Annotated in this window: 52 protein-coding genes and 2 tRNA genes (1 of these 54 running past the window's edge); 30 read left to right on the top strand and 24 right to left on the bottom strand. The window is 69.1% G+C overall.

Going from position 1 to position 57,671, the window contains the following annotated elements; genetic code table 11:
* Positions 1-96: 96 nt before the first annotated feature.
* Positions 97-1,548 (bottom strand): MFS transporter, encoded by a 1,452-nt coding sequence (locus tag ACWEMY_RS01150; protein WP_452388359.1) that lies wholly within the window; start codon positions 1,546-1,548, stop codon positions 97-99.
* 24 nt (positions 1,549-1,572) lie between these two features.
* Entirely contained in the window at positions 1,573-2,193 is a 621-nt protein-coding gene (lppU, locus tag ACWEMY_RS01155; RefSeq protein WP_452388360.1) for an LppU family putative lipoprotein, read from the bottom strand.
* Between the two features lie 117 nt (positions 2,194-2,310).
* On the opposite strand from lppU, the gene ACWEMY_RS01160 reads away from it, so the two are divergent.
* From ACWEMY_RS01160 to ACWEMY_RS01190, 7 genes are all read left to right on the top strand, one after another.
* Positions 2,311-3,534: a serine hydrolase domain-containing protein gene (locus ACWEMY_RS01160; RefSeq protein ID WP_452388361.1), complete on the top strand. Its 1,224-nt coding sequence runs from the start codon at positions 2,311-2,313 to the stop codon at positions 3,532-3,534.
* A 79-nt stretch (positions 3,535-3,613) separates the two neighbouring features.
* Positions 3,614-4,945 carry a cytochrome P450 gene (locus tag ACWEMY_RS01165; RefSeq protein WP_452388362.1) on the top strand — a complete coding sequence of 444 codons (1,332 nt, stop codon included), beginning with the start codon at positions 3,614-3,616 and terminating at the stop codon, positions 4,943-4,945.
* A 309-nt stretch (positions 4,946-5,254) separates the two neighbouring features.
* The gene (locus tag ACWEMY_RS01170) at positions 5,255-6,145 is read left to right on the top strand and encodes a L,D-transpeptidase (protein WP_452388363.1); all 891 of its coding nucleotides are present in this window, start codon (positions 5,255-5,257) and stop codon (positions 6,143-6,145) included.
* A 92-nt stretch (positions 6,146-6,237) separates the two neighbouring features.
* Positions 6,238-7,230 (top strand): carbohydrate ABC transporter permease, encoded by a 993-nt coding sequence (locus tag ACWEMY_RS01175; RefSeq protein WP_452388364.1) that lies wholly within the window; start codon positions 6,238-6,240, stop codon positions 7,228-7,230.
* Entirely contained in the window at positions 7,227-8,093 is an 867-nt protein-coding gene (locus ACWEMY_RS01180) for a carbohydrate ABC transporter permease (protein WP_452388365.1), read from the top strand. The genes ACWEMY_RS01175 and ACWEMY_RS01180 overlap by 4 nt, the downstream gene beginning before the upstream one ends.
* 20 nt (positions 8,094-8,113) lie before the next feature.
* The gene (locus ACWEMY_RS01185) at positions 8,114-9,442 is read left to right on the top strand and encodes an ABC transporter substrate-binding protein (protein WP_452388366.1); all 1,329 of its coding nucleotides are present in this window, start codon (positions 8,114-8,116) and stop codon (positions 9,440-9,442) included.
* A gap of 15 nt (positions 9,443-9,457) precedes the next feature.
* A complete protein-coding gene (locus ACWEMY_RS01190; protein ID WP_452388367.1) occupies positions 9,458-10,534 on the top strand; it encodes an ABC transporter ATP-binding protein in 1,077 nt (358 codons plus the stop codon).
* Between the two features lie 7 nt (positions 10,535-10,541).
* Here ACWEMY_RS01190 and ACWEMY_RS01195 read toward each other — a convergent pair whose 3' ends face one another.
* The 4 genes from ACWEMY_RS01195 to ACWEMY_RS01210 form a co-directional block, all read right to left on the bottom strand.
* Positions 10,542-11,294 carry an MBL fold metallo-hydrolase gene (locus tag ACWEMY_RS01195; RefSeq protein WP_452388368.1) on the bottom strand — a complete coding sequence of 251 codons (753 nt, stop codon included), beginning with the start codon at positions 11,292-11,294 and terminating at the stop codon, positions 10,542-10,544.
* A gap of 71 nt (positions 11,295-11,365) precedes the next feature.
* Complete coding sequence (locus ACWEMY_RS01200) at positions 11,366-13,381, bottom strand: M13 family metallopeptidase (RefSeq protein ID WP_452388369.1); 2,016 nt, start codon at positions 13,379-13,381, stop codon at positions 11,366-11,368.
* Positions 13,382-13,522: 141 nt separating this feature from the next.
* Positions 13,523-13,888, bottom strand: a complete 366-nt coding sequence (locus ACWEMY_RS01205) for a DUF397 domain-containing protein (protein WP_452388370.1) — start codon at positions 13,886-13,888, stop codon at positions 13,523-13,525.
* A gap of 10 nt (positions 13,889-13,898) precedes the next feature.
* A complete protein-coding gene (locus tag ACWEMY_RS01210) occupies positions 13,899-14,750 on the bottom strand; it encodes a helix-turn-helix domain-containing protein (RefSeq protein ID WP_452388371.1) in 852 nt (283 codons plus the stop codon).
* A 117-nt stretch (positions 14,751-14,867) separates the two neighbouring features.
* On the opposite strand from ACWEMY_RS01210, the gene ACWEMY_RS01215 reads away from it, so the two are divergent.
* Positions 14,868-15,395: a hypothetical protein gene (locus ACWEMY_RS01215; protein ID WP_452388372.1), complete on the top strand. Its 528-nt coding sequence runs from the start codon at positions 14,868-14,870 to the stop codon at positions 15,393-15,395.
* On the opposite strand, the gene ACWEMY_RS01220 is transcribed toward ACWEMY_RS01215, so the two are convergent.
* Together ACWEMY_RS01220 and ACWEMY_RS01225 are read right to left on the bottom strand one after the other, a co-directional pair.
* Positions 15,373-15,837, bottom strand: a complete 465-nt coding sequence (locus ACWEMY_RS01220; RefSeq protein WP_452388373.1) for a DUF4190 domain-containing protein — start codon at positions 15,835-15,837, stop codon at positions 15,373-15,375. The two genes, ACWEMY_RS01215 and ACWEMY_RS01220, sit on opposite strands and share 23 nt — an antisense overlap.
* Before the next feature lie 53 nt (positions 15,838-15,890).
* The gene (locus tag ACWEMY_RS01225) at positions 15,891-16,676 is read right to left on the bottom strand and encodes a pirin family protein (RefSeq protein ID WP_375935576.1); all 786 of its coding nucleotides are present in this window, start codon (positions 16,674-16,676) and stop codon (positions 15,891-15,893) included.
* Positions 16,677-16,773: 97 nt separating this feature from the next.
* On the opposite strand from ACWEMY_RS01225, the gene ACWEMY_RS01230 reads away from it, so the two are divergent.
* Positions 16,774-18,075, top strand: a complete 1,302-nt coding sequence (locus ACWEMY_RS01230) for an MFS transporter (protein WP_452388500.1) — start codon at positions 16,774-16,776, stop codon at positions 18,073-18,075.
* Here ACWEMY_RS01230 and ACWEMY_RS01235 read toward each other — a convergent pair.
* Positions 18,044-18,343, bottom strand: coding sequence for a hypothetical protein (locus ACWEMY_RS01235; protein ID WP_452388374.1), 300 nt, complete (start codon positions 18,341-18,343; stop codon positions 18,044-18,046). The genes ACWEMY_RS01230 and ACWEMY_RS01235 overlap by 32 nt on opposite strands.
* A gap of 92 nt (positions 18,344-18,435) precedes the next feature.
* On the opposite strand from ACWEMY_RS01235, the gene ACWEMY_RS01240 reads away from it, so the two are divergent.
* Entirely contained in the window at positions 18,436-19,947 is a 1,512-nt protein-coding gene (locus ACWEMY_RS01240) for a DUF4185 domain-containing protein (RefSeq protein ID WP_452388375.1), read from the top strand.
* A 4-nt stretch (positions 19,948-19,951) separates the two neighbouring features.
* Here the strand turns inward: ACWEMY_RS01240 and ACWEMY_RS01245 are convergent, their stop codons facing one another.
* The 3 genes from ACWEMY_RS01245 to ACWEMY_RS01255 are packed head-to-tail and all read right to left on the bottom strand — an operon-like array spanning position 19,952 to position 22,318.
* The gene (locus ACWEMY_RS01245) at positions 19,952-20,809 is read right to left on the bottom strand and encodes a 5-oxoprolinase subunit C family protein (protein ID WP_452388376.1); all 858 of its coding nucleotides are present in this window, start codon (positions 20,807-20,809) and stop codon (positions 19,952-19,954) included.
* Positions 20,810-20,864: 55 nt separating this feature from the next.
* Positions 20,865-21,548, bottom strand: a complete 684-nt coding sequence (locus ACWEMY_RS01250) for a 5-oxoprolinase subunit B family protein (RefSeq protein WP_452388377.1) — start codon at positions 21,546-21,548, stop codon at positions 20,865-20,867.
* A gap of 14 nt (positions 21,549-21,562) precedes the next feature.
* A complete protein-coding gene (locus tag ACWEMY_RS01255) occupies positions 21,563-22,318 on the bottom strand; it encodes a LamB/YcsF family protein (protein WP_452388378.1) in 756 nt (251 codons plus the stop codon).
* 49 nt (positions 22,319-22,367) lie between these two features.
* On the opposite strand from ACWEMY_RS01255, the gene ACWEMY_RS01260 reads away from it, so the two are divergent.
* Positions 22,368-23,183 carry a hypothetical protein gene (locus ACWEMY_RS01260; RefSeq protein ID WP_375932038.1) on the top strand — a complete coding sequence of 272 codons (816 nt, stop codon included), beginning with the start codon at positions 22,368-22,370 and terminating at the stop codon, positions 23,181-23,183.
* Here the strand turns inward: ACWEMY_RS01260 and ACWEMY_RS01265 are convergent, their stop codons facing one another.
* Positions 23,184-24,656, bottom strand: coding sequence for a CCA tRNA nucleotidyltransferase (locus ACWEMY_RS01265; RefSeq protein ID WP_452388379.1), 1,473 nt, complete (start codon positions 24,654-24,656; stop codon positions 23,184-23,186). It abuts the gene before it with no gap.
* Positions 24,657-24,780: 124 nt separating this feature from the next.
* On the opposite strand from ACWEMY_RS01265, the gene ACWEMY_RS01270 reads away from it, so the two are divergent.
* Together ACWEMY_RS01270 and ACWEMY_RS01275 are read left to right on the top strand one after the other, a co-directional pair.
* Positions 24,781-25,236 (top strand): NUDIX hydrolase, encoded by a 456-nt coding sequence (locus ACWEMY_RS01270; RefSeq protein ID WP_336084593.1) that lies wholly within the window; start codon positions 24,781-24,783, stop codon positions 25,234-25,236.
* The gene (locus ACWEMY_RS01275; RefSeq protein WP_452388380.1) at positions 25,233-27,725 is read left to right on the top strand and encodes a DUF6049 family protein; all 2,493 of its coding nucleotides are present in this window, start codon (positions 25,233-25,235) and stop codon (positions 27,723-27,725) included. Before ACWEMY_RS01270 ends, ACWEMY_RS01275 begins: the two co-directional genes overlap by 4 nt.
* A 74-nt stretch (positions 27,726-27,799) precedes the next feature.
* On the opposite strand, the gene ACWEMY_RS01280 is transcribed toward ACWEMY_RS01275, so the two are convergent.
* Together ACWEMY_RS01280 and ACWEMY_RS01285 are read right to left on the bottom strand one after the other, a co-directional pair.
* Entirely contained in the window at positions 27,800-28,078 is a 279-nt protein-coding gene (locus tag ACWEMY_RS01280; RefSeq protein ID WP_452388381.1) for a hypothetical protein, read from the bottom strand.
* A 720-nt stretch (positions 28,079-28,798) separates the two neighbouring features.
* Positions 28,799-29,245, bottom strand: a complete 447-nt coding sequence (locus ACWEMY_RS01285; RefSeq protein WP_452388382.1) for a hypothetical protein — start codon at positions 29,243-29,245, stop codon at positions 28,799-28,801.
* A 36-nt stretch (positions 29,246-29,281) separates the two neighbouring features.
* Here ACWEMY_RS01285 and ACWEMY_RS01290 point away from each other — a divergent pair, with 36 nt between their 5' ends.
* The 6 genes from ACWEMY_RS01290 to ACWEMY_RS01315 all read left to right on the top strand — a co-directional run bounded on the left by ACWEMY_RS01290 (position 29,282) and on the right by ACWEMY_RS01315 (position 37,720).
* Positions 29,282-33,064: a murein biosynthesis integral membrane protein MurJ gene (locus tag ACWEMY_RS01290; protein WP_452388383.1), complete on the top strand. Its 3,783-nt coding sequence runs from the start codon at positions 29,282-29,284 to the stop codon at positions 33,062-33,064.
* Between the two features lie 294 nt (positions 33,065-33,358).
* Entirely contained in the window at positions 33,359-33,943 is a 585-nt protein-coding gene (sigM, locus tag ACWEMY_RS01295) for an RNA polymerase sigma factor SigM (RefSeq protein WP_375935582.1), read from the top strand.
* A gap of 84 nt (positions 33,944-34,027) precedes the next feature.
* Positions 34,028-34,957, top strand: coding sequence for a hypothetical protein (locus tag ACWEMY_RS01300; protein ID WP_452388384.1), 930 nt, complete (start codon positions 34,028-34,030; stop codon positions 34,955-34,957).
* Between the two features lie 96 nt (positions 34,958-35,053).
* A complete protein-coding gene (trxB, locus tag ACWEMY_RS01305; protein WP_375932056.1) occupies positions 35,054-36,028 on the top strand; it encodes a thioredoxin-disulfide reductase in 975 nt (324 codons plus the stop codon).
* 27 nt (positions 36,029-36,055) lie between these two features.
* Positions 36,056-36,388: a thioredoxin gene (gene trxA / locus ACWEMY_RS01310; protein ID WP_071931034.1), complete on the top strand. Its 333-nt coding sequence runs from the start codon at positions 36,056-36,058 to the stop codon at positions 36,386-36,388.
* Positions 36,389-36,526: 138 nt separating this feature from the next.
* On the top strand, positions 36,527-37,720 hold the full coding sequence (locus ACWEMY_RS01315) for an N-acetylmuramoyl-L-alanine amidase (protein ID WP_375932061.1): 1,194 nt from the start codon (positions 36,527-36,529) through the stop codon (positions 37,718-37,720).
* A 57-nt stretch (positions 37,721-37,777) separates the two neighbouring features.
* Here ACWEMY_RS01315 and ACWEMY_RS01320 read toward each other — a convergent pair whose 3' ends face one another.
* The 9 genes from ACWEMY_RS01320 to rpmH form a co-directional block, all read right to left on the bottom strand.
* Positions 37,778-38,500: a GNAT family N-acetyltransferase gene (locus ACWEMY_RS01320; RefSeq protein ID WP_452388385.1), complete on the bottom strand. Its 723-nt coding sequence runs from the start codon at positions 38,498-38,500 to the stop codon at positions 37,778-37,780.
* A 78-nt stretch (positions 38,501-38,578) separates the two neighbouring features.
* On the bottom strand, positions 38,579-39,616 hold the full coding sequence (locus tag ACWEMY_RS01325; RefSeq protein ID WP_375932067.1) for a ParB/RepB/Spo0J family partition protein: 1,038 nt from the start codon (positions 39,614-39,616) through the stop codon (positions 38,579-38,581).
* Between the two features lie 32 nt (positions 39,617-39,648).
* Positions 39,649-40,644, bottom strand: a complete 996-nt coding sequence (locus ACWEMY_RS01330; RefSeq protein ID WP_375932070.1) for a ParA family protein — start codon at positions 40,642-40,644, stop codon at positions 39,649-39,651.
* 460 nt (positions 40,645-41,104) lie between these two features.
* Positions 41,105-41,860, bottom strand: a complete 756-nt coding sequence (rsmG, locus tag ACWEMY_RS01335) for a 16S rRNA (guanine(527)-N(7))-methyltransferase RsmG (protein ID WP_452388386.1) — start codon at positions 41,858-41,860, stop codon at positions 41,105-41,107.
* Between the two features lie 90 nt (positions 41,861-41,950).
* Positions 41,951-42,484, bottom strand: coding sequence for a Jag family protein (locus ACWEMY_RS01340; protein ID WP_375932076.1), 534 nt, complete (start codon positions 42,482-42,484; stop codon positions 41,951-41,953).
* Positions 42,485-42,508: 24 nt separating this feature from the next.
* Positions 42,509-43,582, bottom strand: a complete 1,074-nt coding sequence (gene yidC / locus ACWEMY_RS01345) for a membrane protein insertase YidC (protein ID WP_452388387.1) — start codon at positions 43,580-43,582, stop codon at positions 42,509-42,511.
* A 4-nt stretch (positions 43,583-43,586) separates the two neighbouring features.
* On the bottom strand, positions 43,587-43,886 hold the full coding sequence (yidD, locus tag ACWEMY_RS01350; protein ID WP_375932082.1) for a membrane protein insertion efficiency factor YidD: 300 nt from the start codon (positions 43,884-43,886) through the stop codon (positions 43,587-43,589).
* Positions 43,886-44,302, bottom strand: coding sequence for a ribonuclease P protein component (gene rnpA / locus ACWEMY_RS01355; protein WP_452388388.1), 417 nt, complete (start codon positions 44,300-44,302; stop codon positions 43,886-43,888). Before rnpA ends, yidD begins: the two co-directional genes overlap by 1 nt.
* A gap of 22 nt (positions 44,303-44,324) precedes the next feature.
* Entirely contained in the window at positions 44,325-44,468 is a 144-nt protein-coding gene (gene rpmH / locus ACWEMY_RS01360; protein ID WP_005516618.1) for a 50S ribosomal protein L34, read from the bottom strand.
* Positions 44,469-44,968: 500 nt separating this feature from the next.
* Here rpmH and dnaA point away from each other — a divergent pair, with 500 nt between their 5' ends.
* From dnaA to ACWEMY_RS01415, 11 genes are all read left to right on the top strand, one after another.
* Entirely contained in the window at positions 44,969-47,146 is a 2,178-nt protein-coding gene (gene dnaA, locus ACWEMY_RS01365; RefSeq protein ID WP_452388389.1) for a chromosomal replication initiator protein DnaA, read from the top strand.
* A gap of 785 nt (positions 47,147-47,931) precedes the next feature.
* Complete coding sequence (dnaN, locus tag ACWEMY_RS01370) at positions 47,932-49,101, top strand: DNA polymerase III subunit beta (RefSeq protein ID WP_375932091.1); 1,170 nt, start codon at positions 47,932-47,934, stop codon at positions 49,099-49,101.
* Positions 49,102-49,125: 24 nt separating this feature from the next.
* Positions 49,126-50,322 carry a DNA replication/repair protein RecF gene (gene recF, locus ACWEMY_RS01375; protein ID WP_452388390.1) on the top strand — a complete coding sequence of 399 codons (1,197 nt, stop codon included), beginning with the start codon at positions 49,126-49,128 and terminating at the stop codon, positions 50,320-50,322.
* A gap of 139 nt (positions 50,323-50,461) precedes the next feature.
* Entirely contained in the window at positions 50,462-50,998 is a 537-nt protein-coding gene (locus ACWEMY_RS01380; protein ID WP_375932097.1) for a DUF721 family protein, read from the top strand.
* 238 nt (positions 50,999-51,236) lie between these two features.
* The gene (gene gyrB / locus ACWEMY_RS01385) at positions 51,237-53,270 is read left to right on the top strand and encodes a DNA topoisomerase (ATP-hydrolyzing) subunit B (protein WP_452388391.1); all 2,034 of its coding nucleotides are present in this window, start codon (positions 51,237-51,239) and stop codon (positions 53,268-53,270) included.
* A gap of 87 nt (positions 53,271-53,357) precedes the next feature.
* Positions 53,358-55,868, top strand: a complete 2,511-nt coding sequence (gene gyrA / locus ACWEMY_RS01390; protein WP_375932103.1) for a DNA gyrase subunit A — start codon at positions 53,358-53,360, stop codon at positions 55,866-55,868.
* Positions 55,869-55,907: 39 nt separating this feature from the next.
* Positions 55,908-56,888, top strand: coding sequence for a DUF3566 domain-containing protein (locus tag ACWEMY_RS01395; protein ID WP_452388392.1), 981 nt, complete (start codon positions 55,908-55,910; stop codon positions 56,886-56,888).
* Positions 56,889-57,024: 136 nt separating this feature from the next.
* Positions 57,025-57,098: transfer RNA gene (locus ACWEMY_RS01400), tRNA-Ile, on the top strand.
* 29 nt (positions 57,099-57,127) lie between these two features.
* On the top strand, positions 57,128-57,235 hold the full coding sequence (locus tag ACWEMY_RS01405; RefSeq protein WP_278260913.1) for a DLW-39 family protein: 108 nt from the start codon (positions 57,128-57,130) through the stop codon (positions 57,233-57,235).
* Between the two features lie 31 nt (positions 57,236-57,266).
* Positions 57,267-57,339, top strand: a tRNA-Ala gene (locus tag ACWEMY_RS01410).
* A 5-nt stretch (positions 57,340-57,344) separates the two neighbouring features.
* Positions 57,345-57,671: the 5' portion of an acyl-CoA dehydrogenase family protein gene (locus ACWEMY_RS01415; RefSeq protein WP_452388393.1), read on the top strand. It continues 573 nt past the right edge of the window; only the first 327 of its 900 coding nucleotides appear in the window; it begins with the start codon at positions 57,345-57,347; its stop codon lies beyond the right edge, outside the window.

A 57,671-nucleotide genomic window follows, 5' to 3' on the forward strand; every position in this document is an offset into this window, starting at 1 on the left:
CACCGCATCTGCCGCGGGTGATCGTCGGCGGGCTGACTCCGGCTTCGCCGTGACGTCTCGCCCCTCGGACGCGAGACGGGCCACGAACCGTGGTGGTCATTTCGAGACGGTCGGCGCGAGCGCGGGTCCGTCGGCACCGGCGCAGTGGGGTAGGCAGTCGACGCGGTCGGGGGCGGGTTCCTGACGCGGGACCCGCAGGCCGATCCCCGCGATCACCGCCCCCACCAGCAGCAACAGCGCGCACCAGCGCATCGCGGTGTCGAAACCGGTGGCGAAGGCGACCGGGTCGTCGAAGGCACCGGACAATCCGGCCAGGCCCGGTAGCGCGGCCACGGCCAGGAGCTGGGCCGTGCGGGCGACAGCGTTGTTCACCCCCGAGGCGATGCCCGCCTCACCCACCCGCACGGCGGCCAGCACCGCGCCGGTCAGTGGCGCCACCAGCACCGAAAGACCCAGCCCGAACACGAAAACGCCCGGCAGCACATCGGTCAGATAGTCCGCTCCTGGTCCTACTCGTTGCAGGGCGAACACTCCGGCGGCGGCGAGGAGCGGACCCAGCGTCATCGGCAGGCGCGGTCCGTGGCGTTGCGCCCAGCGGCCCGCCGGGGCCGAGAGCACCAGCATCAGCAGTGTCACCGGCAGGCTCGCGGCGCCCGAGGCCATCGGCGAGTACCCCGCGACGAGCTGCAATTGCAGCACCAGCAGGAAGAAGACCCCGCCGAGCGCCGCGTAGACGACCAGCGTCACCAGATTGGCCGCCGTGAAGACCCGCGAACGGAACAGCGCGGGCGGGACCAGCGGATTCGGGCTGCGCAACTCGACCACCACGAACACCAGCAGCGCCGCCACCCCGGCCAGGGTGAGCGGCAGGTGCGCGTTGATCAGGCCCATGGTGAGCGCGCCGAGCCCGACCGCCACGATCACAGCGCCCGGCACATCCAGCCGCGCGGTCGCCTCCGGATCGCGGCTCTCCGGCACCCAGCGGGTCGCGACCAGGGCCACGACCACCGCCAGCGGCACATTCAGCAGGAAGATCGCCCGCCAGCCGACCAGATCGATCAGCCCGCCACCGAGCAGCGGACCGAACGCGCCCGCCACCCCGCTGAACCCGGACCACAGGCCGATCGCGCTGCCCTGGTCCTGTTCATCGATCGAGGCGGAGATGAGCGCGAGGCTGCCCGGCGTGAGCAGCGCGCCCGCCACACCTTGCAGCAATCGCGCCGCGACCAGCATCTCGATGTTCACCGCGGCCGCGCACAGCAGCGAGGTGACCGCGAATCCGGCGATACCCCAGACGAACACCCGCCTGCGCCCGAGCCGGTCGCCCAGCGAGCCGCCGAGCAGGATGAACGAGGCCAGGGTGAGGGTGTAGCCGTTGACGGTCCATTGCAGCCCGGCCACATCGGTGTGCAGGGATTCGCCGATGCGCGGCAGCGCCACCGAGACGACGGTGGCGTCGAGCGAGGCCATCGACGACCCCAGCACGGTGGCGAGCAGAATCCACCGGCCGGTGGCCGAGTTCAGCCGAACCGTGCGGGTCGCGGGCACCTCTCCACGCTAACCCCTGACGAGCTAGAGGCTCTGCACGCAGACCACGATGCGGCGCTCGGCGTACTTGAAGCCCGAGTCGGCGGCATCGGGGCAGTCGTCGACGCTGTCCGAACCGTTGCGGATGGTGATGACCTTGACCGGCTCGGTGCCGGACTCGGTGCACTCGATCCGCGAGGGCTCGTCGCCGCCCACGTCCATGCAGCCGCCGACCACCCAGTCGATGTCGAGGCACAGCGCGCCGGTCTCGATGCCGTTGAGCGTCTCGGCGTAGAAGTTGTCGCGGTCGCTCACGCAGCCGCTGCTGGTCTTGGCCTTGCCGATGACCTTGTAGTTCGACGCGCGGCTGCCGCAGGAGGCCTTGTCGATGGTCGCGTCGTCGACGGTGCCACCCAGGGCCACGCAGTCACCGATCTCGGCGTCGAAATCGGTGGTGCCGCCGCGGCTCGAGGTCGGGGCCGGTTTGCTGGTGGTCGGCTTGCCCGCCTTGGTGGTGGTCGTCGGGGCGCCGCTGGTCGCGGGGACGACGTCGATCGCGGGCTGCGCGTGACCGTCGATGGTGCCACCGCACCCGGTCGAAACGAACGCGGTCACCGTGATGGCGAGCGCGCCGACGAGCCGGCCGATGGGCAGATCTGCAAACACCCATTGTGAATACACCACCGGAGCCACCGGCGTCGACTCCATCTGGAAGCCGGTTCGCTGGGCTACCCTTGGATTTTCCGGCCCCCGGGCCGGCCCCGCATCGGAAGTGAGGCGGAGATGGTGACAGTTCGTCCCGGCGAGCAGATCCTCGCCGCACCTCGGCAGATGCTCGTCGACCCGCGTTTCGTCCGGCTGGCCGACCACTTCTTCGGCATGTTTCCCCAGCCCAGCCGGGGTGGCGCGGCGCTGGCGGTCTATCTGGACGGCAAGCCCGTCGTCGATGTGTGGGCGGGCTGGGCGGGCAAGGACCAGCGCTGGGACGGGGACAACGTCGCCCTGGCCTTCTCCACCGGCAAGGGCGTGGCCGCGACCGTGCTGCACCGGCTCGCCGAGCGCGGGCTCCTCGACTACGAGGCGCCGGTCGCGCGGTACTGGCCGGAGTTCGCCGCGCACGGCAAGGCCGAGATCACCGTGCGCGATGTGCTCTCGCACCGCGCGGGCCTGCACCGGGTGCGCGGGCTGGTTCCCGGGCGCGAGGGCATCCTCGACTACGACGCGGTGGTGACCGCGCTGGCCGAGAGCCCCGCCGACCCCCGCCGCGTCCGCACCTCGGGCTATCACGCGATCACCTTCGGCTGGCTGGTCGCCGAGATCGTGCGGCGGGTCTCCGGGGAACCGTTCACCGAGGTCCTGCGGCGTGAGGTGGCTGTGCCGCTGGGCACCGACGAGTTCTGGTTCCAGGTGCCCGCGGACCAGCGGTACCGGATCGCGAGGATCTTCCCGCACCTGGCGCCGCCGGGAATCCGCTGGAACACCGCGTCCTCGGTGCTGTCGTGGGTGCGCCCGATCCGCGGGCTGGCCGAGGCCGGGATGCCGGAGAGTTTCGATGAACTGGTGCGCGACCCGCGCGTGCACGACGCGGTGATGCCCGGCTGGAACGGCGTGTTCTCCGCACGGGCGCTGGCCAGGATGTACGGCGCGCTGGCCAACGAGGGAGTGGTCTACGACGGCGCCACCCCGGTGCGGTTCCTGCGGGCCGAGACCATCGCCACGATCAACCGCACCCAGCACACCGACAGCCGCGACTACGTCCTCGGCCTGCCCCTGCGCTTCACCCTCGGCTACCACCGCCCGGTCCTGATGACCAAGCAGCAGCCCCGGCACGCCTTCGGCCACTACGGCATCGGCGGCTCGGGCGCCTACGCCGACCCCGACCTGCGCATGTCCATCGCCTTCGTCACCAACCGGCTGGGCAACGCCGTCACCGCACTGGGTGACGCCCGCCTGGCGAAACTGGCGGCCATCGCCCAGGGAACCGTCCACAAGCTGGCGGCGCGGTGACCGCACTCGGCCGCCCCGCAGTCCGGCGACGGCGGGCGGCCGAGTGAACCGAGCGACTCCGCACCTCGTATCTGCTGATATGACCGCGCAGCCCGATATGACCGCGCAGCGCGTCGCCCCGCCCCGGTGGGCGCTGCTGCACGCACTGGCGGCCGGTCGCGATTTCGAGTCCTACCTGCGCCGACGCGCCGCCACCGGTGACCCGTTCGCGGTCGGTTTCCCTGGATTCCCGCCGGTGCTGTTCACCGGGACCCCCGAGGGCGCGCGCGAACTGTTCCGGGCGCCGATTCCCCTGGTCACGCCGCCACGGCCGAATCCGATCGAGCCGATGGTCGGGGCCGCCTCGCTCATCCTCAGTTCCGGCGAGCGGCACCGCACCGACCGGGCGATGCTGGCGCCCGCGCTGCACGGTCCCCGCGTGCGCGCGCTGGGCGAGACCATTCGCGACACCACCGTCGACGCCCTCGAAACAGCGTGCGGACCTGGGACTTCCGGGCCCATCGACGCACTCACGCTGTCTCGCGCCATCACTCGCCGCGTCATCCTGACCGCCGTCTTCGGCAGCGCGGACCACCGCGACCACGAGTACGCGAGCGCGGTCACCGCCTTCCTCGACGCGTTCACCACACCACTGCTGGTGGCCCCCGTATTACGCCGTGGCCTGGCCGGTTTCGGCCCGTGGGACCGGTTCACGACGGCCAGGGCACGGCTCGACGGGCTCCTGCTGACCGATATCGCCCGGCGGCGCGCGTCGGGTCCCGGCACCGGCGACCTGCTCGACCTGCTCCTGTCGATCCGCTACGACGACGGCACCGCCCTCACCGACAGCGACCTCTGCGAACAACTGCGCACCCTCATCGTGGCCGGTCACGAGACCACTGCCACCACGCTGACCTGGGCGCTCTACCACCTGCACCGCGAACCGGGCCTGCTCACCAGAATCACCGCCGAACTGGCGGGCGCCGACCCGCTCGACGGCAGCGACCTGCTCGACGCCGTCTGCCAGGAAACCCTGCGCCTGCACCCACCGGTGCCCATCGTCCTGCGCACCCTCACCGCGCCGTTGCGCTGGCGCGGGCTCGACCTGGCGGCGGGCCAGACCATCGGCCTGGCCGTCGGCGTGCTGCACAGCAGGCCCGCGACCTGGCCCGCCCCTCGGCTGTTCCACCCCGACCGCTTCCTCGACCGCCCGATCCCGCCGTTCGCGTTCGCGCCCTTCGGCGGTGGGCACCGGCGCTGTATCGGGGCGACCCTGGCCGACTACGAGCTGCGGGTCGTCCTGGCAACCCTGCTGACCACGGTCCGCTTACGCCCCACCCCGGCCCTGACCTTCGGTCGCCGCCCCCGCTCGGTGCCCCGGAATCTGGCGAGCGCCCCGGATCGGGCGATCCAGTTCACACCGGCGCAGTGATCTCGCTCACGCCGGGTTTGAGACTCACACGGATGTGTTTCACCCCTGCTGACGCGCACCGCGCGCGACTCACCGCCGTGAGCGTGGCGTTTACCGAAAGCCGGTGGATAACAACATGTTATGTGACCCATGGCACATAGTTGCCGAGCTGTTATCGCTCACCGCGGCGGCTGGCACGCGGTGACCTCGGGCGGGTAGGAATGGACGGTCAGGGTCGGGGCGTCGTTACCCCGTGGAGACCCACCGCTGCGGTCTCCGCGTCAATCACGAAGATCTCGTGCCGCGCCGGGCGTGGTGACGAGAGATGGAATGGACGAGAAACCTATGCACTTCCAGGCAAATACGCGGCAATCGCGCTGGCTGCGCCGGGGTCTGCTGCTGTCGGCGGCGATCGCGGTGTCCGGCGCGCTGGTCACCGTGTCCGCGCAGGCGCAGCCTGTGCTCCCGGGCATCGGCAGCGGCTCCACCCAGCCCACCGTCGACGCGCCCGCCGCCGTGGCGCCGTTCGCGCCGCCGAACATCAATATCGCCGACGGCGAGACCGTGGGTGTCGCACAGCCCATCATCATCACCTTCCAGGAGCCGGTCGAGGACCGCGCCGCCGCCGAGAAGGCCATCAAGGTCACCTCGAGCACCAACGCGCCCGGTGGCTTCTACTGGACCAGCAGCAAGCAGGTGCGCTGGAAGCCGGCCGAGTTCTGGCCCGCCGACACCGACGTCAACGTCGTCGCGGGTGGGACGACCAGCTCCTTCCACATCGGTGACGCGGTGGTCTCCTACGTCGACGACAACACCAAGATGATCACCGTGACCGTCAACGGTGAGGTCGTCAAGGAGATGCCCACCTCGCTGGGCAAGACCGGGCACGAGACCCCCAACGGCACCTACATCGTGGGCGAGCGCCTCGAGAAGATGACCATGGACTCCTCCACCTACGGCGTCCCGGTCACCGATCCCGAGGGCTACAAGCTCGAGGTCGAGTACGCCACCCGCCTGTCCAACAGCGGCATCTTCGTGCACGCCGCGCCGTGGTCGGTCGGCCAGCAGGGCTACTCCAACGCCAGCCACGGCTGCCTGAACGTGAGCACCGAGAACGCCAAGTGGTTCCTGGAGAACTCGCACCGGGGCGACGCGGTGATCGTGTCGAACACCCAGGGCGGAACCCTCAGCGCCGGTGACGGTCTGGGCGACTGGAACTGATCCGCTGAACTGATCCACCCGAACAGCCGAACAATACGATCAAACCAGGTCGTGTTGTTCGGCTTTTTGCTGTACTCGGCACTGTGCGCCCGATGTTCAGCAAGCCGGGGGGCTGGGTTAACCGAAGGTTCGCCGTGCGCCGTAAAGCTGCCGCGGTGCGAAGCAGTCCGGAGCGAGTCCTCCCCTCACCACGCGGGCGTGGGCTCCGAAACCGCCCGTGGGGCGACTACGCGTTGTTCGCCGTGCTGGTGGTTCCCAATCTGATCCTGTTGTCGCTGTTCGTCTACCGACCGCTCGCGGACAATATCCGGCTCTCGTTCACCGACTGGAACATCGCCGACCCTATTGCGAAACCAATTGGTTTCGGAAATTATCAGGAGTGGTGGCAGCGCGCCGACTCCTGGAAGGTCGTCGGTAATACGGTGATCTTCACCGTCACCGCGGTCGTGGTGAGTATGGCGCTCGGGCTCGCGCTCGCCCTCTTACTGGATCGAAAATTGTTCGGGCGCAATGTAGTTCGTTCCGCTATCTTCGCGCCGTTCGTCATTTCGGGGGCCGCGATCGGAGTGGCTTTCCAATTCGTCTTCGATCCGAGTTTCGGTCTGGTACAGGATCTGCTGCACCGCGTCGGCGTCAGCCAGGTGCCCGATTTCTATCAGGACCCGCACTGGGCGCTGTTCATGGTGACCATCACCTACATCTGGAAGAACCTGGGCTACACCTTCGTCATCTACCTGGCCGCGCTGCAGGGCGTGCGCGCCGAGCTGATGGAGGCCGCCGAGATGGACGGCGCGAGCCGCTGGACCACCTTCACCAAAGTACTGCTGCCGCAACTGCGCCCGACCACGTTCTTCCTCTCGATCACCGTGCTGCTCAACTCGCTGCAGGTCTTCGACATCATCAACGTGATGACCCGCGGCGGCCCGCTGGGCAACGGCACCACCACCATGGTCTTCCAGGTGTACGAGGAGTCCTTCCGCAACTTCCGGGCCGGTTACGGCGCCACCGTCGCCACCATCATGTTCGCGGTGCTGCTGGTGGTCACGCTGGTCCAGGTGCGGGTGATGGATCGGAACGAGCGATGAGACACGTAGGCCCACAGACACTGTCGTACCGGCGCCGCGAACGCGCGATCACCGTCCTCGGCTACGCCGCGATGGCGTGCGTGCTGGTACTCATCGGCGTACCGCTGTTCTGGATGCTGATCACCTCGGTCAAGGACCGCCCCGACATCTACACCCAGCCCGCGGTGTACTGGCCGCGCAGCTGGCATCCGGAGAACTACGCGCACGCCACCAGCACGGTGCCGTTCTGGACCTTCCTGCGCAACTCGCTGATCGTCACCGGCGTGGTGTCGGCGGTGAAGTTCGTGCTCGGGGTGTTCAGCGCCTACGGCCTGGTGTTCCTGCGCTTCCCCGGCAAGAACATCGTGTTCCTGGTGATCATCGCGGCGCTGATGGTGCCCAACCAGATCACCGTGATCTCCAACTACGCGCTGATCGCGCAACTGGGCTGGCGCAACACCTTCCAGGGCATCATCGTGCCGCTGTGCGGGGTGGCCTTCGGCACCTTCCTCATGCGCAACCACTTCCTGTCGCTGCCCGGTGAGGTCATCGAGGCGGCGCGGATGGACGGCGCGGGCTGGTGGCGGCTGCTCACCCGGGTGGTGCTGCCCATGTCCGGGCCGACCATGGTGGCCTTCGCGGTGGTCACGCTGGTCACCGAGTGGAACGAGTACCTCTGGCCGTTCCTGATGGCCGATTCCAGCGATGTCGCCACCCTGCCGGTCGGGCTGACCCTGCTGCAGAACACCGAGAACCCCTCGGTCACCAACTGGGGGCCGGTGATGGCGGGCACCGTGCTGACCATGCTGCCGATCCTCGTCGTCTTCCTCGCCCTGCAACGCCACATGATCAAGGGCCTCACCTCCGGTGCGGTCAAGGGCTGATTTCCAGCAAGGAGTTCCACGTGTCCACTTCACGATTCCCGGCCCTGAGCCGGCGCGGGTTCCTCGGCCTGTCCGGCGGTGTCGCCGCGGGCCTGGCCCTGACCGCCTGCGCGGGCACCGGCGGCGGTTCCGGCGGCTCCGGTGACGCAAATACCATCACCTTCTGGTCCAACCACCCCGGCACGTCCAAAGAGCTGGAGCTGGAACTGATCTCGCGGTTCCAGGCGAAGTACCCCGAGCTCACCGTGAACCTGGTCGACGCGGGCAAGAACTACGAGGAGGTAGCGCAGAAGTTCAACGCCGCCCTCACCGGCGGCGAGCTGCCGGACGTGGTGGTGCTCTCGGATGTCTGGTGGTTCAACTACGCGCTGAGCAAGGCCATCGAACCGCTCGACGCGCACTTCGGCGCGGCGGGCGTACAGCTCGACGACTACGTCGACTCGCTCGCCGCCGACTACCGCTTCGACGGCAAGCACTACGCGCTGCCGTACGCCCGTTCGACGCCGCTGTTCTACTACAACAAGGACGCGTGGGCGAAAGCCGGTCTGCCCGACCGTGGTCCGGCCTCCTGGCAGGAATTCGACGAGTGGGGCCCGAAGCTGCAGGCCGGGCTCGGTGCCGACAAGATCGCGCACGCCTGGGGCGACGCCAAGAACTACCTGGGCTGGACCTTCCAGGGCCCGAACTGGACCTTCGGCGGCGCCTACTCCGACGAGTGGACGTTGCGCTTCACCGACCCCGGCTCGGTCGCCGCGGCCACCTACCTGCGCGAGTCGATCAATGGGAAGAAGTACGCCGCGATCCGGCCGCAGATCGCGGTCGACTTCGGCACCGGCGTCGCCGCCTCCACCATCGCCTCCACCGGTGACCTCAAAGGCATCCTGAAGAACGCCGACGGCAAGTTCACCGTGGGCACGGCCTTCCTGCCGCACCCGAACGGACCGGGCGTCACCACCGGCGGCGCCGGACTGGCGGTGCCCTCGCGCATCTCCGACGAGCGGAAGGTGAACGCGCTCAAGTTCATCGAGTTCGTCACCAACGCGGCCAACACCGCCTACTTCTCGCAGAACACCGGGTACATGCCGGTGCGCAAGTCGGCGGTCAGCGATCCGTCGGAGGTGGACTTCCTGGCGAAGAACCCCAACTCGAAGGTGGCCATCGACCAGCTGGCCCTCACCAAGTCGCAGGACTACGCGCGGGTGTTCGTGCCCGGCGCCGACCAGATCATCGGCACCGGCTACGAGCAGATCGGCCTCCAGAACGCCGACCCGGCAACGGTTCTGGCGAAGGTCGCCGCCGACGTGCAGGCGATCATCGACCGCCAGATCACCCCCAAGCTGCCGAAGTAGGAGGACGGGTTCACCATGGCGACAGTGCAGTTCGACGGTGTGACGCACCGCTATCCCGGCGCCGAGACACCCGCTGTCGACGCACTCGACCTCGACATCGCCGACGGCGAATTCCTGGTGCTGGTCGGCCCTTCCGGCTGTGGCAAGTCCACCAGCCTGCGGATGCTGGCCGGGCTGGAGTCGGTGGAGGCGGGGTCGATCCGGATCGGGGATCGTGATGTCACCGGGTTGCCGCCGCGGGCCCGCGATGTCGCCATGGTGTTCCAGAGCTACGCGCTCTACCCGAACATGACCGTCGCGCAGAACATGGGCTTCGCCCTGCGCAACGCGGGAATGAGCAAGGCCGACACGCTCGTTCGCGTGCGCGAGGCGGCGGCCATGCTCGAACTCGAACCCCTGCTCGACCGCAAACCGGCCAAACTCTCCGGCGGCCAGCGGCAGCGGGTGGCGATGGGCCGCGCGATCGTGCGCAGGCCGCAGGTGTTCTGCATGGACGAGCCGCTGTCCAACCTCGACGCGAAACTGCGGGTGAGCACCCGCTCCCAGATCGCCGCCCTGCAACAGCGCCTGGGCACCACCACGGTCTACGTCACCCACGACCAGGTGGAGGCGATGACGATGGGCCACCGCGTCGCCGTGCTGCGCGAGGGCACCCTCCAGCAGATCGCCTCGCCGCGTGAGCTCTACGACGACCCGGTCAACACCTTCGTCGCCGGTTTCATCGGCTCACCCGGCATGAATCTGCTCGAAGCCCCCGTCGTCGACGGCGAGGCTGTCCTGGATGGCCTGCGAATCCCCGTGCCCCGCACCGTCACCGGCGCCCGCGTCATCCTCGGCATCCGCCCCGAGTCCTGGCATCTCACCACCGACCCCGAATCCCTCACCGCCACCACCGAACTCCTCGAGGAACTCGGCGCCGAATCCTTCGTCTACACCCACGGCACCGGCACCGACTGGTCCACCCGCTCCGGCAAACTCGTCGTGCGCGTAGACCGCCACTTCCACCCCACCCTCGGCGAACCCCTCAGCCTGCGCCCCAAACCCGAAGAGATCTACTTCTTCGACGCCGAATCCGAATCCCGCCTGCGCTGAGTGGTTTTCATAGGCGTTGGTGGGGTGCGTTCTCTCTGGCGCGGGTTACGGCGGTGGTGATGCCTTCGGGCCAGATCGGGCCGTGGCCGGGGAGGACCAGGTCGGCGGGGAGGGATTCGAGGGTGGTGTAGCCGGCGATGGTGGCGGGGGTGTCGTGGTTGAAGAAGTTCGGGAGGGGTTGGGGGCCGGTTATTTTCGAGGTGGGGTGGGCTGTCACCAAAGCGTCGCCGGTGGCGACGGCGCCTGCTTCGGGGAGGTGGTAGGCGGTGTGGCCGGAGGTGTGGCCCGGGGTGGGGACGGGGACGGGGTGGCCGGGGAGGTCGAGGGGGCCTTCGGTGGGGAAGGGGTGGATGTGGGGGACCGGGTTCTTGCGGAGGCCGCCCGCGGCGGTGATGCGGGCGGCCCAGGCGAGGGTGTCGCGGTCGGTGAGGCGTTTGATGACGTCGAGGGGGGTGGCGGACTCGTGGTAGTCGCCGTGGGCGTGCGGGACCTCGGTGGGGCTGGTGTAGGCGGGGATGGCGTAGTGGCGGTGGAGGTGGTTGAGGGCGCCCACGTGGTCGAGGTGGGCGTGGGTGAGCAGGACGGCCTGGACGTCCTCGGGGCGGTGGCCGAGGGAGCGGATCGACTTCTCGATCAGGGCGGCGTCGCCGTGCCAGCCCGCGTCGATGAGGGTGAGGTCGCGGCCCTCGCGGAGCAGGAACATGTTGACGTCGGTGCCGCGGATGGTGAACACATCGTCGGCTACCTGGTGTACGCGCATGGGGGAATCCCTCTCCGGTGCAAGGATTTCCGACCCTACCGGCCGCGGCGGCGGCCGGTGGGGTCGTCGGGTCACCAGATGCTCACGCGCTCTTCGGGCTTCAGGAACAGCTTGTCGTCGGGCTTGACGTCGAAGGCCTCGTAGAAACTGTCGATATTGCGGACCACCGCGTTGCAGCGGAACTCCGGCGGGGAGTGCGGGTCGACGGCGAGGCGGCGGATGGCCTCCTCCTGGCGGGCCTTGGTGCGCCACACCTGGGCCCAGCCGTAGAACACGCGTTGCAGGCCGGTGAGCCCGTCGATGACGGGGGCCTCGGCACCGTCGAGCGAGATCTTGTAGGCGGCCAGGGCGATGGACAGGCCACCCAGGTCGCCGATGTTCTCGCCGATGGTGAACTCGCCGTTGACGGTGTGCTCGTCGGCCAGGTCGGCGGGGGAGAGCACGTCGTACTGGTCGATCAGCGCCTTGGTGCGCTTGCCGAACTCGGCGCGGTCGGCGTCGGTCCACCAGTCCTGCATGTTGCCGTCGCCGTCGTACTTGGCGCCCTGGTCGTCGAAGCCGTGGCCGATCTCGTGGCCGATCACCGCGCCGATGCCGCCGTAGTTGGCGGCGTCGTCGGCGTTCATGTCGAAGAACGGCGGTTGCAGGATGGCGGCCGGGAAGACGATCTCGTTCATGCCGGGGTTGTAGTAGGCGTTCACCGTCTGCGGGGTCATGAACCATTCGCCGCGGTCCACCTCACCGCCCAGTTTGCCCAGGTCGCGGTCGTGGTCGGCGGCGTAACCGCGGCGGTAGTTGCCCACCAGGTCGGCCGGGTCGATCACGACGGCGGAGTAGTCGCGCCAGGTGTCGGGGTAGCCGATCTTGGGGGTGAACTTCTCCAGCTTGGTCAGCGCGGCCGCGCGGGTGTCGGGGCCCATCCACTCCAGCTCGGCGATATTGCGGCGGTAGGCCTCCTGGAGATTGGCCACCAGCTCGACCATGCGGGCCTTGGCCTGCGGCGGGAAGTGCCGGGCCACATACAGTTCGCCGACGGCCTCGCCGAGCAGCTCCTGCACCAGCGACACCCCGCGCTTCCAGCGCTCCCGGTTCTCCTGGGCGCCGGTGAGGGTGCGGCCGTAGAAGTCGAAGTTCTCCTCGACGACGGCGTCGGTGAGCAGCGCGGCCCGCCCGTGCAGCACCTGCCAGGCTGCCCAGGCCTGCCAGTCCTCGCGCGGCAGCTCCGACCAGGCGGTGGCGAAGGCGGTGAGGTAGTCGGGCTGGCGCACGACCAGTTCGGCGAACAGTTCGGCGCCGCTGCGGTCCAGGCCGGTGGCGACGGCCTCCACCCAGGCGGCCCAGTCGAAGGCGGGGTGGGCGGCGGCGAGATCGGCGAAGGTGGTGAGGTTGTAGCTCTTCTCGGCGTCGCGGCGGCGCACCACGTCCCAGTGGCCCGCGGCGAGGGTGCGTTCGACCTCGAAGACGCGGCGGGCGGCGTCGGCGGGGTCGGCGGGCAGCAGCCCGGCCAGGGCCGGGTCGTCGGCGGCGAGGGTGAACATCTTCGCGATGTGCGCGCGGTAGGCGTCGCGGATCTCGGCGAATTCCTCGGAACGGTAGTACGACTCGTCGGGCAGGCCGATGCCGGACTGGGTGGCGTGCACGAGGTAGCGGGTGGAGTTCTTGTCGTCGGTGTCGACGTAGTAGGCCACCGCGCCGCGGATGCCGGTGCGCTGCAACCCGCCGAGCAGGGCGGCGAAGGCGCTCGCGTCGGCGACCTCGGCGATGGCGCGCAGGTCGTCGGCGATCGGGGCGAGCCCGGCCGCGGCCACCGCGTCGGTGTCCATGAAGCTCGAGTACAGGTCGCCGATCTTGCGGGCGACGGCGTCGTCGGAGGAACCCGCGGCGCTCTCGGTGATGATGGCCTGCACGTCGAGCTCGGCCTGGTCGTAGAGCGTGCGGAAGGCGCCGTCGACGGCGCGGTCGGCGGGGATCTCGTACTCGGCCAGCCACTGCCCGTTGACGTGCGCGAACAGATCGTCCTGAACGCGCACATCCTGGTCACGGAAGGACAGGTCGATACCGGAAGGGGTGTTCAGATCGGAGGTCACAGGACCCAGTATGCAGTGACATTGGCGGCTGGCGCCGCGGGTCCTCGGCCTGTTCCCTTGATCTTCCCTCCCTACGGGCACTCCTTCGTCGCACCCTTCGGTCAGTCCAGATCAAGGCGGCCGAGCACCGTGAAGCCGGACTTATGCGCAGACGAACTCGTCGTCGCGGACGCCCGCGACGAAGGCTTCCCATTCGGGGGCGGTGAAGTGGAGCAGGACGTCGTCGTGGCGGAGGGTGGCCGAGCCGTCGAGGCTCACGTGGGCGACCAGGTCGGGGTGGCGGCGACCGGTGAGCAGGCAGTGCAGGAAGGCTGTCCACAGGGCGGCGCCGACGGTGATGATGGGCTCGTCCGAGCCGAGGTTGCGCGGGTTGCGACGGAATTTGCTGTCGCGTATCTGGACGATGTCGCCATCGAAGCGGACCTCGACACATTGGTTGCCGTTGTTGGAGCGTGACGAGGTGAACCAGCCGTGTTCGGCCGGGCGGCGTCGAGCGGTGGTGGACATACCCCGAATCCTACACGCTCGCATACTCGCTGATCAGGGCCAGAGAATCGGTGCGGGACAGGGATTGCTCGCGGGCGCGCACATAGGCGAACCCCAGATCGCGGACCTGCTCGGCGTCGTCGACATGGCCACCGAACACCGCGCTCTCGGCCCACGCGAAGGTAGGTAGCTGATCGCTTGCGAAGTCGAGCAGATGGAAGCTGGAACCACCCAGCACCGCCCCCTCGGGGGCACTGAACGGGATGACGCGCACCTCCACGGTGTCGAGTTCGCGCACCAGCGCGGCCAGGTGCCGCAACTGCTCGCGCAGCACCGGCGCACCACCGGTCTGCTGGCGCAGCGTCGCCTCGCCGAGCACCGCGGTCAGCTCGAGCGGGTCGGGGCCGCGCAGGCGCTGCTGGCGGCGCATCCGGATGGCGACGAGCTGATCCACCTGCACCGGCCGGATCATCACATCGGCGCTGATCAGCGCCCTGGCATAGCCCTCGGTCTGCAACAGGCCGGGCACCAGCAGACTGTCGTAGCTGCGGATGCTCTGCGCGCCCGCCTCCATGCCGTAGAGGCGTTGTAGCTCGGGGCCGATCAGCGCCGAGGAGGTGGACCACCAGCCGCGCTGCTTGCTGGCCTCGAGCAGGGCCAGCAGTTCGCGGCGCTCGTCGGAGGTGACGTCGAGGACATCGAGAACGGGCTCGATGGTGGTACGGGTGAGCACCCGCCGCCCCTTCTCCACATGCGACCAGTTGGCGGGGGTGAAGCCCACGCGGCGCGCGAAACCGGCCGAATCGAAGCCGCGCTGCTCGCGCAATTCGCGCAGGCGCAGGACGAGTTCCCAGCGCGCTACCGTCGGCGAAACAGGGGCCATGCGGCCACATCGTACCCCGGTGAACACACCAGCTACTGACTATTGTCAGGCAGGTTGTGCGGCACTAGGCTAACCCCCAGCTACATCGAGTCCACCGTCGACAGAGACGAGGTCGTGATGAGCACGTCGCGCATTGATGACAAGGGCGGGTACACCGTGGCCGAGGAATACACGGCCACCCAGGACGCGCTGGCGCGGTGCCGTCACTACCGCAAGCACAATGGGCTCTACGGGGTGGTCGACTCGACCCTGGGCCGGATCATGCTCGAGATCGGCGCGGTGGGCGCGGTGGTGATGCCCTCGCCGCTGGGCGAACGGGTGCGCGGGCTGCTCACCGGACGCGGGCAGCGCTGCGGGCCGATCATCGCCCATCCGCGCTCGGGCCGCTGGACCTTCCTGACCGGCCCCACCGACAATTCCTACCTCGACACGGTGCTGTTCGCCGAGCTGTTCCGGGTCTGCGCCTCGGTGGCGCTGCCCGGCAGCGAGATCGTGCTGCCCTCACCCGCCGACGAACGCAGCGGATACCGCCGGTGGACGCAGGTACCGGACGGCGACTATCGGCCGGATTTCGCCCAGATAGTCGCCGCCACCAGGACCAATGCCCGTTCGGCCGCCCTGCTCAGCGAGCCGGGGTCGGCGTAGTCGGGAACTTGCTCTCCATGGTGCTCGAGAAGTCCTCGGCACACTTCTGGATGGCGTCCTGATCGTTGCCCGCCTTCTGCACGCAGTCGATGTAGTCGACGCCGCCGGTGTCCTCGACGACATTCCAGACGAACGCGCCGACCAGCACCGCGATCACGAACGCGAGCAGACCCAGAGCCAGGCCGAAACCGGCCATCACACCGCCGCCCGCTGTCTTCGAACGCACCTTGACCAGCGCGATGATGCCGAACAGCACCGCGAGCACACCGAAACCGATGCCGCCGAACACCGTCCACGACAGCAGCAGCGCGATGATGCCGAGAATCAGCGCGGTGATGGCCAGGCCCTTGCCCGGTGGCTGCTGGTACTGGCCGTACTGGCCGCCCTGCGGCGGATACTGGCCCGGTGGCGGCGGGTACTGCCCCGGCGGTTGATACGACATCTGTTCCCCTCTCATCGTGCCCACGACGTCATCGCGGGTCGGCTACGCCGGCGTTAACCGCGCGAAGTCTCGCCCAGCCGGGCGTGCATCTCCCACACCAGGATCTCGGCGGCCCCGTGCGGGCGCACCCGCTGACCGCCGGTGCGCGTCATCCGGACGGCGTCACCCTGGGCCAGCACACCGACACCCTCGAGCTCCACCTCGCCGCGTGCGACGAAGACATGCAGGTAGGGAGCCTCCGGGAGGGTGACACCGGGGCTGTCGGCGGGCATCCGGGCCACGTGCATGGCCGCGTGCGAGGAATTGATCGCGATGGCGGTGCGGTCGCGGTAGCGGGGCAGGCCCGAGGCCACCGTGACGAGCTCGCCGCGCGCGAGTTCGGCGTCGATCTCGAGCTGCTGATAGCCCGGGTCGACGCCGGGTTCGTCGGGCACCACCCACATCTGGACGAAGTGCACCGGCTCGTCGTGCTCGGGCAGTTTTCCGTCCAGGCGCCAGGAATCGTTCTTCTCCGAGTGCAGGATGCCGGTGCCCGCGCTCATCCGCTGGGCCAGGCCCGGATAGATGACGCCGCTGTGGCCCAGCGAATCCTGATGCACCAGGCTGCCGCCGAGCACCCAGGTGACGATCTCCATGTCCCGGTGCGGATGGGTGTCGAAGCCCTCGCCGGGCAGCACCACGTCCTCGTTGTTCACCAGCAGCAGGCCGTGGTGGGTGTTGTCGGGGTCGTAGTGCTCGCCGAAGGAGAACGAATGCTTGGAATCGAGCCAGGAGATGCGCGTCTTCGACCGGTCGCCGCCGCGGTGCAGCTCGATCCTGGGTGTGGTCGGTGTGGGCATCACCCCCCAATTCTGGCACCACTATCCTCACGACGTGTCGACTCATCGCCCTGACGGCTCCGAACCGGCGGGTGAGCGGCCGATCCCGATCCGCGACATGCTGCGCGATCCGCGTCCGCTGATCCGCCGCAACCCGCAGATGCCGCGCCTGGCGCTGCTGCGGCTGGCGGCCCAGTTCGGCGACGGCATGTTCCAGGCGGCGCTGTCGGGCGCGATCCTGTTCAACCCCGAACGCGAGACCGATCCGCTGGCCATCGCCGCCGGTTTCGCGGTGCTGCTGCTGCCGTACTCGGTGCTCGGACCCTACGCCGGTGCCCTGCTGGACCGCTGGGACCGGCGCACGGTGCTGCTGGTGGCGAGCGTGACCAGGGCGCTGCTGATCGCGGCGACGGCGCTGGGATTGTTCGCCGGAGTGGGGGAGACGCCGCTGTTGCTGCTGGCGCTGGCGACGGTGGGGATCAGCCGGTTCGTGCTGGCCGGCGTGTCGGCGGCGCTGCCGCGGGTGCTCGAACAGCGCTGGCTGGTGCCGATGAACTCGCTGCTGGCCACGGTGGCCTCGGCCTGCGCGGGAGTCGGCGCGGCGGCCGCGGTGGCGGTGATCGCGGCGCTGGGCGCGGGGGACACCGCCTCGGCGGTGGCGGTGGCGCTCAGTGGCGCCGGGTCGGTGGTCGGCGCGATGCTGGCGATCGGATTCCCGGCGCGGACACTCGGGCCCGAAAGCGGTTCGGCCCGTTCGGAGAGCACTGTGCACGCCATCGCGACCGGCCTGCGCACCGGCGCGCGGGCGGTGTGGGACTCGGCGCAGGTGACCACCGCGATGATCGGCATCGGCGCGCACCGGGTGGTGTTCGGGATGAACACGCTGATCATGGTGCTGGTGCTGCGCCAGCCCAGCGGGGACGCCCAGATGACCGGCGGGCTGGTCGGATTCGGGGTGGCGATCGGCTTCGCCGCGGCGGGCATGCTGCTGGCCGCGCTGCTGGCGCCCATCCTGATCCCGCGCCTGGGCAGGCCGCGCACCGTGCTCGTCGGCCTGGTGGCCGCCATCGCGGTGCAGCTCACGCTGGTGACCCCGATCGCGGTGGCCGCCGCGGGCAACGACCACGCGCACCGGATGCTGCTGGCGGGCGCGTTCGGGCTCGGCCTGGCCGGGCAGACGATCAAGCTGACCGGCGACGCGAGCATGCAGATCGACATCGCCGACGACCGCCGCGGCCAGGTGTTCGCCCTGCAGGACACCGTTTTCAACATCACCTTCGTGCTCGCCATCGCGGCGACCGCGCTGGTGATCCCCGCCGACGGCCGCTCTCTGGCGGTGGTGTTGACCGGGGCGGGGGTCTACGCGCTCGGCATCGTGGCCGTCGGCCTCAACTCCCGGCGAGCCAGGGCGGCACGCTGACCGGCCGCACCGGCTCCTGAGCCAGCACGCTGCGATGGTCGACGCCGAGCGGGATATCGGGGAACAGGTCGAGGGCGGTGTTCCCGACGCTCGCCACGACGGCGTCGAGCGGTGGATCACAGTCGGGTAGCGGGAACGGCTCGCAATCCCACAGGGCGGCATCGCCGTCGAAGTCGAGCCAGAGCGTGTCGGCGTGCGTGGTCTCGGCCAGGGCCTGCTCGGCCTCGTGCGCGAACCCGGTTCCGAAGTCGTACTCGATTTCGTTCACAACTGGTTGGACGCACGGCGAAGGCGATCGGTTCCGGTAAGTTCTACGCGCAGCAGAGGTGTTGGCCGGACACCGATTCGAGGGAGTACCAGGTGCGCACTACACCGCAGAGATCAGCAGCGCTGGGTGTGTTTCTCGCCGCCGTGCTCGCCGCCCCGGCGCACGCGGCACCGCTGCCGTGGGCGCCGCCGCCGGTGAACATCTGCGGGGAAACGGGTTTCGACCCGGCCAACCGGCTGCCCGATCCCTCGGCACCGCCCGCCCCGCCGCTGCCGCTCCTGCCGCCGAGCTTCGACATCCCCATCCCGATCCCGCAGCTCACGCCGGTGCCGGTGCCCGATCCGCCGCACGACAACACGCGCGTCGCGCAGGCACCGCTGCCCACCGACCCGTGCCGCAACCCGTGCCCCGAGGTCACCGACACGCCGAAGCCGGAAACCGAATCCGCCGAGACCTCCACCGGTTCGGCCGACTTCCTGCCGCGCATCCGGATCAAGCCCGAGATCGAGCCCATCCCGATCCCGGTGCCCGGCGGCGACGGCGAACCCGCCCAGCCCGCACCGGAACCCGTGGTGCGCCCGATCGAACCCGGACCGGTGCGCGCGGCCGTCGCGCCCGCGGTGGTGGAGTCGGTGCGGCTGGTCGAGCAGGTCACCGGGCACGGATCGGCCAACCGGACCGACAAGCGCTGGCAGGTCGACGGCACCGACCTCGGCCTGTTCTGGGAGACCGAACCGGGCAAGGTCGCGATGGTCTTCGGTGACACCTTCGGCGACGGCTGGGCCTACGGCGGCGCGGGCGCCGACACCGCCGACTGGCGCTCGAACGTGCTGGCCTACAGCACCGATCGCGACCTGTCCGACGGGCTGGTCATCGACTCGATGGTGCAGGACAAGCCCTGTCACGCTGCCGAACTGCTGGGCAGCCGCAAGATCAAGAACTGGGAGACCACCACCATCCCCACCTCGGGTTTCGCCCTGGGGAAGCGCCAGTTCATGAGCTACATGTCGGTGAACCACTGGTCGCGGATCCCGGGCATGTGGCTCACCAACTACGGTGGTCTGGCCTATTCCGACGACGGCGGCCAGACCTGGACCAAGGATCAGCACGCCCGCTGGGAGAACCTGTTCGGGCTGGGCAAGTTCCAGGTGGCGGCGATGGTGCCGCACGGCGACTACGTCTACCTGTTCGGCACACCCAACGGGCGGGTCGGGATGATCGGGCTGGCTCGCGTGCGCAAGGCCGATGTGCTCAACAAGACCGCCTACCAGTACTGGGTGGACGGCGATTGGGCGCCCGCCGCGGAGAATTCGGCGACCCCGCTGGCCCTGGGCACCGCCAGCGAACTGTCGGTGCGCTTCGACGCCGAGAGCGGGCAGTGGCAGATGGTCTATCTGGACTCGGCCGCGGGCAAGATCGTGCTGCGCACGGCCGCCGAACCGCAGGGCCGCTGGACCGACACGGTGCCGCTGCTGTCCACCGAGGACTATCCCAAGGCCTACGGCGGGTTCATCCATCCGTGGTCGACCGCGAAGGACCTGTACTTCACGATGTCGGCCTGGGACAGCTACAACGTCTATCTCATGCACGCCCGGCTGCGCTGAACGCTCAGCGCACGGGCACGAAACGTAATCGGTCACCGGGGCGGGCCTGGGCCACCCGATCGACATCGGCGTCGAGCACCACCGCGATCACCGGATAGCCGCCGGTGATCGGATGATCGGCGAGGAAGACCACCGGCTGCCCGCTCGGCGGCACCTGCACCGACCCCAGCGCGACGCCCTCGGCGGGGAGTTCGCCGGTGATCGCGCGGGTCAGCGGCGGGCCGTCGAGGCGATCCAGGCGGGCGCCGACGCGATCGGTGTCGGTGGAGATCGTCCAGGAACCGCGGAACAGCAGGTCGGGATCGCTGAACCAGTCCGCGCGCGGGCCGGGCAGCGCGCGCACCGCGAGCACCTCCGGGGGCACCGGAACCGGCGCGAACTCGACGGTCGGCAGGGTGCGCGGCGGGGGACCGACCGGCAGCTGACTGCCCGCGCGCAACGGCTCGGGGCCGATGCCGGAGAGAGTGTCGCGGCTGCGCGAACCCAGCACCTTCGGCACGGCGATCCCGCCGCGGATCGCCACGTAACTGCGCAATCCGCTGCCGGTCAGGCCCAGCCGCAACACCTTGCCCTCGTCGAGTTCGAGGACGCTGGCATGGCCGACCGGAACGCCGTCGACGGTCGCGGGGGCTGGCGCGCCGGTGACGGCGACGGTGAGATGGCCGTCGGCGCGCAGGGCCAGCCCGCCGAGCAGCACCTCGATGGCGGCCAGGTCCTCCGGATTGCCGACCAGGCGGTTGGCCAGGCGCAGCGCGGCGCGGTCGGCGGCGCCCGCCTGGCCGACGCCGGAATCGAACCAGCCCGGCCTGCCCAGGTCCTGGATGGTCGCGAGCGGCCCCACCCGCTCGATGAAGATCAGCATGCTCGTACTCCCCGATTCGCTGTCGAGGCGGCGCGTCGTTGAGCAGCCCTGGGTGTCAATCCGCGGTGGTCTCGACGAAACGAATCGCCGAACCCGCCCGCACCAGCGCGGGCGGGTCGCGCTCGACCACCCACATCCGCAGATCGGTCCGCCCGATCAGCTGCCAGCCACCCGGGGTCCCCCGGGGATACACCGCCGAGTAGCCGCCCGCCAGCGCCACCGCGCCGGGCGGGATGGCGGTGCGGGCGCGGTCGCGGCGCGGGACCGTCAGCCTGCCGTCGGGCGAGGTCAGGTAGCCGAAACCGGGGGCGAAGCCGACGAAGGCGCAGCGCCAGATCGTGCTGGTGTGCGCGGCGATCACCTCGGCGGGGGACAGGTCGAGCAGACGCGCGACCTCGGGCAGGTCGGCGCCGTCGTAGCGGACCGGGATCTCCACGATGTCCTCGGCGGGCACGTCGACGGCGGCTGTTCCACGGGAAACATCGGGCGAATCCGGTTGCGGTGGCTCCTGATCCAGGCGCTCGAGCAGGGCGAGCAGTTCGCGGCGGACCTGCACGCCGTAGCTCACCGCGTGCAGGGTGACCAGCACCGTCTCGGCGGCGGGCAGCACATCCTGCACGCCGGCGATGGCGTGCACACGCAGAGCCGAGGCCAGACGCTGCACCGGACGCGGGTCATCGAGCGTGATGAGCATGGCGCGGTCACCCGCGGGCCGGATCCGCGCGTTCCAGTCGTCCATCCTGCCTCCCACCCTCAGCTGAACGGCTCCACCGGTATCCCCGCCTCGTCGAGCGCCCCGCGAATCCGGCGGGCCATCTCCACCGCGGCAGGGGAATCGCCGTGCACGCACACACTCGCCACGGACACGGCGACCGTACCGGGACTGTCTACGGTACGCGCGGTCCCCGACAGCGCAAGGGAAACCGCCTGTGCCACGGCGTCGTCGGGCGCGAGCACCGCTCCGGCAACACCGCGCGGAGCCAGCGTGCCGGTCGCGGTGTAGGCGCGGTCGGCGAAGCCCTCGCCGACGAAACGCACCCCGAGCCGGGCCGAAGCCTTCTCCAGTTCGGTCCCGGCCGGGCCGAGCAGGGCCAGGCCGGGCCCGGACTCGGCCACCGCCGCGAGCACGGCGTCGGCGAGCAGCGGGTCACGGGCGGCCGCGTGGTACAGCGCGCCATGGGGTTTCACGTAGTGGACGCGGTCGCCGGCGGCCCGGGCGAAGGCCGACAGCGCGCCGATCTGATACAGCACCTCGTCGCGCAGTTCGGCCGGGGCGATGGCGATATCGCGGCGGCCGAAGCCCACCAGATCGCGATAACCCACGTGGGCGCCGATCCGCACGCCCTTGGCGACGGCCGTTTCACAGGTGGCGCGCATGATCGACGGATCGCCGGCGTGGAAGCCGCAGGCGATATTGGCGCTGGTCACGATGTCGAGGACGGCGGCGTCGTCACCCATTCGCCACGGGCCGAAGCCTTCACCGAGATCACTGTTCAGGTCCAGCGGCATGCGTCGACCATAGCCGCCGGGGGCGCGGCCCAGTACGCTCAGAGCCATCATGGCCACGTATTTCGATCCGAAGTCCTGGTCACTGTCGGGCGCCGTCGACCTGGGCAGACGCCTGCTCGACCCGTCGTGGATCGACCAGTGGCTCGGCTTCACCACGTCCTGGGCCGACCCGGTCGCCGACCTGGGCTCCGGTACCGTCACCGCGCTCATGCCCGATGTGCTGATCACGGTGCTCAGCGAGGGAATCCTGAGCCGATTCGGCGGCCAGGAGGTCACCGCGACGCTGCTCGGGCACGAACTGACCGCCACCCTCGACGTGCTCAAGGTGCGCAGGCGCGGTGCCCACTTCCAGTCCAAGACCGTGCTCTCCGACCTGGTCTGGGACTCACACCCGTTCGAGACGGTCACCGTGATCGCGCACGGCGTGCGGCTGATCCCCGGGGTACCGACCAAGGTCAGGGTCCAGCAGCTCGACATCGAGGGCAGCATCGAGATCGGCGCGCTGGTGGAATGGGTCGACGCGCAGAACCTGGAATGGCGGGTGCGCCTCGACGAACGCGGGCAGATCGTGGCCGATCATCGCACCCGCAAGATGAGCGCCGTGGTGGACGCGCAGGTCTACGACAACCTGCTCACCATCGATATCCGCAAGGCCAGCTGGCACGGCATCCGCCTGCCCCGCCGCGCCGTACAGGCGCCCGCGCTGCTGCTCGACGACCTGCCCAACCGGGCGAGCATCTCCTACGCGCACCGGCGCGGGGACGTGGTGAAGTTCCGCATCGAGCTGCCGGAGACCACCGGCTCGTTCGACCTGGCGCAGATGCGCTCGGCCATCGTCGCGGGGACCGAACTGATCGTGTTCTGATCAGTTCGGTTTTTCCTGTGTTTCCCACCATTCCCGCAGGGCCGCTTCGGCTTCCTCGCGGGTCATCGGGCCGCGGTCCAGGCGCAGGTCCTTGAGGTATTTCCACGCCTTGCCGACCTGCGGGCCCGGCTCGAGCCCGAGCAGTTCCATGATCGCGTTGCCGTCCAGGTCCGGGCGCACGCGCGCGAGGTCTTCCTGTTCGCGCAGCGCGGCGATGCGCTCCTCGAGCTCGTCGTAGGTGGAGCGCAGGGCGGCCGCGCGGCGCTTGTTGCGGGTGGTGCAGTCGGCGCGGACCAGTTTGTGCAGGCGGTCGAGCAGGTCGTCGGCGTCGGTGACGTAGCGGCGCACCGCCGAATCGGTCCACTGGCCCTTGCCGTAACCGTGGAAACGCAGGTGCAGGAACACCAGGCGGGCAACCTCTTCGGTGAACGCCTTCGGGTACTTCAGCGCGCGCATGCGCTTGCGCACCATCTTCGCCCCGACCACCTCGTGATGGTGGAAGCTCACCCCGCCGCCGGGCTCGTTGCGCTTGGTGTCGGGCTTGCCGATGTCGTGCAGCAGCGCCGCCCAGCGCAGCACCATGTCGGGGTCGCCCTCCTCCTGGTCGATGGCCTGGGCCAGCACGGTCAGCGAATGCTGGTAGACGTCCTTGTGCTGGTGGTGCTCGTCGATCTCGAGCTTCATCGCGGGCACCTCGGGCAGCACGCGCTGGGCCAGGCCGGTGTCGCACATCAGGTTGATGCCGTCGATCGGATGGTCGGCGCCGATGAGCTTGTCCAGCTCGGTGCGCACGCGCTCGGCGGTGATCCGGTCGATCTGTTCGGCCATCTCCACGATCGCCGTGCGCACCCGCGGGGCCACCTCGAAACCCAGCTGGGCGACGAAGCGGGCGGCGCGCAGCATGCGCAGCGGGTCGTCGTCGAACGAATCCTGGGGCAGCGCGGGGGTATCGAGGACGCCGTCGAGCAGGGCGTCGAGGCCGTCGAGCGGGTCGACGAATTCCAGCGAGCCGTCGGCGGCGATCTTCACGGCCATCGCGTTGACGGTGAAATCGCGCCGGACCAGGTCGCCTTCGAGGGTGTCACCGAAGGTGACCTCGGGATTGCGCGAGACCCGATCGTAGGTGTCGGCGCGGAAGGTGGTGATCTCGAGCTGCTGGTCGTCCTTGGCCGCCGAGACGGTGCCGAAGGCCAGGCCGCCGGTGTCCCACAGGTGGTCGGCCCAGCCGCGCATCAGCTCCTGCACGACCTCGGGGCGGGCGTCGGTGGTGAAGTCCAGGTCGTTGCCCAGCCTGCCCAGTACCGCGTCGCGCACACTGCCGCCGACCAGGTAGAGCGCGTGCCCACGCTCGGCGAACATCGCGCCCAACGGGTTCAGCACATCGGAGAGCCTGCCCAGCGTCACCGCCGCACCGGCCAGCAGACGGGCACGGCGATCCGCCACGGCATCAGGGGCGACGTTGGGGGAAACCACGAATAGGAAGCTTACTGTTCGGCACAGCTAAGCTTGCTTGGTGTCTCCTCCGGCCGATCGCGCGAACAGTCGACGCCGCCAGCCGCGGCGCCGCGGATCGGCGGCCAACGGCGGTAAGCCGCGCATGCGTACAGTGCGCGAGACCTCGGCGGGCGGACTGGTCGTCGACGGGCTCGACGGGCCGCGTGAGCTGCGCTGCGCCGCGTTGATCGGGCGGACCGACCGGCGCGGGCGGCTGCTGTGGTCGCTGCCCAAAGGCCATATCGAACAGGGCGAGACCTCCGAGCAGACCGCCATGCGCGAGGTCGCCGAGGAGACCGGGATCAACGGCGAGGTGGTCGCCGAACTGGGCAGTATCGATTACTGGTTCGTCACCGAGGGCAGACGGGTACACAAGACCGTGCACCATTTCCTGCTGCGCTCGCTCGGCGGTGAGCTCTCCGACGCCGATGTGGAGGTCACCCAGGTTGCGTGGGTCCCGTTGAGCGAGTTGGATTCCCGATTGGCCTACGCCGACGAGCGGCGCCTGGCCGAAGTGGCGAACCGATTGATCGACCGGATGGAGACCGGCAAGCGATGACGGGTGGACTGTTCCGGCTGATCACGGCGGTCCTGACGATCCTGGGTTCGGTCTCGCTGCTTCCGGCGGTCGCGCACGCGCAATCCAGCGGGCAGGCGACACCGCAGTTCCTGAAGCTGACCCTGGACGCGGTGGCCCCCGGCACCGTCACCACCGCCAGCGATCCGATCCTGACGGTCTCCGGCACGGTCACCAATATCGGCGACCGCGATGTCGACGACGTGAGCGTGCGCATCCAGCGCGCCGGTGCGGTGCACTCGCCGAGCGGGCTGCGCAGCTCGCTGCGGCTGGATCAGGTGAACTACGAGGTCACCGGCCCGTTCCAGGATGTGGCCGAGCGGTTGAGCCCCGGGCAGCGCAAGCAGTTCTCGGTGCGGATCGCGTTGCGGGCAGGCGGTGACGGCGCCTCGCTCGGGCTGACCGATCCCGGGGTGTATCCGCTGCTGCTCAATGTCAACGGCGAGCCCGCCTACGGCACCCAGGCCCGGCTCGACGACGCCCGTTTCCTGCTGCCGGTGCTCGGGCTGCCGCCGGTGGGCACCGCGACCAGCGGCACCGAGTCGCTGCCGGTGACGACACCGTCCGAGGCCACCCCGGTGGCGACCACGCTGCTGTGGCCGCTGGCCGACCGCCCGCGCATGGTGGCGGGCAGGCCCGGTTCGGTGCACGGCCAGGTGGAACTGCTCGACGACGAACTCGCGGTCTCGCTGGGCAAGGGCGGACGGCTCGAACAGCTGGTCGCGGCGCTGGAATCGGTGGCACCCGCGCCGGGCAAGGACAAGAGCGTGGCGAGCGCGGTGTGTATCGCGATCGACCCGGACCTGGTGTCCACCGTGCAGACGATGACGCGCGGCTATCGCGTGCTGGCCAGCCCCTCGGACCCCGACGGCGCGACCAGGGAGGGCACCGGCGCGGCCAACGCACAGGCGTGGCTGGACCGGTTGCGCGCGCTGGCGGGCTCGATGTGCACGGTGGCGTTGCCGTACGCGCAGGTCGACCTGTCGGCGCTGGCCGCCGTCAACGATCCGGGGCTCTCGGCGCGGGCGCTGCTGGCCCCGGCCGACGTGGTCGACGCGATCCTCGGCACCCGCTCGGTGCGCGGGGTCGGGCTGCCCGACTCCGGCAGCATCGACGATCCGGCCGGTCAGCTGCTGCGCGGCCACGGGTACACCACCGCGGTGCTGGCAGGCACGGCGGTGACCACCGACGGCATGCCCGTCGACGCCGAGGACACGCTCACCTCGGCCCCGGCCGCCAACGAGCCCGACATGGTCGTCGGCGGCGAACAGGCCGTGCCGGACATGGTGCGGGTGCCCGCGGTGAGCACCGAACCACCCGCGCCCGCCGACCCCGCCGCGACCACCCCGCCGGTGGACCCGGCCCTGCACGTGGCGACCTACGACATCTGGACCGCGACCGCACTGGCCGCCGTGGGTTCCAACCCGCCCACCCCCTCGTTCACCCCGGCCAAGGTGCGTTTCGACGTCACCTACGACTCGCGCGCCGCCCGGCTCCAGGACGCACTCGGCGCCCTGGCCTGGACCTCGCTCAATCCCGCCCCCGACCGCCCGCGCTCGCAGCTGCTCATGCCGCCGCAGCAGTGGGGTGCCAGCAAGGAAGAAGGCGTCGCGCTGCTCAAGCAGGTGGAGCTGCTGGCGCGCAACAATCTCGCGAGCCTGCGCGGGTTCACCGACCTGGTGAACCAGGCGCCCGACCCGCGCCCGTTCACCCTCGAATACCTGCCGCGCGCCGCCCAGGACGGGGTACCCGAGCACTTCATCGGGCCGGTGCGCGATCAGGGCGCCCGGGTGAGCGAGCTGATGCGGGCGCTGGTGGAACTGCCCGAAGCCGAGCTCACCCCGCACGCGTTCATGACGCCGGTGCGCGAAGACCTGCTGCGCACGCTGAGCCTGTCCGACCGCAGGGCCGACAACAGCACGCTGGCCGATCAGTACGCGCAGCGCCGCGTCGAGCAGGCCACCGAGGAACTCGACACGATGTTCGGCTCGGTCTCGGTGCTGCCGCCGGGCGGGGTGTACACGCTGGCCTCCGAGCAGAGCCCGTTGCTGCTGGTGGCGCGCAACGAACTGCCCGTCGCCATCCGGGTGATGTTCCGGATCGAGGCGCCCGCCGAGACGAACATCACCGATATCGGCGAACAGCTGCTTCCGCCGTCCGGGACGCGGTCGTTCCAGATCCCGACCGAGGTGAGCGACAGCCGTAAGCTGGTCATTCCGATCGCCCTTACCACTCCGGACGGAATCGCGCTAGGCGAGGCGACCTCGGTGTCGGTGCGCTCGAATGCCTACGGTCAGGCCCTGGCAATAATTACCGCATGTGCCGGAATACTGCTGCTGCTGTTGGCCGGGCGCCGACTGCTGCGGCGCTTCCGCGGACAGCCCGATCCCGCCGACGAAGGGTTCGCCCCGGAGACGGTGGAACGGGCCGGGCGGCTGCGCCGGGCGAGGCAACGGCTGCAAGGGCAGTGAACGCCCGCGCCTGACGCGGCGACGGGGCACCATGACAGAGAAGAAACGGACAGTGGCACGGGTGAGCGAAACGCTCACCGGACCGGCGGGATCCGCGGGTCGCACCGGGTACAGGAGGCATGATGGGCGACGATGAATCCGCTCATCGGCACGACGACGACCGACGCGACGACCCGCAGGCCATCCGCCGCGCGGCCGCCGCGCCCTGGGAACGTGGCATGAGCGGCGGCGACCACGACGGCACCCTGCCCCACGTCGACCGTCCCGCCGACCGCCGCGTGCCCCCCAACGGCCCCCACCCCGGTCACCCGGGCGCGGGCCAGCGCCCCGGCACCCCACCGGGCGAACCCCACCGCGCCGAACCTCCACCGTTCGGCCACCGCCCCGACCCCGGCGCCCCCCACCACCCGCCGGGCCCCCGCCCGGCCCCGCCCACACCGGACGGCCGCCCCGGCTACGGCCCCGGCCCGGGCGACTTCGACGCACCCGCACCGGACGGATTCCGGCCCGTCCCCAGCGGCCCCGGTGAATCCCAGGTGCCCGGCGGATACCGTCGCCCGGTCGGACCCGACCCGAGCTCGTCCTCGCGAGCCGACCAGCAGTCCGGCGCCGGGCGGGGTGCGCAACCGCCCGCCGGATACCGCCCAGGTTCCGCTGCTCCCGGTCCATTCCGGGCACCCGGTGGATATCGCCCCGATTCCGCGGACCCCGGGGCGCCGCAGCCACCGTCGGCCTATCGCAACCTGCCCGACGGAGATCCTCGGCGTCAGCCCGGACCCGCGAATCGTTCGGGGGAGCTGCCGCGTGTTCCCGGAGCGCCTTCGGGGGAGTTCCCCCAGCAGCGCCCGGCGCCGGGTCAAGCAGGTCGTCCGGGCGTGCCACCGCAGCAATACGGCCCTGGCGGCGACGCCCACCGTGCCGCTGGTCCCGACCAGGGCCTCCGCCCTGGGACTGCCCCTGGTCGCCCGTCGCACCCCGGCGAGCCGGAGTCCCGCCGCCCGGGATACCCCGATCGCCCTGGCACCCCCCCACAACAGCCCGGTCGCGGGCCCGCACGCCCGCTCGGCCCGCCGTCAGGCGAGTTCCCACAGCAGCGTCCCGCCCCCGAGCGTCCGGGCCCTGCTGCGCGGCCTGATGGCCCTGGGCGTCCCGACGGCCCCGCACGCCCGGGCGTGCGCGGCCTGCCCGGTGACTCTCCCCGTCGGCCCGACGGCGCGACGCCAGGTGCCCAGTCCGGCGAGTTCCCACGTCAGCCGCGACCAGAATCCCGTGGCCTGCCCGGTGAGCCCTCGCAGCGACCGCTCGCCGCGCGAGGGATACCGTCGGGTGAGATTCCGCGACAGCGTCCCGGTGATGTGCCGCCGCAGGGCGCGCAGTCGGGAGCGATTCCCCGGCAGCAGCGGCCCGATGTGGAGGCCGGTCGGCCCCGGGGTGACCAGCCTGCGGGTGGTCAGCCGCGCGGTCAGTATCCCGACGCTCCCGACCGGCGCAGGTCCGGTCCTGTCGAGCCTCCTCGGCAAGGGCGGCGGACCGTTCCGCCACCTTCCTATCCGGGAATGCCGGGTACGCCTGCCGGTGCCGAGTCCGAGCGGCGTCAGGACCTGCGCAAGCACCCCGTCGAGGACAATGCCGCCGCCAAGACCCAGCGGATCGCCCGTCCGGCGAAGGTGCAGGCGGCCGAGAAGCCGGCCGAGACCGCGCAGAGCGCCAACGCCAAGCTGCTCAAGGATTCCGGGTCGATCGCCGTCGCGACGCTGATCAGCCGGATCACCGGGTTCGCCAAGCAGCTGCTGCTGCTGACCGTGCTCGGCCCGGCCATCGCCTCGGCGTTCACCTCGGCCAACCTGATCCCGAACATGATCGCCGAGCTGGTGCTCGGCGCCGTGCTCACCGCGATCGTCGTACCCACGCTCATCCGCGCCGAACAGGAGGACGCCGACAACGGCGCCGCCTTCGTGCGCCGCCTGGTGACGGCCGCGTTCACCGTGCTCTTCGCCGCCACCGTGCTGACGATGGCCGCGACCCCGATCCTGGCCACCCATGTGTTCGTTGCCGCCGACGGCAAGGTGAACACCGAGCTCACCACCGCGCTCACCTATCTGTTGGTGCCCGCGATCCTGTTCTACGGCATGTCCGCGCTGTTCACGGCCATCCTCAACACCAGACAGGCGTTCAAACCGGGTGCCTGGGCGCCGGTGCTGAACAACCTGGTCGTGCTGGTGGTGCTGGCCGTCTACGCGCTGACGCCCGGTGAGATCAGCCTCGACCCGGTCAAGATGGGCGACCCGAAACTGCTGGTCCTCGGCATCGGTATCACCGCCGGTGTCGCCACCCAGGCACTGAGCCTGCTGCCCGCCATCCGCCGCCACGGGATCAATCTGCGCCCGCTGTGGGGTGTGGACACGCGCCTCAAGCAGTTCGGCAAGATGGGCGGCGCGATCATCCTGTACGTGCTGATCAGCCAGGTCGGCCTGGTCGTGGCCAACCACATCGCGTCCTCGGCCGACGAGGCGGGCCCGGCGATCTTCCAGAACGCCTGGCTGCTGCTGCAGCTGCCCTACGGCGTTCTCGGCGTCACCCTGCTGACCGCGATCATGCCGCGCCTGAGCCGCAATGCCGCCGCCGACGACACCCCGGCCGTAGTCGACGACCTCTCGGTCGCCACCCGTCTGACCATGATCGCCCTGATCCCGGTGGTCACCTTCCTGACCCTCGCGGGCCCGCAGGTCGGCGAGGCGCTCTACGGTTACGCCCGTTTCGCCGGTGACGCCGAGCGCCTCGGCGCGGCGGTGAGCTGGTCGGCCTTCTCGCTCATCCCGTACTCGCTGGTGCTGATCCACCTGCGCGTGTTCTACGCCCGCGAACAGGCGTGGACGCCGACCTGGATCATCCTCGGCATCACCACGATCAAGATCCTGTTCTCGGCCCTGGCCCCGATCCTGGCCCGCGACAGCGACGACGTGGTGATCATCCTCGGCGTCGCCACCGGCCTGGGCTTCACCGCGGGCGCGGTGATCGGCGGCATGCTGCTGCACCGCAGCCTGGGCGATCTGCGCATGGCCAATGTGGGCCGCACGGTGACCCGGGTGCTGCTGGCCTCGGTGGCCGGTGGCGCGGTGATGCTCATCGTCGACACGGTGACCAGGATGAACCAGCTCTCCGGCGGCCCGGCCTCGCTGCTGCGGGTGAGCGTGGGCGCGCTGGTGATGTTCTCGGTGGCCTTCGCGCTCATGCGCCTGGCCGGGATTCCCGAGGTCGTGGCGATCACCGTGGCGATCTCGCGCAGGCTCGGCATCACCCCGCCCGCACCGGATCTGGGCCTGGACGAGTCGCCCTCCGACGACATCTACGCGACCACCGTCCTGCGCAGGCCCGACACCTACGGCTTCCCGTCCTACGAGCATTCGATGGACACCCAGACCATGGTGTTGCCCATCATCCGGCCGGGTGCTGTTGACATCACCGGTCAGGCACAGTTCCCGTACGCTGTTCGGCAGACCGATACGGGTGGCGAATTCGCCATAACCTCGAAAGATCAGCTCGAAGGAGGACCGAGGGTGAGCGATGACGCGGTGGGCGGCGACCCGGCCGCTGATTCTGCGGCGCGCGCAGCGGGAGGAATGTCCACCGATGTCGATTCCGCCGCGTCCGATGCCACGGGATCCGAACGCCCCGACACGCCCGACGAGGCCGAATCGCCGCATAACAACTCGGCGGGTCAGGCCATGCCCCCCCACGATCCGACCCACGACACCGGCATGCTCCCGATCCCGGTTCCGCCCGCCGATGCCCGGCGCGCGCAGCGCGGACCCAAGCTCATTCCGGGCGCGTCCGTCGCGGGTGGTCGCTACCGCCTGCTGGCCGGTCACGGTGGCGCGCGCGGCCTGAAGTTCTGGCAGGCCCTCGACATCAAACTCGACCGCGAGGTCGCGCTCACCTTCGTCGACGCCGACCAGAAGTCCGGCGAGAACTCCGGCCACGACGGCCCGCAGGCCATCCTGTCGCGCACGCTGCGCCTGGGCCGGATCAACTCGCCCGGCCTGGCCAGGGTGCTCGACGTGGTCCGCGGCAGTTCCGGCGGCATCGTCGTCGCCGAGTGGACCCCGGGCCGCTCGCTGCGCGAGATGGCCGAGACGGTGCCCTCGCCGATCGGCGCCGCCCGGGCCATCCGGGCGCTGGCCTCGGCGGCCGAACTGGCCCATCGCGGCGGCGGCTCGCTCTCGATCGACCATCCCGACCGCATCCGCATCAGCGCCTCCGGTGACGCCGTGCTGGCCTTCCCCGGCACGCTCGGCGATTCCGACGCCCAGTCCGATGTGCGCGGCCTCGGCGCCATGCTCTACGCGCTGATCACCGCGCGCTGGCCGATCCGGGTCGGTGGCGTCACCGGCACGGCGGCCACCATCGGCGGCCTGCGCCTGGCCGATTTCGGCCCCGACGGCACGCCGGTGGAGCCGCGCCAGATCCGGCCCGAGGTGCCCTTCGAGATCTCCGCGGTCGCGGTGCGCTCGCTGGAGTCCAACAAGGGTGTGCGCACCGCCGCGACGGTGCAGCACGTGCTCGAACAGGCCTCGGTGGTCGATCAGAAGACCGATTTCATCCCGGTGCTGCGGCTGGGTCAGCGCGCGGTGGCCTCCGGTCCCGACTCGCTGGCCGATCCGGAACTGCTCGCCGCCGAGCGGGAACGCTCCAAGCGGATGATGTGGATCATGGTCGGGCTCGGCGTGCTGGCCGCGCTGGTGGTCGGCATCCTGATCTGGTGGATGGTCAGCATCTTCGCGCCCGGCGCGTCGGACAAGCCGCTGGACCAGCAGATCAATATCGGGCTCACCTCGAGTGTGCCGCCGCCCGCGGCGTCGGCACCGCCCGCCGAGGACCCCGAGGCCGCCACGCCCGCCGGGGTGCCGGTGCCGGTCACCGGTGCCACGGTGTTCTCCCCGGAGGGCACCCCCGACGGCGCCGCGTCGGCGGGCGCGATCCTGGATCAGAACCCGGCCACGCTGTGGCGCACCGACCAGTACTTCCAGCAGTTCCCGGCGCTCAAGAAGGGCGTCGGCCTGCTGGCCACCCTGCCGACCCCGGCCAAGCTCACCAATGTCTCGATCAACTCGCCCAGCGCGGGCAGCACCGTCGAGATCCGCACCTCGCCCACCGAGGCGCCCACGCTCGACCAGACCCAGCTGATCGGTTCGGCCAAGCTCGGTGAGGGCGTCACCGACATCGCCGTGCAGACCGACCAGGCGGCACGTTTCGTGCTCGTCTGGATCACCGGACTGGCGAATTCGGGGGGTCAGTTCCAGACCGCCATCGCCGACGTCCGCTTCGACGCCGCGCCCTAGATTCCCGTTCCCACCGCCATCAGCGCAGGTGGACGTGTGTTTCCGGATCGAGAGCCCACCGTTGTCGAACCGCGGTCCGGTTGGTGCGCGAATGTTATCGGCGATATGATCACACCCGCGCTCCCGTAGGGGGCTACCCAGGATCTGTCGACGTCGATCCTGGACGTTGCGTGTAGTCAGGTGATGGTTCGGCCTCGTTCGCCGACGTGAAGTCGCCGTAATGAGCGCTGTCCAAGGGGTCAGGTGTTGTCGCCGGAAGTCAACGAGCAAGTCCGCGGGGGGAGCACGCGGTCGATCGCGCCCGCAGATCGCTCGTTCCTCGAGAACAGCAGTGACAAGCAGCTGCTGGCCGCCCATGTGCGCGGCGAGCCGCCGCACGCCTTCGCCGAGCTGCTGCGCAGGCACAAGGACCATCTGTGGCAGACCGCGCTGCGCACGTCCTACAGCCGCGAGGACGCCGCCGACTCGCTCCAGGACGCCCTGCTCTCGGCCCATCGCACCGCGAGCTCGTTCCGCGCCGAGGCCGAGGTGCGCAGCTGGCTGCACGCCATCGTGGTCAACGCCTGCCTGGACCGGATCCGGCGCAACAAGACCCGTCGCGCGTTCTCCATCACTCCCGACACCATGCCCGAGGCCGTCGAGCCGCGCGACGAGTTCGCCGAGTACGAGCTGTCCACCGTGGTCGCCGAGGCGCTGTTCACGCTGCCGGAAGACCAGCGCCTGGCCCTGGTGATGACCGAGATGGAAGGCCGCAGTGTGGCCGAGACCGCCGCCGCGCTCGGCGTGGCGGAGGGCACGATCAAGAGCCGTTGCTCCCGAGCGCGCGTACGTTTGCAAGAACGTTTGGAATTTTTCCGGGATCCAGGGAACCGGATCTAGTCGGGATGCGTCATTAACAGTGACGAACAAGTCAGCGATGTAAATCCTGCGATCCGATATCGACAGAACAGGGGAGGTGCGAGGGTGGCCCGATCCGTGCCGCAGCCGCCGTTCCCGTCGGAACTGCTGGCCGATCTGCATGCCGACAATCTCGCGCCCGAACTCAGCGAGCAACTGTGGCCCCAGGTCAGCACCGACCCCGACGCGCTGCGCTACCTGAACCAACTCGACGACGTCAACGCGCAGCTACGCGCCCTGGGCTCCGACGACAGGGTCGTGCACCGCATGCCCGACGACGTGGCCGACCGCATGTTCCGCTTCGTCGCCGAACTCGACGCGGGGGAGGGGCCCACCGAACGGCTCACCACCGAACTCGCCGCCGAACCAGCCGACGGTCCCACCGAACGATTCTCCACCGCGCTCGGCGACGGACCCACCGAACGGCTCTCGACCGCACTCGGCGACGGTCCCACCGAGCGACTCGGCACCGCGCCGCCCGGCACCGCGCCGCCCGGCACCGCGCCGCCCGGCACCGCGCCGCCCGGCACCGCGCCGCCCGGCTCGGCGCCGGTGGCGGCGCCGATCTCGCTGGACGCCTACCGATCCCGCTCCCGGCGCCGGATGGGTCTGCTGGCCGCGGCCGCCGCCGCGGTGGTCGCGGTGGGCGGAGCGGGCGTGGTGTTCAGCACCCTGGACACCACCGACGGCACCCCCACCGCGGCGCCCGCACCCGACCCGTCCGGTGACGAACTCACCACCGCCGCGGCGCTCAGCGCACTCGGCAAACGGGATGTGCGCGGCCCGCTGTCCGACGAGACGGCGCTCACCCGCTGCGTGCAGGCCAACGGCATCGATCGCGGGGTGCTCGGTGCGTCGAGCATCACCTTCCGCGGCGGCGAGGCGGTCCTGGTGCTGGTGCAGGGTCCGGCCGCGCCGACCATTACCGCGCTGGTCGTGGGGCCCGGCTGCGGCACCGGCACGCCGGAGCAGCTCGCCGTGCGCGACATCGGCTGATCCGCCCACGTCGCGGGAGCCCCGTCGCGCCGGGAACAACACCGTTTAGGCTGTTGTTGACCGACACGTCCCCAGCTCGTCTTTCGGAAGGCCCCCATGAGCACGCCAGTTCGCGACCTGATCATCGTCGGATCGGGCCCCGCCGGCTACACGGCCGCCGTCTACGCCGCTCGCGCCGAACTGGCGCCGCTGGTGTTCGAGGGCACCCAGTTCGGTGGCGCCTTGATGACCACCACCGAGGTGGAGAACTTCCCCGGCTTCCGCGAGGGCATCATGGGCCCGGACCTGATGGAGCAGATGCGCGAGCAGGCCAAGCGTTTCGGCGCCGACCTGCGCACCGAGGACGTCGACGCGATCGACCTGTCCGGCCCGATCAAGAAGGTCACCGTGGGCGAGGAGACCTTCGAGGCCTACGCGGTGATCCTCGCGATGGGTTCGGCCGCACGCTATCTCAACGTCCCCGGTGAGCAGGATCTGCTCGGCCGCGGCGTGAGCGCCTGCGCCACCTGCGACGGCTTCTTCTTCAAGGGCCAGGACATCGTGGTGGTCGGCGGCGGCGACTCCGCCATGGAAGAGGCCATCTTCCTCACCAAGTTCGCCTCCAGCGTCACCGTGGTGCACCGCCGCGAGGAGTTCCGCGCCTCGCGGATCATGCTCGAGCGGGCCAAGACCAACGACAAGATCGAGTTCGTGCTCAACGCCGAGGTCGTGAAGGTCAACGGCGAGAACAGCGTCAGCAGCCTGACCCTGCGCGACACCCGCACCGGCGAGGAGTCCGAGCTCGCCGCGACCGGCCTGTTCGTCGCCATCGGCCACGACCCGCGCAGCGAACTGGTCAAGGGCCAGGTCGCGCTAGACGCGGAAGGCTATGTGCAGGTGCGTGATCCGGGTACCGCCACCGACATCGCGGGCGTGTTCGCCGCGGGCGACCTGGTCGACCACACCTACCGGCAGGCGATCACCGCCGCGGGCACCGGCTGCCGCGCCGCGATCGACGCCGAGCGCTGGCTGGCCGAGCAGGGTGACATCACCGCCAACACCCTCGCCAACGCCGACGGCTCCGCCAACTAGTTCCACCCGCAGCAAGGAGACACCCCCATGGCCGACAGCGCCAACACCATCACCGTGACCGACCAGTCCTTCGCCGACGACGTGCTGCTCAGCGAGAAGCCGGTCCTGGTGGACTTCTGGGCCGACTGGTGCGGCCCGTGCAAGATGGTCGCCCCCGTGCTGGAGGAGATCGCCGGCAGCCACGCCGACAAGCTGACGATCGCCAAGCTCGACACCGAGGCCAACCCCGGCACCGCGCGTGACTACCAGATCCTGTCGCTGCCGACCATGATCCTGTTCCAGGGCGGCAAGCCGGTGAAGCAGATCGTCGGCGCCAAGGGCAAGGCGGCGCTGCTGCGCGAGCTCGACGGCCTCATCTGAGCGCCTGACGGCATCTGACAAAAGCACCTCCTACCGGCCGACGCGCCGTAGGATGCCTGGACCCGGGGATTCCCGTTATAGGCCCCGGGTCTGAGACAATCGAGGCGACGCTCCGGCCGAAGGAAAGGGCTATCCCGCATGCACCGACTTCGTCACGGCGATTCAGGACCAGCCGTAGCAGAGGTTCGGAGCACCCTCGCCAGCCTCGGTTTCCTGCATTCGCCGCACGGTGACTCCTGGAAGGACACCGACGCGGTGTTCGACCGCCCGCTCGATTCGTCGGTGCGCGCGTTCCAGCAGCAGCGCGGCCTGCTCGTCGACGGGGTGGTCGGTCCGGCCACCTATCGCGCGCTGAAGGAAGCTTCCTACCGCCTGGGTGCTCGCACGCTGATCTACCAGCTGTCCGCGCCGCTGTACGGCGACGATGTGGCCACCCTGCAGCGCAAGCTGCAGGACCTGGGCTTCTACGTGTACCGGGTGGACGGCTATTTCGGCCCGCACACCCACGACGGGCTCAGCGCGTTCCAGCGCGAGATCGGGCTGTCCGCCGACGGCATCTGCGGCCCGGACACCCTGCGCTCGCTGGATCTGCTGGGCGCGCGCGTCACCGGCGGCAACCCGCATCGCATCGCCGAGGAAGAGGTGGTGCACCGGGCGGGCCCGCAGCTCACCGGCAAGCGGATCGTGATCGATCCCGGATTCGGCGGCGCCGACAAGGGTTTCGCGGTGCCCACCGAGTTCGGTGACGTCTACGAGTCGGAGATCCTCTGGGATCTGGCCTCCCGGCTGGAGGGCCGGATGGCCGCCACCGGCATGGAGACCTTCCTGTCGCGGCCGTGGGGCGCCAACCCCACCGACGCCGAACGCGCGGAAACCTCCAATGCTTTCGACGCCGACCTGATGATCTCGCTGCGCTGCGCCACCAGCGACAACCCGTCCGCCAAGGGCGTGGCCGGGTTCTACTTCGGCAACTCGCACGGCTCGGTGTCGATGATCGGGCAGGTGCTGGCCGGGTTCATCCAGCGCGAGGTCGTCGCCCGCACCTCGGTGCAGGACTGCCGCACCCACCAGCGCACCTGGGATCTGCTGCGGCTCACCAAGATGCCGACGGTCCAGGTCGACCTGGGCTACCTCACCAACGAGTACGACGCCTCGGTGCTGGCCAACCCGCGCATGCGCGACGTGATCGCCGAAGCCATCCTCATCTCGGTCAAGCGGCTCTACCTGCTCGGCCAGGACGACCAGCCCACCGGCACCTACACCTTCGCCGAACTGCTGGCCGAGGAACTGGCCGCCGCGGAGTCGGGCAACGTCCCCGCCCCGCGCGTCTGACACCTGAACACCAGAACGGCCCCCGCGAGATTCCGCGGGGGCCGTTCTCGTTCCGATCTAGGACTGGCCGCTGGTCACCAATCGCAGTTGCGCCTGGGCGAGTAGCTGATCCAAGGCGTGCTCGACGTCTTCCTTCCAGCCGTGATCGGAGTCGAGCTCCAAGCGCAGCCGGGGGAACCGGTGATGCGGTGCCACCACTTCGAAACCGACATCGGTGAGGAAGTCGGCGTCGATCATGCACGTTTCGGGAGTGCACTGGGTGGCCGCGGCCGGATCGCGCAGCGGGGCCGCGATCCGTTCCATCAGCCGCATCGACGAGCCGAGCCCGCGGTCGGCCAGGGAACTGGTCGGCGGGCCGTTGCGAATGCCGAAAGCCTCCAGCGCGCGCACGCCACGACGCACCAGATCGGCCACCACGGCCTGGACGAGGCGGTGGGCTACATCGGCCTCGTCGTAGGGGAATTCGGCCTGCAGCGTGGTCAGCAGGACCGCGTCCGGGCTCACGGGGGAGGTGGGGAACAGCGACGACCGCGGCACCGCACTCGGGGGGGAGTACAGCGCGCAGCCGGCGATATTGTTGTCGACCTGCGCCACCTGACCGCACGAGCCCCATTCGAGCATCACGGTCGACAGCCAGGCTTCTTTTTCGAACACCGGATCACTGAAAGCGTGCGAGTCGGCCGCGACCGCCGGATCGAGCTCCCAGAACACACACCGCCGGGTATGCGCCGGGAGCCGATCCAGCCCGTCGAGAGTCAATGTCGTGACGCTGGTCGACACTGCTTTGCTCAGCCTCCAGCTATCCGATTCGTCCACGCTCACGCCACATCACTATCCACAGTAATGCCGTCTCTCTCGTCACAGTGACGTTTCAGGGCCTGCTTGCTCCATCAGCGCCACAATGCGCTCGAGATCTTCGACGGAGCCGAACTCGACTACGATCTTGCCCTTACGCTTACCGAGGCTGACCGTGACACGAGTGTCGTAAGAACCCGACAGCCGCTCGGCCACTTCCTGCAGACCCGGCATGTGAATCGGCTTGCGCTTCGGCGCCGGGGGAGCGACGTCCGAGGGGTTGCGGTTGGCGAGCGTCACCGCTTCTTCGGTGGCTCGCACCGAGAGTCCCTCGGCGACGATCCGCGCCGCCAACACTTCCTGTGCGTCGGCTCCGGCATCCAGACCGAGCAGCGCCCTGGCATGGCCGGCCGAGAGAACTCCGGCCGCCACCCGACGCTGCACCGGAATCGGCAGCTTCAGCAGTCGAATCATATTCGTCACGACGGGTCGGGAGCGGCCGATTCGCGAAGCCAGTTCCTCATGCGTGACATCGAATTCGTCGAGCAGCTGCTGATAGGCGGCCGCCTCTTCGAGCGGGTTCAGCTGTACGCGGTGGATGTTCTCCAGCAGTGCGTCGCGCAGCATCGAGCCGTCGGCGGTATCGCGGATGATCGCCGGAATGGTCTCCAGTCCGGCTTCCTGGCAGGCGCGCCAACGGCGCTCGCCCATGACCAACTGGAACTTGTCGACACCCGGTTCGACGCGCCGCACCACGATCGGCTGCATCAGCCCGAACTCGCGGATCGAGTGCACCAGCTCGGCGAGCGCCTCTTCCTCGAAGACCGAGCGCGGCTGCTTCGGGTTCGGCTCGATCTGGTCGGCCGGGATCTCGCGGTAGACCGCGTCGCCGGGGGAGACCAGTTCGGCCTCGGGCTCCACGGCGGGCTCCGGTTCGGCATCCGGAACGCGACGCAGGAACGACTCGGCCGGCTGCGGGCCGATCGGGTTGATCCCGATCACGCTCGCCGCGGCACTGCTGAGCCCCGGCGTCGAGGCCGGACCCGTCGGGATCAGTGCGGCCAAACCGCGACCGAGACCGCCCTTTTTCGCCTGACTCATCGGCTACCGATCCCTTCCTCGTTCCAACACAACTACGACGCGTCTTGCGCGAGCTGAGCGCGGGCCGCCAATTCGCGGCCCGCGTCCATGTAGCTCATGGCGCCGCGAGAACCCGGATCGTAATCGAGCACGGTCATCCCGTAGCCCGGCGCCTCGGAAACCTTCACACTGCGCGGGATCATCGACTTCAGCACCACGTCCCCGAAGTGGTTGCGCACCTCTTCGGCGACCTGGTCGGCCAGCTTGGTGCGGCCGTCGTACATGGTCAGCAGCACGGTCGACACGTGGAGTTCGGGGTTCAGATGCGACTGCACCAGCCCGATATTGCGGATCAACTGGCCGACGCCCTCGAGCGCGTAGTACTCGCACTGGATCGGGATCAGCACCTCCTTGGCCGCCACGAGCGCGTTGACGGTGAGCAGGCCGAGCGAGGGCGGGCAGTCGATCAGGACGTAGTCGATGTCGTAGCCCGCGATGGCCGCCTCGTGGATCGCCGTCTTCAGCCGACCTTCGCGCGCGACCATCGACACCAGCTCGATCTCCGCACCGGCGAGGTCGATGGTGGCGGGCACGCACAGCAGCCGCTCGCTGTGCGGGCTCTGCTGGATCGCGTCCTTGACCGCCACCTCACCGATCAGCAGCTCGTAGCTGGACGGCACCCCGGAGTGGTGCGCGACGCCGAGCGCCGTACTCGCGTTGCCCTGCGGATCGAGATCGACCACGAGGACCGTCATCCCCTGATGCGCTAGCGCGGCAGCGAGGTTGACGGTGGTCGTCGTCTTACCGACGCCGCCCTTCTGGTTGGCGATGGTGATGATCCGTTGCTCGCGGGGTTTCGGCACAGTGACCTTTCCTGGATGCAGAATCTGGCTGGCGCGTTGCGCTTCCGCCGCGATCGGGGTCTCGGCCGGGGAGATGTGCCCGAAAGGAGTGTTCCCGAACGTCTCCGCGTCGAAGCTGCTGGAATCCAGCATCCCCGGGACCCGCGACGCTGTTTCCCGTGAAACATTCGCCGGACCGCTCGACATAGACAGCTCCTAACCCGAGATACTTCAGATCACGTACCCGACCGAGCGTCGGCGCCGTGTCATCGCATATACGTTCGGCGTGGCGTCGTCCACATCACCGTGGCACAGACGCGCACGCCCGACTGTGAACAGCTTGCCAGCAGGATGACAGTTAGGAAAGCTGAATCGCGGCACGGCGAGAAGGACACGCCCAGATGTGTCGAATTCCGCTTCCCGGACCGTTGTTTCACGGGAAACGTCGGGGGAGTGGGGGGGCTCAGGCGTCGACCGAGCAGTCTCGCGTTCCACGTGAAACACGAGACCTCCGCGCACGGAATCCGTTCACGCAGCGCCGCTCTCACCCACCCATTGCGACTCCTCGTCGCATCAACCGAATTTCGCGCTGCAGCCGCCTAGGCAACTACCCTCGGGCGGTTTTGTCACGTTACGAAACCTACCGATCGGGCCGCGCGGCAGAAATTCAGTCGGTGCCCGGCTCCCGGCGCTTCCGCGCCTTCTTCTCCACCCCGACCGCTTTGCGTCCCGCGCGACGCGTCGGACGTTCGGCACGGGGGAGCAGTTCCGCGCTGATCACCAGGGTCGGGATTTCGACGATGCCCGCGCCGCACCCGACCACCCGCAGATCGGTCGCGCCGTCGTGAATCAGCTCGGCGCCGTCGCGTTCGAGTTCTTCGGCGGCACTCGTTCCCTTGAGCGCGAGCATCCGCCCGTGGTCGCGCAGCAGGGGGAGCGACCAGTGCGCGAGCTTGGCGAGCGGTGCGACGGCCCGCGAGGTGACGACATCCGCGCCACCCGCTTCCTTGATCACGCCGGACTGCTCGGCGCGCCCGCGGACCACCCGCACCTCGAGCCCCGCCTCCTCGATGAATTCACTGAGGAAGACGGTGCGGCGCAGCAGCGGCTCGACCAATGTGATGCGCAGATCCGGCCGGGCGATGGCGAGGGGGATACCGGGCAGTCCCGCACCGCTGCCGATATCGACCACCGACGCGCCCTCCTCGATCAGCTCACCGACGACGGCGCAATTGAGAATGTGACGCTCCCAGAGCCGGGGCACCTCTCGGGGACCGATCAGCCCGCGCTCCACCCCGGCGGTGGCCAGCGCCGCGTAGTAGCGGCGCGCGAGGTCCAGGCGGTCGCCGAAGACCCGGGCGGCAGCGGCGGGCGGTTCCTGGTCGGCGGACAGCGCACCCAGTTCTCGTTCCACGTGAAACATCCTTCCGAGTGGAGCATCGGGCATGAATAAGGCCCCCGGTCCGTGACCGGAGGCCCTATCCACAGCAATCGTGGTCGCGGCGAAATCAGCCTACTCGGGCACGACCACCACGTGACGATTCGGCTCCACACCTTCGCTCTCGCTGGCGACGCCCTCGATATCGGCGACGGCGTCGTGCACGATCTTGCGCTCGAAGGGGGTCATGGCCGAGAGCGCCTCGGGCTTGCCCGACTCCAGCACCCGCTTGGCCGCGGCCACACCGAGCTCGCTCAGATCGGCGCGACGCTGCGCGCGCCAGCCGGCCACATCGAGCATCAGGCGGCTGCGCACGCCGGTCGCCTGCTGCACCGCGAGGCGGGTCAGCTCCTGCAGCGCGTCGAGCACCTCGCCGTTGCGGCCGACGAGCTTGGTCAGATCACGACCGCCGTCGATGCTCACGATGGCGCGGTCGCCCTCGACATCGAGGTCGATATCGCCGTCGAAGTCGAGCACGTCCAGCAGCTGCTCGAGGTAGTCGCCCGCGATCTCGCCCTCTTCGATCAACGCTTCCTCGGCGTCGTTCACGACGTCAACAGTCGTCGCCACAGTGGCGTCCCCTCCGTCGGTCTCGGTCTCAACAGTCATTGGATTCCTCTATCTGGTCGCCACTCAGCGCTTACGCTTCTGGTTCGCGCGGCCGCGGTTGCCCGGCCGCTTCTGCCCGCCGGGCCTGCGCTGGCCGCCCTGCTTGGCCGACTGCTTGGGGGTGCCGTTCGTGGCGGCGGTGCCGTTCGCCGAGGAGTCGTCGGCGGCCGGGGCGTCCTGTTTCTTGCGGACGTCGACCGGCTTGGCGCCGGGCTTCGGCGCGTTCTGCGCGCGCAGCTCCAGCTTCTTGGCCTTCTTCTCTTCCTCTTCCTTCTCCATCCGGCCGAACACCAGGTGCTGCTGACCGTAGGTCCAGATGTTGTTGGCCACCCAGTAGATCAGGATGCCGATCATCAGGAAGGGGCCACCGACCATGACGCCGAGCGGGAAGACCCACAGCGACAGCTTGTTCATGATCGCGGCCTGCGGATTGGCGGCGGCCTCGGGCGTCTGCCGCTGCACCGAGGCGCGGGCGTTGAAGTGGGTCGCCAGACCGGCGATCACCATCAGCGGAACCGCGACGAGCGCGATGTTGAGCTTGGTGGGCGTGCCGCCCCAATCGGCGAACGCCTGCAGCTGGTCGGTCGGCGCGGTGATGAAGGCGGCGATCGGCGCGCCGAAAATACGGGCGCTCAGGAAAGACTGGACGTCGGCCGCGCTGAAGATGTAGTTCGCGGTGTGCGCGTTGTCGTAGGCCGACATCTCGAGCTGACCGAAGCCGCTACCGGTGCGGTTGAACGAACGCAGCACATGGAACAGACCGAGGAACACCGGCACCTGCACCAGCACCGGCAGGCAGCCCATGAGCGGGTTGAAGCCGTGGTCCTTCTGCAGCTTCTGCATCTCCCGCGCCATGGTCTCGCGGTCGTTCTTGTACTTCTTCTGCAGCTCCTTGATCTGGGGCTGCAGCTCCTGCATCTGCTTGGTGGTCCGCACCTGCTTCACGAACGGCTTGTACAGGATCAGCCGCAGGGTGAAGACCAGGAACACGATGGCCAGGCTCCAGGTGAGCCCGCTGTCGGCTCCGAAGACAAAGCCGAAGGCTTTGTGCCAGAACCACAGAATCGCGGATACCGGCCAATAGATGATGTCGAGCACGGCTCTAGGTACTCCCGTCGTTCGTATCGCCGATCAGCACGGGCGATGACTTTGTGAAGGCATTCGACCCGCGCTCCGGCACGGGATCCCACCCTCCAGGGTGCCAGGGTGCGCATTTGGCCAGGCGCACGACCGTCAGCACCGAGCCGACGAGCAGGCCGCGCGTCCGCAGGGCGGTCACCGCGTACTCACTGCAGGTGGGGGTGAACCGGCAGATCGGCATCCGGGTGGGGGAGACATAGTTCCGGTACAGCTCGATCAGGAAGATCAGCGCGTCGGCGGGTAGCCGGGTGAGCCTGCGCATCACCGGTCACCGGCCGAGGTGCGACCGAGCGCGGGCTCCGGCGCCTGCCTCGAGCCCAGCTTGCGCAGACCGGTGCGCAGCTGGCGCAGCAGCTCGGCGGAGTCGGCGGTCGCCGCACCGGGCAGGGCCCGGATCACGACGTCGGTGCCGACCGGGAGTTCGTCGACCACCTGGCCGCACATATGACGCAGGCGGCGGGCGACCCGGTGGCGAACCACCGCGTTACCCACCGCCTTGCTGACAATCAGCCCGAACCGCGGACCGCCTACGCGGACCAGCGAATCGCCGTCGGCGACATCGTCGTACGTGTGCGTGAACGCATGTACGACGAGATCTCGCCTCCCGATTCGCTGACCGCGGCGCACCGTGCGGGAGAATTCGGCACGGTGGTGCAACCGATACGGCTCAGGCAACACCCGAGCGTCCGACTACGCGCGATCAGGCAGTCAGTTCGGCACGGCCCTTACGGCGGCGCGCCGAAACGATGGCGCGACCCGCACGGGTGCGCATCCGGAGGCGGAAGCCGTGCACGCGCGCCCGACGACGGTTGTTCGGCTGGAACGTCCGCTTGCCCTTGGCCACGGTCAACACTCCTCGAGTTGGTGGGCACCGGTCAGGTACCCGAAGTTTTCGGTGATTCGGATCTCTGCGCAGCGGACCGCGGTCTACGCGCAGATTGCCTTGGCGATCGACGTGCAGCACAGAGCCGCCACCGCGCCAAGGGGTGACTGTCTGAGGGTACTGATACCGCTACACCGGGTCAAACTCGGCCCCCAGCGCCCCGCGCCCACCGTGATCGCGCGGGCCGGCCGCGCCTGCGTCGCCCGACACGCCCGGGACCACCCGCGTATCCACGACACTTTTCGTGAGTTCTTCCACACCTCTGGCCTTCGGCGGCTCGGCCAGCTAGCCTCTGTAGCCGGGCGATTGCTGCAGAACCGCAGGTCCAGCCCCATTCACTGCCACACGCTGGCAGAATTCCCCTATCCCCAGGTTTGTCCACATCTGTGGATAATTGTGTGGATAAACGGCCGGAGTGGCATATTCGGTGCTCCAACGAACCGGTCCGGGGAGGACTCCGCATGGATGACGAGCAGAACGTGCTGGCCACAGTATGGCCGGAGGTTGTTGCCGAGCTCACCACCGGTTCGGCCGACGGCGCCATTCCCGCGGTCAGCCGCGCTCAGCAGGCGTGGCTGAAACTGGTCAAGCCGCTGACCGTCGCGCAGGGCTTCGCGTTGCTGTCGGTTCCCTCGTCCCTGGCCCAGGAAGCGATCGAGCGCGATCTGCGCGAACCGATCCTGCGTTCGCTGGGCCGCAGGCTCGGCCCCCAGGTCGAAGGACTCGGCGTGCGCATCGCCGCGCCGATCCCGGCCGCGGGGGAGCGCAGCGGCAGTGCGCCCCGGCACGCGAGGATGACCAGCAGGCCCGAGCGCCCCCGCGAACAGACCCGTCCACCCGCGGGCTACCCCGGCCCCGATTTCAGCGTTCCCGACTACGCCGCGCGCGGCGAGTACGGCAGGCCCCGCTACGGCACGGGCGAGTTCGAGTACCAGTCCGCGCCCGAGTATCCCCAGGGTGGCGACTACGCCAACGGTTACGGCGGCCGCGGCGAGTATCCCGGCCAGCCCGCCGAGTACGGCGAGCGCCAGGACTACCAGGGTCATCGCGAGTACCCGGCCGAACCGGAGTACCAGCAGTCCGAGTACCAGCCGCAAGCCGAGTACCAGCCACAGCAGGACTACCAGCCGCAGTCCGAGTACCAGCAGGCACCGGAATACAAGGGCACCGAGTACCCGGCCGAGCGCACCGAATTCCCCGGCACCGACTACGAGCCGACCACGCCCTATCCCGTCTCCGACTACGCCGGTGGCGAGTTCGGCGGCCGCGCGGAGTTCCGTGGCGGGCGCCCCGAGCAGCGCGCACCCGAGCCGGCCGCCGCGCCGCGCCGTGAGCAGGGTGGCTCGCCGCGCCGCGAGCACATCCCGCCCGGCCAGGAGTCGCTGTTCACCCCCGATCCGGCGCAGCGCGCGCCGGGCCGCGGCCGCCCGCAGTCCGAGGAGCCCGCCTCCGCACGGGTCGAGGACGCCCCGGTCGACGCCGTGCCCGACACCCCGTTCCCCGGCCAGCCCGGTGCCGAACCCGCCGACGACGAGCCGGTGGTCGACGCCCGCGACAACTGGCCGACCTACTTCAGCAAGTCGCCCGAGGCGCCGCCGCAGCCCTCGTCCTCGGCCAGCCTGAACGCCAAGTACACCTTCGAGACCTTCGTCATCGGTGCCTCCAACCGCTTCGCGCACGCCGCCGCGGTCGCCATCGCCGAGGCGCCCGCGCGCGCCTACAACCCGCTGTTCGTCTGGGGCGCTTCGGGTTTGGGCAAGACACATCTGTTGCACGCGGCCGGGCACTATGCCCAGCGGCTGTTCCCCGGGATGCGGGTGAAGTACGTCTCCACCGAGGAGTTCACCAACGACTTCATCAACAGCCTGCGCGACGACCGCAAGGTCGCGTTCAAGCGCCGCTACCGCGAGACCGACATCCTGCTGGTCGACGACATCCAGTTCATCGAGGGCAAGGAAGGCATCCAGGAGGAGTTCTTCCACACCTTCAACACCCTGCACAACGCGAACAAGCAGATCGTCGTCTCCTCCGACCGCCCGCCCAAGCAGCTGGCCACGCTGGAGGAGCGGCTGCGCACCCGCTTCGAGTGGGGCCTGATCACCGATGTGCAGCCGCCCGAGCTGGAGACCCGCATCGCGATCCTGCGCAAGAAGGCGCGGATGGACCGGCTCGACGTGCCGCACGACGTGCTCGAGCTCATCGCCAGCCGGGTCGAGCGCAATATCCGTGAGCTCGAGGGCGCGCTCATCCGGGTGACGGCCTTCGCCTCGCTCAACGGTCAGCCGCTGGACCTGTCGCTGGCCGAGGTGGTGCTGCGCGACCTGATGCCCGACACGGCCGCGCTCGAGATCAACGCGGCCACGATCATGGCCGTGACCGCCGAGTACTTCAACACCACCCTGGAAGAGCTCACCGGGCCCGGCAAGGCGCGTCCGCTGGCACAGGCCCGTCAGATCGCGATGTACCTGTGCCGCGAGCTCACCGATCTGTCGCTGCCCAAGATCGGCCAGGCCTTCGGACGCGACCACACCACGGTGATGTACGCGGAGAAGAAGGTGCGCAAGGAGATGACCGAGCGGCGCCGGGTCTACGACCAGGTCCAAGAACTCACAGCCCGGATCAAGCAGCGTTCGCGCTGATTTCATCCCCAACCCCGAACACCGCCCTGACCTGGGGCGGTGTTCTTTTTCGCCCTGTGGATTCCTCGAGGAATCCCTGTGGAATCCTCGAGGAATCCACCGGTTGTGCACCGGTTCACCCACAGGGGCTGGGGATCGGGTGGGGAGAATCTACTCACAGGGAGTTGTCCACATCTTCCACAGGTCGGTGCACTCACAGGCCGACGACCACGCTGACCTGCGGCGCTGCCGAAACCGGCCTGTGGATTCCTCGAGGAATCCGTGTGGAGTCCTCGAGGAATCCACCGGGTTGCCCCCAGGGTGCCCCTGGGTGTGAACAACCGGGTGAATCCGGTGGAACAACTCGAGGACAACTCGAGGATGGATGTGGGACAACTTCGGCCGTCCACAGACGGCTCGGATTCATCCTCGAGTCACTCCACGTTCATCCCCATGCCGACGTGCGCCCTGACATGCGGAAACGGGCGAAATCCACAGATTCCACAGTGCCTATTACTACTTCAGTTCTCATTCTTAGGAAGATCTCTTGAAAACAGGGTGTGTGGAAACTCGGATCGGGAGGCTCGGCTCGGGCGGTGCTCCACTCACAGGCGGCAAGGAGGAGAGGGGATGGCCGGACAGGCCGGTATCCACCGGGAGGGTCGGTGCGGACTTCACGCGTTGCCCGGGTACCGTTTGGTTGTCGGCTGGTTGTGCGAGACTCAGTGCGCGGTCGACGCAGCACCTCAACTCCGCTGAACACACCCGCACCACGGATTCGACACTCGGAGAGGACACATCGGGCGATGGAGCTTGCGAGCATGAAGTTTCGGGTCGCCCGGGAGGATTTCGCCGAGTCGGTGGCCTGGGTGGCCCGTAGCCTCCCGTCCCGGCCTCCCGTGCCGGTCCTCGGCGGTGTCCTGCTGGTGGCCGACGAGAACGGCCTGACGGTCTCCGGGTTCGACTACGAGGTCTCCGCGCAGATGCGCGTCGCGGCCGAGGTCGCCGGTCCCGGCCAGGTGCTGGTCTCGGGCCGCCTGCTGGCCGACATCACCAAGGCGCTGTCGAACAAGCCTGTGGACGTCTCCGTCGACGGCACCCGGGTGCTCATCGCCTGTGGCAGCGCCAAGTTCTCCCTGCCGACCATGCCGGTCGAGGATTATCCCCAGCTGCCCGAGGTTCCCTCACAGACCGGTGAACTGGGTGTGGATGTCTTCGCCGCCGCGGTCGGCCAGGTCGCCGTCGCCGCGGGTCGTGACGACACCCTGCCCATGCTCACCGGTATCCGGGTGGAGATCGAGGGCAACGACGTGGTGCTCGCCGCCACCGACCGCTTCCGGCTGGCCGTGCGTCATCTGCAGTGGCAGCCCACCCGCCCCGACATCGAGACCGCGGTGCTCATCCCCGCGCGCACGCTGTCGGAGGCCGCCAAGACTCTCGGTGCCGCCGAGGCGCCCGTGCAGCTGTCGCTGGGCAGCGGGGGCGACGGCCTGCTCGGCATCGTCAACGCGGGCAGGCGCACCACCACGCGCCTGCTGGACGCCGAATTCCCCAAGTTCCGCCAGTTGCTCCCCAAGGAGCACACCTCCATCGCCACGCTGCCCGTGGCGGCGCTGTCGGAGGCCATCAAGCGTGTGGCCCTGGTGGCCGAGCGCGGTGCCCAGGTGCGCCTGGAGTTCTCCACAGACGGCGTGCTGCTGTCGGCGGGTGGGGACGACGCGGGCCGCGCCGAGGAATGGCTGGAAGCCGATTTCCGCGGCGAGCCGCTGACCATCGCGTTCAACCCCGGCTACCTCACCGAGGGCCTGTCGGCGCTGCACGCGGAGCGGGTCACCTTCGGGTTCACCACCCCCAGCCGTCCCGCCGTGCTGCTGCCCGCCTCCGACGAGGAGCCCAAGGTGCTCGAGTCCGGGGCGTTCGCGGCGCTGGAGAGCCAGTACATCTACCTGTTGATGCCGGTCCGGCTGCCCGGCTGAGCCGGCCCGCCCGCGTAACCCGGCATGTTCATCCGTGCGCTGTCGGTGCGTGATTTCCGGTCGTGGGAACACGCCGAGCTGGAGTTGTCCCCAGGGCGCACGGTGCTGCTGGGGTCCAACGGCAACGGCAAGACCAATCTGCTCGAGGCGGTCGGTTACCTGGCCACCCTCGGTTCGCATCGCGTCTCCGCCGACGCCCCGCTGATCCGGATGGGCGCCACCCAGGCCCGGATCGGGGCCACGGTGGTGAATCTGGGCCGCGAGTTGCGGGTGGATGTGGAGCTCAAGGCGGGCAGCGCCAATCGCGCGCAGATCAACCGCTCGCCGGTGCGCCGGTCCAGGGAGATCCTCGGCATCCTGCAGACCGTGCTGTTCGCGCCGGAGGATCTGGCGCTGGTGCGCGGCGACCCGGGGGAGCGGCGGCGCTTCCTCGACGAGTTGTGCACAGCCCGGCTGCCCAGGCTGGCGGGTGTGCGCGCCGACTACGACAAGGTGCTGCGCCAGCGCTCGGCCCTGTTGAAAACCGCTGGGCGCCAGGTTCGTTCGCGGGCCGATCTGAGCACCCTGGACGTGTGGGACGGGCATCTGGCCGAGCACGCCGCGGTGTTGCTGGCGCAGCGGCTGCGGCTGGTACACGACCTGTATCCCTTTCTCGCGCAGTCGTATCGGTCGATCGCGCCCGAATCACGGCCCGCCGCAATCGCTTACCGTTCGGGATATCTGCCGCCGGAGCTGCTCGATCCGGCCCGGGTTCCCGAGGACGACGACGTGACCCGCCTGCACGCGATCGTGCTCGACGAACTGGCCGCGGCGCGCGGCAGGGAACTCGATCGCGGGGTGTGCCTGGTCGGCCCGCACCGCGACGACCTGGAGCTTCTGCTGGGCAGCGCCCCCGCCAAGGGCTTCGCCAGCCACGGTGAGTCCTGGTCGTTCGCGCTGGCGCTGCGGCTGGGCTCGTTCGAGCTGCTGCGCAGCGCGGGCACCGAGCCGGTGCTGCTGCTCGACGACGTGTTCGCCGAACTGGACCGGCGCAGGCGGACCGCGCTGGCCGAGGTGGCCGCGGGTGCCGAGCAGGTGCTGATCACGGCCGCGGTAGCCGAGGATGTGCCACCGGAGCTGGCGGCCGAGCCGCTGCGGGTGCAGACCACCGGCGAGGCCGACCGGCGGGTCTCGCGCATCGTCACCGAGCCGGTCGCGGAACCAGAAGATATGCACAGGTAACGATAGTTATCAACAGACCCTGTGGAAAACCGGCGACATCCTGGACATATAGCGCCTCGGCGCGCCCCGGAACCTGTCGGTGCCCGCGCGTAGACTCTGTGCACACCCAGCCCCCAGCGACCCGGAAGGCGGAAAACCTGTGCAGGAAGAACCGGCACCGGAGCTGCGCGGGATCGATCTGGCACGCCGGGCGCTCGAGGAGGCCAGGGCCGCGGCCAAGGCCAGCGGCAAGTCGGTCGGGCAGGGCAGGGCCTCGCCGGTGCGCAAGCTGCGGGCCGGGGGCAGGCGGCGCAGCGGCTGGTCCGGCGCCGGTCCCGACCCGCGCGATCCCCAGCTGCTGTCCTCGCTGGCCGGCTCGATCGCCAAGAGCCGTGGCTGGTCGGGAAAAGTGGCCGAGGGCATGGTGTTCGGGCGCTGGGCCAGTGTGGTCGGCGAGGACATCGCCGCGCACGCCACACCGGTGACGCTCGAGGGCGGCATCCTCAAGATCGCGGCGGAGTCCACGGCGTGGGCCACTCAGCTGCGCATGCTGCAGGGTCAGATCCTGGCCAAGATCAATGCCGCGGTCGGCCAGGGCGTGGTCACCCAGCTGCGCATCACCGGCCCGGCGGCGCCGAGCTGGCGCAAAGGTGAACGCCACATCAAGGGCCGTGGGCCGCGCGACACCTACGGGTAGTCCGGACCCGACCCTATTCGCTCTCACGAACGGCAAAATTCCACAAGTGGCGGAAACATCCCGGCGTGGATCGATTTCTTGCATTCACGGCGTCGTCAGGGGTGTCGTAGGTGCACTGTAAGTTGGGCTTACCAGTAGGATGGTGACGTAACCAGCGGCGAACCCTCGGCGCGTGCTGTGCAGCCGCTCGTGTGCTGCCCGGCGCCAGGGATCAGCAAGTAAGGAGAGCTACCGACAAGTGGCTGCCAACGATTCCAACGCATCGGGCGACAAGCAGGGCTACGGTGCCTCCTCCATCACGGTCCTCGAGGGTCTCGAGGCGGTACGCAAGCGCCCCGGTATGTACATCGGTTCCACCGGTGAGCGCGGTCTGCACCACCTCATCTGGGAGGTTGTGGACAACTCGGTCGACGAGGCGATGGCGGGCTACGCCACCCGCGTCGATGTGACCCTGCTGGCCGACGGCGGTGTGGAGGTCGTCGACGACGGCCGCGGCATCCCCACCGGCATGCACGCCCAGGGCATCCCGACCGTCGAGGTCGTCATGACCCAGCTACACGCGGGCGGCAAGTTCGACTCCGACTCCTACGCCGTCTCCGGTGGTCTGCACGGTGTCGGTATCTCGGTGGTCAACGCGCTGTCGAGCAAGCTGGAAGCCGAGATCGACAACGACGGCTACCACTGGACCCAGGTCTACAAGGACGCCAAGCCGGGTCAGCTGATCCAGGGCGAGCCCACCAAGCGCACCGGCACCACGATCCGCTTCTGGGCCGATCCGGAGATCTTCGAGACCACCACCTACAACTTCGAGACGGTCTCGCGCCGCCTGCAGGAGATGGCCTTCCTCAACAAGGGCCTGACCATCACCCTCACCGACCAGCGGGTCAGCGAGTCCGACGTCACCGACGAGGTCGTCAGCGAGACCGCCGAGGCGCCCAAGCACGCCGAGGAGGGTGTCGAGGCGCCGGCCGAGCCCAAGGTCAAGACCCGCACCTATCACTATCCGGGCGGCCTGGTCGACTTCGTGCGCCACATCAACCGCACCAAGACCGCCATCCACAACTCCGTGGTCGGCTTCACCGGCAAGGGCACCGGCCACGAGCTCGAGGTCGCGATGCAGTGGAACTCGGGCTACTCCGAGTCGGTGCACACCTTCGCCAACACCATCAACACCCACGAGGGCGGCACCCACGAAGAGGGCTTCCGCGCGGCGCTGACCACGGTGGTCAACAAGTACGCCAAGGAGAAGAAGCTCCTCAAGGAGAAGGACGGCAACCTCACCGGCGACGACATCCGCGAGGGCCTGGCCGCCATCGTGAGCGTCAAGGTCGGCGAGCCGCAGTTCGAGGGCCAGACCAAGACCAAGCTGGGCAACACCGAGGTCAAGTCGTTCGTGCAGCGCGCCTGCAACGAGCACCTGACGCACTGGTTCGAGGCCAACCCGGCCGACGCCAAGACCATCGTGCAGAAGGCGGTGTCCTCGGCGCAGGCCCGGGTGGCCGCGCGCAAGGCGCGTGAGCTGGTGCGCCGCAAGTCGGCCACCGACCTGGGCGGGCTGCCGGGCAAGCTGGCCGACTGCCGCTCCAAGGACCCGAGCAAGTCCGAGATCTACATCGTGGAGGGCGACTCGGCCGGTGGTTCGGCCAAGTCCGGCCGCGACTCGATGTACCAGGCGATCCTGCCGCTGCGCGGCAAGATCATCAATGTCGAGAAGGCCCGCATCGACCGCGTCCTCAAGAACAACGAGGTCCAGTCGATCATCACCGCCTTCGGCACCGGCATCCATGACGAGTTCGACATCGCCAAGCTGCGCTATCACAAGATCGTGCTGATGGCCGACGCCGACGTCGACGGCCAGCACATCTCCACGCTGCTGCTCACGCTGCTGTTCCGGTTCATGCGCCCGCTCATCGAGCACGGGCACGTGTACCTGGCACAGCCGCCGCTGTACAAGCTCAAGTGGCAGCGCAGCGACCCGGAGTTCGCCTACTCCGACCGCGAGCGCGACGGCCTGCTCGAGGCCGGTCTTGCCGCGGGCAAGAAGATCAACAAGGACGACGGCGTCCAGCGCTACAAGGGTCTGGGCGAGATGAACGCCAAGGAGCTGTGGGAGACCACCATGGACCCCTCGGTCCGGGTGCTTCGTCAGGTGACGCTCGACGACGCCGCCGCGGCCGACGAGCTGTTCTCCGTGCTGATGGGCGAGGACGTGGAGGCGCGTCGCAGCTTCATCACCCGCAATGCCAAGGACGTCCGCTTCCTCGACGTGTAGCCGGTCGGGCGGGGGTTAGGGGAATCGAACCCCTAACCCCTGCCTGCAACTGCCGTTGCCCCCGAGCCTTCTTACGGAGACCTCTTCATGACTGAGACCACACTGCCCCCCAACGGCGGCGCAGGCGACCGGATCGAACCGGTCGACATCCAGAACGAGATGCAGTCCAGCTACATCGACTACGCGATGAGCGTGATCGTGGGCCGCGCGCTGCCCGATGTGCGCGACGGCCTCAAGCCGGTGCACCGGCGCGTGCTCTACGCGATGTACGACAACGGCTACCGTCCCGACCGCGGCTACGTGAAGTCGGCGCGTCCGGTCGCCGAGACCATGGGTAACTACCACCCGCACGGCGACTCGTCGATCTACGACACCCTCGTGCGCATGGCCCAGCCCTGGTCGCTGCGCTATCCGCTGGTCGACGGCCAGGGCAACTTCGGTTCGCGCGGCAACGACGGCGCGGCCGCCATGCGCTACACCGAGTGCCGCCTGACGCCGCTGGCGATGGAGATGCTGCGCGAGATCGACCACGAGACGGTCGATTTCGTCCCCAACTACGACGGTCGCTCGCAGGAGCCGACCGTGCTGCCCGCGCGCGTGCCCGCCCTGCTGATGAACGGCAGCAACGGCATCGCGGTCGGCATGGCCACCAACATCCCGCCGCACAACCTGGGCGAGCTGGCCGAGGCCATCTACTGGGCGCTGGACAACTTCGACGCCGACGAGGAATCCACGCTGGCCGCGTGCATGGAGCGGGTCAAGGGTCCGGACTTCCCGACGCACGGCCTGATCGTGGGCGGCCAGGGCATCCACGACGCCTACACCACCGGCCGCGGTTCCATCCGCATGCGCGGTGTGGTGGAGATCGAGGAGGGCAGCCGCGGGCAGACCCAGATCGTCATCACCGAGCTGCCGTACCAGGTGAACACCGACAACTTCATCAACTCCATCGCGGAGCAGGTGAAGGACGGCAAGATCGCCGGCATCTCCGACATCCACGACGAGTCCTCCGACCGCGCGGGCATGCGCATCGTGGTGACGGTCAAGCGCGACGCGGTCGCCAAGGTCGTGCTGAACAACCTGTACAAGCACACCCAGCTGCAGACCAGCTTCGGCGCGAACATGCTCTCGATCGTCGACGGGGTGCCGCGCACGCTGCGCCTGGACCAGATGATCCGGTACTACACCGATCACCAGTTGGACGTCATCGTCCGGCGCACCCGCTACCTGCTGCGCAAGGCCGAGGAGCGGGCCCACATCCTGCGCGGCCTGGTCAAGGCGCTGGACATGCTCGACGAGGTCATCGCGCTGATCCGGCGCTCGGCCAACACCGACACCGCGCGCACCGGCCTGATGCAGCTGCTCGACATCGACGAGATCCAGTCCACCGCGATCCTGGACATGCAGCTGCGTCGCCTCTCGGCGCTGGAGCGGCAGAAGATCGTCGACGATCTGGCCAAGATCGAGCTCGAGATCGCCGACTACAAGGACATCCTGGAAAAGCCCGAGCGCCAGCGCGCGATCGTGCGCGACGAGCTGGCCGAGATCGTCGAGAAGTACGGCGACGACCGCCGCACCAGGATCATCGCCAACGACGGTGACGTGGCCGACGAGGACCTGATCGCCCGCGAGGACGTGGTCGTCACGATCACCGAGACCGGCTACGCCAAGCGCACCAAGACCGACCTGTACCGCTCGCAGAAGCGCGGCGGCAAGGGCGTGATGGGCGCGGGTCTCAAGCAGGACGACATCGTCAAGCACTTCTTCGTCTCCTCCACCCACGACTGGCTGCTGTTCTTCACCAACAAGGGCCGCGTCTACCGGGCCAAGGCCTACGAGCTGCCCGAGGCCAACCGCACCGCGCGCGGTCAGCACGTGGCCAATCTGCTGGCCTTCCAGCCGGACGAGAAGATCGCCCAGATCATCCAGCTCAAGACCTACGAGGACGCGCCGTACCTGGTGCTCGCGACACGCGCGGGCCTGGTGAAGAAATCCAAGCTCACCGATTTCGACTCCAACCGCTCCGGCGGCATCGTCGCGGTGAACCTGCGCGACGACGACGAGCTGGTCGGCGCGGTGCTCTGCTCGGCCGACGACGACCTGCTGCTGGTCTCGGCGCACGGCCAGTCGATCCGCTTCGCGGCCACCGACGAGGCGCTGCGGCCGATGGGCCGGGCCACCTCGGGTGTGCAGGGCATGCGTTTCAACGCCGACGACGAGCTGCTCTCACTCAATGTCGTGCGCGAGGGGACCTATCTGCTGGTCGCGACTGCGGGCGGTTACGCCAAGCGCACCGCGATCGAGGAGTACACCGCGCAGGGTCGCGGTGGAAAAGGCGTATTGACAATCCAATACGATCCCAAGCGTGGCAGCCTGGTCGGAGCGCTCATCGTCGACGACGAGGACGAGTTGTACGCGATCACTTCCAGTGGTGGCGTCATCCGCACCGCTGCCAAGCAAGTTCGTAAAGCTGGACGCCAGACCAAGGGCGTGCGATTGATGAACCTCGCGGATGGCGATACCTTGCTAGCGATCGCGCGCAACGCCGACGAGCCCGATCCCGATCAGCTCACCGGCGACGCGGCCTCGGAGCAATAACCCAAACAGCGGCGGCAACGAACGGATCTGAGGATTCCATTGACCACACCGAATCAGTCGAACGACGATCGGAACCAGACCAACGGCGTCACCGAGCGGGTCGCCTCGTCTCCGATCCAGCCGCGGCCGATCCCACGCCAGGGCGGCCAGGGTGAAGGCGCCCCGGCGCCGGAGTCCGGTGCCGCCGGTGGCGAATCGTTCGACAACGGGAAGGGCAGCAAGTCGCCCTACCAGGACGGGTGGGCCCAGCTGCCGCAGCGTGAGCCGCAGTCGAACCTGTACCGGCCCGGCGAGTCGCCGAGTCAGGGCAGGCCGTCCTCGGCGCCGCAGCCGTCCGCGGGCGGCGGTCTGAAGGGCAGCGGCGCGTCCAATGCCAGGACGACCGCCGACCTGGCGGCCAAGGCGGCGCGCAAGGAAGCGGCGATGGTGAAGTCGGTCGGCATCGACGGCCCGACCCGCAGCATCGCGCGCCCCGAGCTGGTCAAGGACATGCCGGACCTGTCCGAGGTGCGCCATCCCACCCCGGACGCGCCGCCCGCGCCTCCTGGGCTGCCGATGGCGCAGGTGCCGCCGCAGCCGGGGCCCAGCGCCAGGGCCGCGGCCGCGGGGTCGGTCTCGCCCGCGGTGCCGGTGGCCATCGCGGCCGCCGCCTCGGGTGAGCCGCTACGCGCGACCGTGCAGATCCGCCGGATCGACCCGTGGTCGACGCTGAAGATCACGCTGGTGATCAGCGTGGCGCTGTTCTTCGTGTGGATGGTCGCGGTCGGCCTGCTCTACATCGTGCTGGCCGGCATGGGCGTGTGGGACAACCTGGACAACTCGCTGGGCGAGATGCTCAACTCCGAGGGCAGCAGCTCGACGAGCCTGATCGACGCGGGCACCATCTTCGGCTACGCCGGCGTGATCGGGTTGATCAACGTGGTGCTGTTCACCGCGCTGGCCACGGTCGGGGTGTTCATCTACAACCAGTGCTGCGATCTGGTCGGTGGCATCCAGGTGACCCTGGCCGATCCGGACTAGTCACCAGCTCTGCGCTCACGGCCGGTCAGGCCCGGGAAACCGGGTTTGACCGGCCGTTTTGGTACTCGGTGGGGCAGTGGGGTAGTCTCGTTTCTCGTTGCGGTTCACTGCTCCGGCAGGGGATCGGAACGCATTCGGGCCTATAGCTCAGGCGGTTAGAGCGCTTCGCTGATAACGAAGAGGTCGGAGGTTCAAGTCCTCCTAGGCCCACTCCCGAACATCACAGTAGGGTGGGAATCATGAAGATTGTCCTCACGGTCGGTGTTGTGATCGCGGTTCTCATCGGTATCACCAAATTCCGCAAGCGCGATGACGCTGACCTCTGGAAAGAGGTCACCACCCGCTGATTCGGGTGTGCCAACTGGTTGACGCCAGCAAGGGGCCTTAGCTCAATTGGCAGAGCACTGCCTTTGCAAGGCAGGGGTTAGGGGTTCGATTCCCCTAGGCTCCACTTCTGTGAATTCCTCGGTTTTCGATTTTCTCGTCTCCGCCGTTCCCGGCGAATCCGACGCGCTCGACGTGCCCGCCGCCCTGGCCGCGCACCGCGCCCGCGCCGCCGATTTCCCGAATTCGCTCGACCGTGCCGTGATCGCCGGATTCGGCAGCGCGGGAACGGGACCGGCTTTCCTCGGCGGATATCAGGAAGCGCTGCGCGCGCTGGTGCCCACGCTCGATCCCGCCGATCTGGTGTCCATGTGCGCCACCGAGGCGGGCGGTGGGCGGCCTTCGGCCATCGCCACCACGGTCACCGAGGACGGTCTGGTCACCGGCACCAAGTCCTTC

It is taken from the genome of Nocardia sp. NPDC004415 (assembly GCF_053602435.1).

Excerpts from the sequence above, each read along its gene's own strand:
- ACWEMY_RS01160 (WP_452388361.1), top strand. The coding sequence starts at position 2,311 with ATGGTGACAGTTCGTCCCGGCGAGCAGATCCTCGCCGCACCTCGGCAG.
- ACWEMY_RS01165 (WP_452388362.1), top strand. The coding sequence starts at position 3,614 with ATGACCGCGCAGCCCGATATGACCGCGCAGCGCGTCGCCCCGCCCCGG.
- ACWEMY_RS01170 (WP_452388363.1), top strand. The coding sequence starts at position 5,255 with ATGGACGAGAAACCTATGCACTTCCAGGCAAATACGCGGCAATCGCGC.
- ACWEMY_RS01175 (WP_452388364.1), top strand. The coding sequence starts at position 6,238 with ATGTTCAGCAAGCCGGGGGGCTGGGTTAACCGAAGGTTCGCCGTGCGC.
- ACWEMY_RS01180 (WP_452388365.1), top strand. The coding sequence starts at position 7,227 with ATGAGACACGTAGGCCCACAGACACTGTCGTACCGGCGCCGCGAACGC.
- ACWEMY_RS01190 (WP_452388367.1), top strand. The coding sequence starts at position 9,458 with ATGGCGACAGTGCAGTTCGACGGTGTGACGCACCGCTATCCCGGCGCC.
- ACWEMY_RS01195 (WP_452388368.1), bottom strand. The coding sequence starts at position 11,294 with ATGCGCGTACACCAGGTAGCCGACGATGTGTTCACCATCCGCGGCACC.
- ACWEMY_RS01205 (WP_452388370.1), bottom strand. The coding sequence starts at position 13,888 with ATGTCCACCACCGCTCGACGCCGCCCGGCCGAACACGGCTGGTTCACC.
- ACWEMY_RS01210 (WP_452388371.1), bottom strand. The coding sequence starts at position 14,750 with ATGGCCCCTGTTTCGCCGACGGTAGCGCGCTGGGAACTCGTCCTGCGC.
- ACWEMY_RS01215 (WP_452388372.1), top strand. The coding sequence starts at position 14,868 with ATGAGCACGTCGCGCATTGATGACAAGGGCGGGTACACCGTGGCCGAG.
- ACWEMY_RS01220 (WP_452388373.1), bottom strand. The coding sequence starts at position 15,837 with ATGTCGTATCAACCGCCGGGGCAGTACCCGCCGCCACCGGGCCAGTAT.
- ACWEMY_RS01225 (WP_375935576.1), bottom strand. The coding sequence starts at position 16,676 with ATGCCCACACCGACCACACCCAGGATCGAGCTGCACCGCGGCGGCGAC.
- ACWEMY_RS01230 (WP_452388500.1), top strand. The coding sequence starts at position 16,774 with ATGCTGCGCGATCCGCGTCCGCTGATCCGCCGCAACCCGCAGATGCCG.
- ACWEMY_RS01245 (WP_452388376.1), bottom strand. The coding sequence starts at position 20,809 with ATGCTGATCTTCATCGAGCGGGTGGGGCCGCTCGCGACCATCCAGGAC.
- ACWEMY_RS01250 (WP_452388377.1), bottom strand. The coding sequence starts at position 21,548 with ATGGACGACTGGAACGCGCGGATCCGGCCCGCGGGTGACCGCGCCATG.
- ACWEMY_RS01255 (WP_452388378.1), bottom strand. The coding sequence starts at position 22,318 with ATGCCGCTGGACCTGAACAGTGATCTCGGTGAAGGCTTCGGCCCGTGG.
- ACWEMY_RS01260 (WP_375932038.1), top strand. The coding sequence starts at position 22,368 with ATGGCCACGTATTTCGATCCGAAGTCCTGGTCACTGTCGGGCGCCGTC.
- ACWEMY_RS01270 (WP_336084593.1), top strand. The coding sequence starts at position 24,781 with ATGCGTACAGTGCGCGAGACCTCGGCGGGCGGACTGGTCGTCGACGGG.
- ACWEMY_RS01275 (WP_452388380.1), top strand. The coding sequence starts at position 25,233 with ATGACGGGTGGACTGTTCCGGCTGATCACGGCGGTCCTGACGATCCTG.
- ACWEMY_RS01290 (WP_452388383.1), top strand. The coding sequence starts at position 29,282 with ATGCCGGGTACGCCTGCCGGTGCCGAGTCCGAGCGGCGTCAGGACCTG.
- trxB (WP_375932056.1), top strand. The coding sequence starts at position 35,054 with ATGAGCACGCCAGTTCGCGACCTGATCATCGTCGGATCGGGCCCCGCC.
- trxA (WP_071931034.1), top strand. The coding sequence starts at position 36,056 with ATGGCCGACAGCGCCAACACCATCACCGTGACCGACCAGTCCTTCGCC.
- ACWEMY_RS01315 (WP_375932061.1), top strand. The coding sequence starts at position 36,527 with ATGCACCGACTTCGTCACGGCGATTCAGGACCAGCCGTAGCAGAGGTT.
- ACWEMY_RS01325 (WP_375932067.1), bottom strand. The coding sequence starts at position 39,616 with ATGAGTCAGGCGAAAAAGGGCGGTCTCGGTCGCGGTTTGGCCGCACTG.
- ACWEMY_RS01330 (WP_375932070.1), bottom strand. The coding sequence starts at position 40,644 with ATGTCGAGCGGTCCGGCGAATGTTTCACGGGAAACAGCGTCGCGGGTC.
- rsmG (WP_452388386.1), bottom strand. The coding sequence starts at position 41,860 with ATGTTTCACGTGGAACGAGAACTGGGTGCGCTGTCCGCCGACCAGGAA.
- ACWEMY_RS01340 (WP_375932076.1), bottom strand. The coding sequence starts at position 42,484 with ATGACTGTTGAGACCGAGACCGACGGAGGGGACGCCACTGTGGCGACG.
- yidD (WP_375932082.1), bottom strand. The coding sequence starts at position 43,886 with ATGCGCAGGCTCACCCGGCTACCCGCCGACGCGCTGATCTTCCTGATC.
- dnaA (WP_452388389.1), top strand. The coding sequence starts at position 44,969 with ATGGATGACGAGCAGAACGTGCTGGCCACAGTATGGCCGGAGGTTGTT.
- dnaN (WP_375932091.1), top strand. The coding sequence starts at position 47,932 with ATGGAGCTTGCGAGCATGAAGTTTCGGGTCGCCCGGGAGGATTTCGCC.
- recF (WP_452388390.1), top strand. The coding sequence starts at position 49,126 with ATGTTCATCCGTGCGCTGTCGGTGCGTGATTTCCGGTCGTGGGAACAC.
- gyrA (WP_375932103.1), top strand. The coding sequence starts at position 53,358 with ATGACTGAGACCACACTGCCCCCCAACGGCGGCGCAGGCGACCGGATC.
- ACWEMY_RS01405 (WP_278260913.1), top strand. The coding sequence starts at position 57,128 with ATGAAGATTGTCCTCACGGTCGGTGTTGTGATCGCGGTTCTCATCGGT.